This window comes from Actinoallomurus sp. NPDC050550 (assembly GCF_040655075.1).
In the GTDB taxonomy this organism is placed as follows: domain Bacteria; phylum Actinomycetota; class Actinomycetes; order Streptosporangiales; family Streptosporangiaceae; genus Actinoallomurus.
Window position 1 is genome coordinate 114948 of record NZ_JBFAJC010000005.1, and the last position, 56416, is coordinate 171363.

General features: G+C 70.4%; 54 protein-coding genes and 1 pseudogene (2 of these 55 only partly in view). 34 read left to right on the forward strand and 21 right to left on the reverse strand.

Annotated elements, in window-relative coordinates; genetic code table 11:
• Positions 1-737, reverse strand: the 5' end (the start) of a protein-coding gene (locus AB0I04_RS08875; RefSeq protein ID WP_360881240.1) for a CDP-glycerol glycerophosphotransferase family protein. Its footprint begins 2089 nt before the window's first position; 737 of the gene's 2826 nt are visible here — the first part of the coding sequence; the start codon lies at positions 735-737; its stop codon lies off the left edge, out of view.
• A gap of 357 nt (positions 738-1094) precedes the next feature.
• Between AB0I04_RS08875 and AB0I04_RS08880 the strand changes: the two genes are divergently transcribed.
• From AB0I04_RS08880 to AB0I04_RS08900, 5 genes are all read left to right on the forward strand, one after another.
• Positions 1095-2024: an ABC transporter ATP-binding protein gene (locus AB0I04_RS08880; RefSeq protein ID WP_360881242.1), complete on the forward strand. Its 930-nt coding sequence runs from the start codon at positions 1095-1097 to the stop codon at positions 2022-2024.
• Positions 2021-2836 (forward strand): ABC transporter permease subunit, encoded by an 816-nt coding sequence (locus tag AB0I04_RS08885; protein WP_360881244.1) that lies wholly within the window; start codon positions 2021-2023, stop codon positions 2834-2836. Before AB0I04_RS08880 ends, AB0I04_RS08885 begins: the two co-directional genes overlap by 4 nt.
• Before the next feature lie 7 nt (positions 2837-2843).
• The gene (locus AB0I04_RS08890) at positions 2844-4073 is read left to right on the forward strand and encodes a histidine kinase (protein ID WP_360881246.1); all 1230 of its coding nucleotides are present in this window, start codon (positions 2844-2846) and stop codon (positions 4071-4073) included.
• Complete coding sequence (locus AB0I04_RS08895) at positions 4070-4729, forward strand: response regulator transcription factor (protein ID WP_360881248.1); 660 nt, start codon at positions 4070-4072, stop codon at positions 4727-4729. Before AB0I04_RS08890 ends, AB0I04_RS08895 begins: the two co-directional genes overlap by 4 nt.
• 114 nt (positions 4730-4843) lie before the next feature.
• Complete coding sequence (locus tag AB0I04_RS08900; protein ID WP_360881250.1) at positions 4844-5671, forward strand: hypothetical protein; 828 nt, start codon at positions 4844-4846, stop codon at positions 5669-5671.
• 71 nt (positions 5672-5742) lie between these two features.
• On the opposite strand, the gene AB0I04_RS08905 is transcribed toward AB0I04_RS08900, so the two are convergent.
• The 4 genes from AB0I04_RS08905 to AB0I04_RS08920 form a co-directional block, all read right to left on the reverse strand.
• On the reverse strand, positions 5743-6507 hold the full coding sequence (locus tag AB0I04_RS08905) for a M14 family zinc carboxypeptidase (protein ID WP_360881252.1): 765 nt from the start codon (positions 6505-6507) through the stop codon (positions 5743-5745).
• 54 nt (positions 6508-6561) lie between these two features.
• Positions 6562-7449: an alkaline phosphatase family protein gene (locus tag AB0I04_RS08910; RefSeq protein ID WP_360881254.1), complete on the reverse strand. Its 888-nt coding sequence runs from the start codon at positions 7447-7449 to the stop codon at positions 6562-6564.
• A 61-nt stretch (positions 7450-7510) separates the two neighbouring features.
• The gene (locus tag AB0I04_RS08915) at positions 7511-8347 is read right to left on the reverse strand and encodes a ZIP family metal transporter (RefSeq protein WP_360881256.1); all 837 of its coding nucleotides are present in this window, start codon (positions 8345-8347) and stop codon (positions 7511-7513) included.
• A 113-nt stretch (positions 8348-8460) separates the two neighbouring features.
• Positions 8461-8850: a BlaI/MecI/CopY family transcriptional regulator gene (locus tag AB0I04_RS08920; protein WP_360881258.1), complete on the reverse strand. Its 390-nt coding sequence runs from the start codon at positions 8848-8850 to the stop codon at positions 8461-8463.
• A gap of 84 nt (positions 8851-8934) precedes the next feature.
• Between AB0I04_RS08920 and AB0I04_RS08925 the strand changes: the two genes are divergently transcribed.
• Entirely contained in the window at positions 8935-9984 is a 1050-nt protein-coding gene (locus AB0I04_RS08925) for a M56 family metallopeptidase (protein ID WP_360881260.1), read from the forward strand.
• Positions 9985-10023: 39 nt separating this feature from the next.
• On the opposite strand, the gene AB0I04_RS08930 is transcribed toward AB0I04_RS08925, so the two are convergent.
• The 3 genes from AB0I04_RS08930 to AB0I04_RS08940 all read right to left on the reverse strand — a co-directional run bounded on the left by AB0I04_RS08930 (position 10024) and on the right by AB0I04_RS08940 (position 12358).
• A complete protein-coding gene (locus AB0I04_RS08930; protein WP_360881262.1) occupies positions 10024-10785 on the reverse strand; it encodes a polysaccharide deacetylase family protein in 762 nt (253 codons plus the stop codon).
• Positions 10786-11043: 258 nt separating this feature from the next.
• Positions 11044-11184, reverse strand: coding sequence for a hypothetical protein (locus AB0I04_RS08935; RefSeq protein ID WP_360881264.1), 141 nt, complete (start codon positions 11182-11184; stop codon positions 11044-11046).
• A 253-nt stretch (positions 11185-11437) separates the two neighbouring features.
• On the reverse strand, positions 11438-12358 hold the full coding sequence (locus AB0I04_RS08940) for an undecaprenyl-diphosphate phosphatase (protein WP_360881266.1): 921 nt from the start codon (positions 12356-12358) through the stop codon (positions 11438-11440).
• 572 nt (positions 12359-12930) lie between these two features.
• On the opposite strand from AB0I04_RS08940, the gene AB0I04_RS08945 reads away from it, so the two are divergent.
• Complete coding sequence (locus AB0I04_RS08945; protein WP_360881268.1) at positions 12931-13293, forward strand: hypothetical protein; 363 nt, start codon at positions 12931-12933, stop codon at positions 13291-13293.
• Positions 13294-13330: 37 nt separating this feature from the next.
• Here AB0I04_RS08945 and AB0I04_RS08950 read toward each other — a convergent pair whose 3' ends face one another.
• The 4 genes from AB0I04_RS08950 to AB0I04_RS08965 are packed head-to-tail and all read right to left on the reverse strand — an operon-like array spanning position 13331 to position 17968.
• The gene (locus AB0I04_RS08950) at positions 13331-14338 is read right to left on the reverse strand and encodes an ABC transporter permease (protein WP_360881270.1); all 1008 of its coding nucleotides are present in this window, start codon (positions 14336-14338) and stop codon (positions 13331-13333) included.
• Positions 14335-15300: an ABC transporter permease gene (locus tag AB0I04_RS08955; RefSeq protein WP_360881272.1), complete on the reverse strand. Its 966-nt coding sequence runs from the start codon at positions 15298-15300 to the stop codon at positions 14335-14337. The genes AB0I04_RS08950 and AB0I04_RS08955 overlap by 4 nt, the downstream gene beginning before the upstream one ends.
• Positions 15297-16844, reverse strand: a complete 1548-nt coding sequence (locus tag AB0I04_RS08960) for a sugar ABC transporter ATP-binding protein (protein WP_360881274.1) — start codon at positions 16842-16844, stop codon at positions 15297-15299. Before AB0I04_RS08960 ends, AB0I04_RS08955 begins: the two co-directional genes overlap by 4 nt.
• A 35-nt stretch (positions 16845-16879) precedes the next feature.
• Positions 16880-17968, reverse strand: a complete 1089-nt coding sequence (locus AB0I04_RS08965; RefSeq protein WP_360881276.1) for an ABC transporter substrate-binding protein — start codon at positions 17966-17968, stop codon at positions 16880-16882.
• A gap of 241 nt (positions 17969-18209) precedes the next feature.
• On the opposite strand from AB0I04_RS08965, the gene AB0I04_RS08970 reads away from it, so the two are divergent.
• The 3 genes from AB0I04_RS08970 (at position 18210) to AB0I04_RS08980 (ending at position 24146) form a co-directional block, all read left to right on the forward strand.
• On the forward strand, positions 18210-20726 hold the full coding sequence (locus AB0I04_RS08970) for a LamG-like jellyroll fold domain-containing protein (protein ID WP_360881278.1): 2517 nt from the start codon (positions 18210-18212) through the stop codon (positions 20724-20726).
• Positions 20727-20783: 57 nt separating this feature from the next.
• Positions 20784-23240 carry a beta-L-arabinofuranosidase domain-containing protein gene (locus AB0I04_RS08975; protein ID WP_360881280.1) on the forward strand — a complete coding sequence of 819 codons (2457 nt, stop codon included), beginning with the start codon at positions 20784-20786 and terminating at the stop codon, positions 23238-23240.
• 126 nt (positions 23241-23366) lie between these two features.
• Entirely contained in the window at positions 23367-24146 is a 780-nt protein-coding gene (locus AB0I04_RS08980; RefSeq protein ID WP_360881281.1) for a hypothetical protein, read from the forward strand.
• A gap of 45 nt (positions 24147-24191) precedes the next feature.
• Here AB0I04_RS08980 and AB0I04_RS08985 read toward each other — a convergent pair whose 3' ends face one another.
• Both AB0I04_RS08985 and AB0I04_RS08990 read right to left on the reverse strand, forming a co-directional pair.
• A complete protein-coding gene (locus tag AB0I04_RS08985; protein ID WP_360881283.1) occupies positions 24192-24587 on the reverse strand; it encodes a hypothetical protein in 396 nt (131 codons plus the stop codon).
• A gap of 17 nt (positions 24588-24604) precedes the next feature.
• A pseudogene (locus AB0I04_RS08990) lies at positions 24605-24862 on the reverse strand (lasso peptide biosynthesis B2 protein); the annotation flags it as partial.
• A 130-nt stretch (positions 24863-24992) separates the two neighbouring features.
• On the opposite strand from AB0I04_RS08990, the gene AB0I04_RS08995 reads away from it, so the two are divergent.
• The gene (locus tag AB0I04_RS08995; RefSeq protein WP_360881285.1) at positions 24993-25520 is read left to right on the forward strand and encodes a hypothetical protein; all 528 of its coding nucleotides are present in this window, start codon (positions 24993-24995) and stop codon (positions 25518-25520) included.
• Between the two features lie 132 nt (positions 25521-25652).
• Here the strand turns inward: AB0I04_RS08995 and AB0I04_RS09000 are convergent, their stop codons facing one another.
• The 5 genes from AB0I04_RS09000 to AB0I04_RS09020 form a co-directional block, all read right to left on the reverse strand.
• The gene (locus tag AB0I04_RS09000) at positions 25653-25763 is read right to left on the reverse strand and encodes a DUF397 domain-containing protein (protein ID WP_360881287.1); all 111 of its coding nucleotides are present in this window, start codon (positions 25761-25763) and stop codon (positions 25653-25655) included.
• A gap of 15 nt (positions 25764-25778) precedes the next feature.
• Complete coding sequence (locus AB0I04_RS09005; RefSeq protein WP_360881289.1) at positions 25779-26171, reverse strand: DUF5753 domain-containing protein; 393 nt, start codon at positions 26169-26171, stop codon at positions 25779-25781.
• A gap of 84 nt (positions 26172-26255) precedes the next feature.
• Positions 26256-27782, reverse strand: a complete 1527-nt coding sequence (locus tag AB0I04_RS09010) for a sugar ABC transporter ATP-binding protein (protein ID WP_360881291.1) — start codon at positions 27780-27782, stop codon at positions 26256-26258.
• 66 nt (positions 27783-27848) lie between these two features.
• Entirely contained in the window at positions 27849-28655 is an 807-nt protein-coding gene (locus AB0I04_RS09015) for a DeoR/GlpR family DNA-binding transcription regulator (protein WP_360881293.1), read from the reverse strand.
• Positions 28656-28731: 76 nt separating this feature from the next.
• Positions 28732-30195: an MFS transporter gene (locus AB0I04_RS09020; RefSeq protein ID WP_360881295.1), complete on the reverse strand. Its 1464-nt coding sequence runs from the start codon at positions 30193-30195 to the stop codon at positions 28732-28734.
• A gap of 130 nt (positions 30196-30325) precedes the next feature.
• Between AB0I04_RS09020 and AB0I04_RS09025 the strand changes: the two genes are divergently transcribed.
• From AB0I04_RS09025 to AB0I04_RS09080, 12 genes are all read left to right on the forward strand, one after another.
• Positions 30326-31543: a cytochrome P450 gene (locus tag AB0I04_RS09025; protein ID WP_360881297.1), complete on the forward strand. Its 1218-nt coding sequence runs from the start codon at positions 30326-30328 to the stop codon at positions 31541-31543.
• Between the two features lie 10 nt (positions 31544-31553).
• On the forward strand, positions 31554-32216 hold the full coding sequence (locus AB0I04_RS09030; protein ID WP_360881299.1) for a TetR family transcriptional regulator: 663 nt from the start codon (positions 31554-31556) through the stop codon (positions 32214-32216).
• Positions 32216-32416, forward strand: coding sequence for a ferredoxin (locus tag AB0I04_RS09035; RefSeq protein ID WP_360881301.1), 201 nt, complete (start codon positions 32216-32218; stop codon positions 32414-32416). The genes AB0I04_RS09030 and AB0I04_RS09035 overlap by 1 nt, the downstream gene beginning before the upstream one ends.
• Complete coding sequence (locus AB0I04_RS09040) at positions 32413-33606, forward strand: FAD-dependent oxidoreductase (protein WP_360881303.1); 1194 nt, start codon at positions 32413-32415, stop codon at positions 33604-33606. Before AB0I04_RS09035 ends, AB0I04_RS09040 begins: the two co-directional genes overlap by 4 nt.
• Before the next feature lie 37 nt (positions 33607-33643).
• Complete coding sequence (locus AB0I04_RS09045) at positions 33644-34873, forward strand: cytochrome P450 (RefSeq protein WP_360881305.1); 1230 nt, start codon at positions 33644-33646, stop codon at positions 34871-34873.
• Between the two features lie 20 nt (positions 34874-34893).
• Positions 34894-35091 (forward strand): ferredoxin, encoded by a 198-nt coding sequence (locus tag AB0I04_RS09050; protein ID WP_360881307.1) that lies wholly within the window; start codon positions 34894-34896, stop codon positions 35089-35091.
• A 172-nt stretch (positions 35092-35263) separates the two neighbouring features.
• The gene (locus tag AB0I04_RS09055) at positions 35264-35392 is read left to right on the forward strand and encodes a hypothetical protein (protein ID WP_360881309.1); all 129 of its coding nucleotides are present in this window, start codon (positions 35264-35266) and stop codon (positions 35390-35392) included.
• 91 nt (positions 35393-35483) lie between these two features.
• Complete coding sequence (locus AB0I04_RS09060) at positions 35484-36482, forward strand: LacI family DNA-binding transcriptional regulator (protein ID WP_360881311.1); 999 nt, start codon at positions 35484-35486, stop codon at positions 36480-36482.
• A gap of 139 nt (positions 36483-36621) precedes the next feature.
• On the forward strand, positions 36622-37971 hold the full coding sequence (locus tag AB0I04_RS09065) for a sugar ABC transporter substrate-binding protein (protein WP_360881313.1): 1350 nt from the start codon (positions 36622-36624) through the stop codon (positions 37969-37971).
• Between the two features lie 35 nt (positions 37972-38006).
• Complete coding sequence (locus AB0I04_RS09070) at positions 38007-38951, forward strand: sugar ABC transporter permease (protein WP_360881315.1); 945 nt, start codon at positions 38007-38009, stop codon at positions 38949-38951.
• Position 38952: 1 nt separating this feature from the next.
• Positions 38953-39852: a carbohydrate ABC transporter permease gene (locus AB0I04_RS09075; protein WP_360881317.1), complete on the forward strand. Its 900-nt coding sequence runs from the start codon at positions 38953-38955 to the stop codon at positions 39850-39852.
• A 50-nt stretch (positions 39853-39902) separates the two neighbouring features.
• Entirely contained in the window at positions 39903-41489 is a 1587-nt protein-coding gene (locus AB0I04_RS09080; protein WP_360881319.1) for a glycoside hydrolase family 13 protein, read from the forward strand.
• A gap of 231 nt (positions 41490-41720) precedes the next feature.
• Here the strand turns inward: AB0I04_RS09080 and AB0I04_RS09085 are convergent, their stop codons facing one another.
• On the reverse strand, positions 41721-43823 hold the full coding sequence (locus AB0I04_RS09085) for an AAA family ATPase (protein WP_360881321.1): 2103 nt from the start codon (positions 43821-43823) through the stop codon (positions 41721-41723).
• Between the two features lie 135 nt (positions 43824-43958).
• Here AB0I04_RS09085 and AB0I04_RS09090 point away from each other — a divergent pair, with 135 nt between their 5' ends.
• From AB0I04_RS09090 to AB0I04_RS09110, 5 genes are all read left to right on the forward strand, one after another.
• Positions 43959-45272, forward strand: a complete 1314-nt coding sequence (locus tag AB0I04_RS09090) for a sugar ABC transporter substrate-binding protein (protein WP_360881323.1) — start codon at positions 43959-43961, stop codon at positions 45270-45272.
• A 14-nt stretch (positions 45273-45286) separates the two neighbouring features.
• Positions 45287-46282 carry a sugar ABC transporter permease gene (locus AB0I04_RS09095; protein WP_360881325.1) on the forward strand — a complete coding sequence of 332 codons (996 nt, stop codon included), beginning with the start codon at positions 45287-45289 and terminating at the stop codon, positions 46280-46282.
• Positions 46275-47132 (forward strand): carbohydrate ABC transporter permease, encoded by an 858-nt coding sequence (locus tag AB0I04_RS09100; RefSeq protein WP_360881327.1) that lies wholly within the window; start codon positions 46275-46277, stop codon positions 47130-47132. Before AB0I04_RS09095 ends, AB0I04_RS09100 begins: the two co-directional genes overlap by 8 nt.
• Before the next feature lie 53 nt (positions 47133-47185).
• Entirely contained in the window at positions 47186-48508 is a 1323-nt protein-coding gene (locus AB0I04_RS09105) for a GH1 family beta-glucosidase (RefSeq protein WP_360881329.1), read from the forward strand.
• Positions 48509-48616: 108 nt separating this feature from the next.
• Positions 48617-49276, forward strand: a complete 660-nt coding sequence (locus AB0I04_RS09110) for a hypothetical protein (protein WP_360881776.1) — start codon at positions 48617-48619, stop codon at positions 49274-49276.
• Between the two features lie 49 nt (positions 49277-49325).
• Here the strand turns inward: AB0I04_RS09110 and AB0I04_RS09115 are convergent, their stop codons facing one another.
• Positions 49326-51518, reverse strand: a complete 2193-nt coding sequence (locus AB0I04_RS09115; protein WP_360881331.1) for a discoidin domain-containing protein — start codon at positions 51516-51518, stop codon at positions 49326-49328.
• A gap of 229 nt (positions 51519-51747) precedes the next feature.
• Between AB0I04_RS09115 and AB0I04_RS09120 the strand changes: the two genes are divergently transcribed.
• The 6 genes from AB0I04_RS09120 to AB0I04_RS09145 all read left to right on the forward strand — a co-directional run.
• Entirely contained in the window at positions 51748-52980 is a 1233-nt protein-coding gene (locus AB0I04_RS09120) for an ROK family transcriptional regulator (protein ID WP_360881333.1), read from the forward strand.
• 191 nt (positions 52981-53171) lie between these two features.
• A complete protein-coding gene (locus tag AB0I04_RS09125) occupies positions 53172-53777 on the forward strand; it encodes a TetR/AcrR family transcriptional regulator (protein ID WP_360881335.1) in 606 nt (201 codons plus the stop codon).
• Complete coding sequence (locus AB0I04_RS09130; protein ID WP_360881337.1) at positions 53774-54202, forward strand: thioesterase family protein; 429 nt, start codon at positions 53774-53776, stop codon at positions 54200-54202. The genes AB0I04_RS09125 and AB0I04_RS09130 overlap by 4 nt, the downstream gene beginning before the upstream one ends.
• Complete coding sequence (locus tag AB0I04_RS09135; protein ID WP_360881339.1) at positions 54199-54987, forward strand: amidohydrolase family protein; 789 nt, start codon at positions 54199-54201, stop codon at positions 54985-54987. Before AB0I04_RS09130 ends, AB0I04_RS09135 begins: the two co-directional genes overlap by 4 nt.
• A 112-nt stretch (positions 54988-55099) precedes the next feature.
• Positions 55100-55741, forward strand: coding sequence for a class II aldolase/adducin family protein (locus AB0I04_RS09140; protein WP_360881341.1), 642 nt, complete (start codon positions 55100-55102; stop codon positions 55739-55741).
• A gap of 199 nt (positions 55742-55940) precedes the next feature.
• A protein-coding gene (locus tag AB0I04_RS09145; protein ID WP_360881343.1) for a TetR/AcrR family transcriptional regulator crosses the window boundary here: on the forward strand, positions 55941-56416 show its 5' portion. The gene runs 220 nt beyond the window's last position; 476 of the gene's 696 nt are visible here — the first part of the coding sequence; the start codon lies at positions 55941-55943; its stop codon lies off the right edge, out of view.

Sequence of the window (56416 nt, forward strand, 5' to 3'; positions counted from 1 at the left end):
CGATCGGCCCCGTGGGCGTGGAACACCGCGTCGATCCGCCGGTGGATCTCCAGGCGGTCGGCGAAGTTACGCAGCTCCGCCCGGCGATTCGTGATCGACAAGGTTTCGTCCCGCGGGACCACGAACCAGTTGTAGACCCGGTGCGGGATGGTCACGATCCGCCGCGCGGCGACGTACGCCTGCGCGCTGAACAGCAGGTCCTCGTAGTGCAGGCGGTCGACGAACCACAGGCCCTGGCGATCGAGGAAGTCGCGCCGGTAGCACTTGTTGGTCGACAGGGTGTCGTACAGCAGGTCGGGGTCGTCCAGGACGCTTTCGTACACCCGGCGCTCGCGGTACAACCACGGGTACCAGTTCTGCTCCCGGTCGGGGAAGACGCGGACGCAGCGGCCCGAGACCAGGTCGGCGCCGGTCTCGTCCGCGGTCGTCACGAGGTTCCGGCAGGCATGCGCGTCGAGGGTGTCGTCGCTGTCGAGGAACATCACGTACCGCCCGCGCGCGGCCTCGATCCCGACGTTGCGCGGCCGCCCGCACCCGCCGGAGTTCGCCGGGAGTGTGAGGTTCCGAACCCGATCCGGGTGGGCGGCGGCCAGCCGGGCGGTCACCTCCGGTGTCGCGTCCGTGCTCGCGTCGTCGACGATGACGATCTCGACTCCGGGCAGCGACTGCTCCAGCGCCGAGCGGACCGCGCGGGCGATTCGGGCCGCGTCGTTGTAGACGATCACGACGACGGTCACATCAGGTTCCGCAAGCAAACGGTTCCACCACCTTCGTCCTCGGGATCAACTACTATCGCAATAGTACGATTTCGATAGTAATTGATCCGTAAAGGCGCCGATCCAGAGCGGCCGGCCCGGGAAACGAGGACAATGCGACACTCCTTCATCTCCCTGCCGGCCGGCTTCGCCGTCATGCCGCCGGACCGGTTCGGCGGCTACACGCCGGCCGGCTGCGTCCATCCCGCGATGTAGCCGTACATCGGCCGGTGGACCTTGGCCACCGGCCGGAATCCTCCGGGCGGGCGACGAACGAGCCCAACGTGACGCCTTAGCGTTCTCCCTGAGTACTCCGCTGAATCTCCCAAGGGAACGATGATGATCGAGGCCAAGGGCCTGACGAAACGCTACGGCGACAAGACCGCCGTGAACGACCTGTCGTTCACCGTCCGACCCGGGATCGTCACCGGGTTCCTGGGTCCGAACGGTGCCGGCAAGTCCACGACGATGCGCATGATCCTCGGCCTGGACCGGCCGACCTCCGGTTCGGTGACCATCAACGGCCGGCCGTACGCCGGCCACGCGGCACCGCTGCACGAGGTCGGTGCCCTCCTGGAGGCCAAGGCCATCCACACGGGCCGGACCGCCTACAACCACCTGCTGGCGCTGGCCGCGACCACCGGCATTCCGCGCAGCCGGGTCGATGAGGTCATCGACCTGGTCGGCCTGCGCGACGTGGCCCGCAAGCGCGCCGGCGGGTTCTCCCTCGGCATGGGCCAGCGCCTCGGGATCGCGTCGGCGCTGCTGGGCGATCCCAAGACGCTGATCCTCGACGAGCCGGTCAACGGCCTGGACCCCGAGGGCATCCTGTGGATCCGCAACCTGCTCAAGGACCTGGCCGCCGAAGGACGCGCCATCTTCGTCTCCTCCCACCTGATGAGCGAGATGGCCCTGACCGCCGAGCACCTCATCGTCATCGGCCGGGGAAAACTGATCGCCGACACCTCCGTCGCCGAGTTCATCGAGCGCGCCTCCATGGGCCGGGTCAAGGTCCGCTCTCCCCAGGCGCCCGGGCTGCGCGACCTGCTGGCGGGCCCGGACGTCACGGTGGCGGAACCCGAGGGGGGCACCCTGCTCGTCAGCGGGCTGACCAGCGACCAGATCGGCCAGATCGCCGCCGACAACGGCGTCACGCTGTTCGAGCTGGCGCCGCAGCAGGCCTCGCTGGAAGAGGCGTTCATGGAGCTGACCGGCGAGTCCGTCGAATACCGGGCCCCCGCCCGCACCCCAGAAAGGTCCGCGGCATGACCACCGCCACCGCACCCCTTCGGACCGGCAGGGTCACCCAGCTGCGCGTCCTGAACTCCGAGTGGATCAAGCTCCGGACCCTGCGCTCCACCTTCTGGTCGCTGTTCGCCGCGACCGTCGCGACCATCGGCCTCGGCATGCTCTTCAGCTGGGGTTTCGCCACCCGTGTCGGCGACCACGCGCGTCCCATTCGCGACGCCGCGACCATGGCGGTGACGGTGCCGCTCCGGCCGTATGTCATCGCCCAGCTCGCGGTGGGCGTGCTCGGCGTCATGGTGATCACTGGTGAGTACTCCACCGGGATGATCCGCGCCACTCTGTCCGCGGTCCCCGGCCGGCTCCCCGTGCTGTGGGCCAAGGCCGCGGTGTTCAGCGTGGTCGTCCTGGTCCTGATGGAGATCGTGTCCTTCGTGACCTTCTTCGGCGGCGAGGCGATCCTGTCCTCCCAGCACATCCAGGCCACGCTCTCCTCTCCGCAGGCGCTGCGGATCGTCACCGGGGTCGGGCTCTACCTCACGGTCGTCGGTCTCCTCGGCACCGCGCTCGGCGCCATCATCCGCAGCACCGCCGGGGCCATCGCCGCGCTGTTCGGCATCCTGCTGGTGCTCCCGGTCCTGGGCGAGGTCCTCAACCTCACGTCCTGGGGCAAGCACATCACGCCGTACCTGCCGAGCAACGCCGGCGGCGACCTGCTCACCAACGCCCCCGACCCCGGGTCGCTCGGCCCGTGGACGGGGTTCGGGGTCTTCGCCCTCTACACCGTCATCGCGATGGCGGTGGCCTCGTACCTGCTCAAGCGCAGGGACGCCTGACGCCTCGATGATCGGCTCCTCGCCCGAGTCCGGCCCCGGCGCGTTCAACGCGCGCTGGGGCCCTCGCCTGCGTGCGCTCGCCGGCCGGTATCCCGCCGCCGTCGACGGCTCGTTCGCCCTCGCCCTGCTCCTCGTCGGAGTGCCTCATCTGCTCAAAGAGCCGCCGCGGCAGCCGTTCCTCGGCTGGGGACTGCAGATCGCGCTCCTCGTGCCGCTGATCTGGCGGCGGCGCGCACCGTTCACCGCCTTCGCGGTGGTCGCGGCGCTGGCGTTCGTGCAGTGGCTCGGCGGAGTGCTCCTGTCGACCGGGGACGTCGCCGTGCTCGTCGCGCTGTACTCGGTCGCGGCGCACTCGACACTGCGCCGGCTGCTCGTGGCGGCGGGCATCGTGGAGATCGGCGTCGCGATGGCCACCGACCAGTGGGCCCCGCGGGGTCACCTGGGGAAGGTATTCGTGCTGCTGTCCGGGATGACCACGGCCGCCGCCGTCATCGGGCTGAACATGCGCACCCGCCGCGCCTACCTCGCGTCGCTGGAGGACCGCGCCGCCCGCCTCGAGAAAGAGCGCGACCAGCAGGCCCAGATCGTCGCCGCCGAGGAACGCGCGAGGATCGCCCGCGACGTCCACGACATCGTCACCCACAGCCTGTCGGTCATGGTCGCCCTCACCGACGGCGCCGCCTACACCCTCCCCGCCTCACCGGAGCGGGCCGCCGACGCCGTGTCCAAGGCGTCGGAGATCGGGCGTCAGGCCATCGCGGAGATGCGGCGCGTGCTGGACGTACTCCGCCAGGACGCCCCGCCGTCCGCCGGGCTGAGGAGTCCGCAGCCCGGGCTGGGACAGCTCGACGCGTTGCTCACCGAGGTCCGCGCGGCGGGACTCCCGGTGGAGTTCGTGGTCACGGGACGGCCGCCCGCCATGGCCTCCGGAGCCGAGCTCACCATCTACCGTCTCGTCCAGGAGGCGCTCACCAACGTCCGGAAGCACACCCCGCCGGGGACCACCGCCCGGGTACGGCTCGAATACGCCGCGGCGCACGTGGAGATCGAGATCACCGACGACGGGCGGCCAGCCGTCGGCGTTCCGTCCGGGCGGCAGCGCACCGGCCACGGCATCGCCGGGATGCGCGAACGCGTCGCCGTCTACGGCGGCCTGATGCAGGCCGGCCCGCTGCCCGACGGCGGCTGGCGGGTCCATGCCCGCTTCGAACCATCCCAGTTGGAGAGCGCCCGATGATCAAGGTCCTGCTCGTCGACGACCAGCCGTTGCTGCGCATGGGCTTCCGGCTGGTGCTGGAGACACAGCCCGACATCTCCGTCGTCGGTGAGGCCGGCGACGGCGCCGAGGCCGTCGCCCAGGTGGCCTCGCTGGCCCCCGACGTGGTGCTGATGGACGTACGGATGCCCGGCATGGACGGCCTCGAGGCCACCGAGCGGATCACCCGCGACCACGCCGGCTCGCGCGTCCTCATCCTGACGACGTTCGACCTGGACGAGTACGCGTTCGCCGCCCTCCACGCCGGCGCCGCCGGTTTCCTGCTCAAGAACGTCCAGCCCGCCGAAATGATCGCGGGCATCCGCACGGTCGCCGCGGGCGACGGCGTCGTCGCGCCCCGGCTCACCCGGGTGCTCATCGAGACGTTCACCCGCCTGAACCGCGCACGACCGGGCTCGGCCGACGACCCGCGTCTCGACCGGCTCACCGACCGGGAGCGCGAGGTGCTCATCGAGATGGCGAAGGGGCTCTCCAACGCCGAGATCGCCACCGAGCTCGGGCTGTCCGAGGCGACGGTGAAGACGCACGTCAGCCGCATCCTGCCCAAACTCGGTCTCCGCGACCGCGTCCAGGCCGTCGTGCTGGCCTACCAGACCGGACTGCTGAGGCCGCCATGAACCGCCTCACGAGGATGCAGGATAACGAAGAAAGAACGACCGTTAACCTTTCTCTAATCTAGTGCCGAGCTTTGTGAATATGTGCGATCCGACTGCTGCGGGTAGCACATTGACATGCTGGATCTCGCCACCGAGAGGCGGCGATATGCCATCCTTGTCGATATGGCGACGAGTCACCTTCAAAACAGCCCCATTACCGTTACTCGACGGGCGATTAGCAAAGTCCCAGAAGTGACGGCCTACTTCTGGATCGTCAAGGTCTTGACCACTGGCATGGGCGAGACGACCTCCGACTACCTGGCCCATCGCCTCAACCCGATCATCGCGGTCGCCCTGGCGGGAATTTTCCTTGCCGTCTCGCTGGCGCTCCAGTTCGGCGTCCGACGCTATGTCGCCTGGATATACTGGACGGCCATCACCATGGTCAGCGTCTTCGGCACGATGGCCGCCGACGTGCTGCACGTCGTCCTCGGCATTCCGTACGTTATTTCGACCGCATTCTTTATGGTCGTGCTGGCCGTGATCTTCGCAATCTGGTACGCGAGCGAGAAGACGCTGTCCATTCACAGCATCGTGACGATGCGCCGGGAACTGTTCTACTGGGCCACCGTCATGACGACGTTCGCGCTCGGCACCGCCACGGGCGACATGACCGCGGTCACCGTCCACCTCGGATACCTCGCCTCGGGCATCATGTTCGCCGTCCTGATCGCGCTCCCGGCCGTGGCCTACCGTTGGCTGCGGATGAACGCCGTCTTCGCCTTCTGGTTCGCCTATGTCCTCACCCGGCCGCTCGGCGCGTCGTTCGCCGACTGGATGGGGGTATCGCGCGCTCGAGGCGGTCTCGCTCTGGGCACGGGTCCGGTCAGTCTGGCCCTGGCCGTCATCATCGTCGGTTTCGTCGGCTATCTGAGCGTGACCCGCAAAGACACTGCACGCTGATCAGAATCACCTGCTCGTAAGATTCGCGTCCCGGTGCAGGGCTCGCCCGGCACCGGGACGGGACCTCGCGATCACGGTCCTGTGATCGTCCGGACGGCCACGACGTAGCGGCGTACCGCCGGTGCGGACAGGGCACCGGCGGGCAACTCGACCACGAACGCACTGTCGGGGACCACGGTGTTCTCCCAGCCGACGACGCTGCCCGGGTAGTCGGTCAGGGGCCGTGCCGGAAGTCCCACCTGCTGGGCGAAGCGCCGCTCGACGGCCTTCGGCCCCTCTGAGGTGTCGACCACGGCCATGTGCTGGTGGAACCAGATCCCCACGGTCGGCCTGATCCGGCGGATCAACGCGGCGGCAGCCCTGGACTCGGGTTCGGACAGGGCACGGGGACCGGCGAAGAACTCCGAGCCCGGTGGGCCGGGCGAACGCCAGCCCGCGGGAAAGTTCCGGTTGAGATCGACTCCGTGGGCGTTGCCGCGCGTCCGGGCGGCGACTCCATCGGGGTTGAGCACAGGGATCACCCACAGGTCGGCGTGGGCGGGAGCCGGGCCGTCGATGAGCGCCCGGGCGACCGCGATCCCCGCCGATTCGTTCCCATGGACGCAGCCGACCACCAGCACCTTCCGCGGGCTCGCCGGATCGCCCGACTCGACCGCGACGATGGGACGGCCGTGGACGGAGGCGCCGAGCGGCACGGTACGGCGGACCGCCGCAGGCGGAGGCGTCCCGCCGGTCGTGGTGCCGCCGGACGCCGCGCAGGCGCACGGGGATAGCAGCACGAGAACGCCCGCGATCGACCGCCGACCGCGCCACGCCGACCCACCGTTCGTCCGCATGATCCCCTCAGGATTCCGGTGGCGCTACTCCCCTACCCAGGAACTCCTGCCAGGTCACCCTCGACCGGTCGTCCACACGTCCGTGATGGGGCTGCGCGAGGCGGCCGTCCCCGCGTGGGACAGGCCGTAGGCGTCCTCGACGGTCCGCAGCACGCTGTAATGGTCGATCTTCTCGGGATAGGCGCCGGGCTTCACGGACGCTCCGGCGAAGATGGTGGCGATCTTGTTGCCGGGTGAGCCGTCGTTCTCGTCGAAGGTAACGATGAGCAGGCTGTCGTGGGTGCGCGCCCACCGGACATAGGCGTCCAGGTTGTCCCGGACCCAGGTGTCTCCGGTCTTCACCGGGCAGTTGTGCATGTCGTCGCACATGTCCGGGATGACGAACGACACCGTGGGCAGCGCGGAGAAGTCGGAGGGGAAGTCGGCGAAGGACCGGCTCACCGCGTCCGGCAGGTCGGGGAAGTCCGCCCAGGGGACGTGCTTGCGGGCATAGCGCCCGCTGTCGCAGGCGGCCCGGTCGAACGCGGGGAGTCCCTCGGCGAATCCGGCGAAGCTCAGCCCCGCGGCGGAGAGCTCCGCAGCGAGGTTCGGGGCGGTGTAGGAGTGGGGGCAGGAGTCGTCGGTGAGGCCCTGCGTCGACCCGGAGAACAGCGCCAGGTAGTTCGGCTGGCTCGGGTGCCGGATCGCGTAGGAGTTCGTGAACAGCGCGCCGCCCCGGGCCAGCGACGTCAGGTACGGCGCGTCACGGGCACCGATGATCTGACGGTCGGACTTGTTCTCCAGCATGACCACGACCACGTGCCCGATCCGCGGCACCGAAGCGGCCGTCGGGCGCGGACCGGCGGCAGGGGCGGACCCGCCCTTGCCGCACGCCGCCGTCAGGCACCCGGCGAGGGCCATCACCGTGAGGAGCAGAGCGCGACGGACACGCCGTTCTTCCACGACTGGCCTCCGGTGCAGGGCGCGACTACTACCCGGATAGTACCTAGATCCCGGCCAGGGTTCAGGCTCCCGCGGCGGTCACGATCGCGTCGGTGGCGAATCCGGCCAGCACGCCCAGCAGGACGCCCCAGGTGGTCAGCGTCTTCAGCCCCAGCTTGCGGGCCACCGCCAGCAGTTCGATCACCACGTACAGGATGGATCCGGCGGCCAGGGTGAGAAATCCAATGGACACCGTGTCATTGACGACATGCTGGCCGATGAGAGTGCCCAGGAACGTGGGACCACCGCCGATGAGGCCCAATAGCGCCAGGTAGCCCCATGACGGCCGGCGGCTTTCGGCGGCCATGGGGGCCACGATTCCGAACCCTTCGGTCGCGTTGTGCAGGCCGAATCCGATGATGAGCAGTACGGCGAGTTGCAACTCGCCGTGGGCGGCGGAGTTACCGATCGCCAGGCCCTCGGCGAAGTTGTGCAGGCCGATACCGATCGCGATCATCATGGGCAGGTCGCCCAGGCGCGACAGACCGCTGGTCCTGGCCTGGAATTCGGTGGCCGACGCCGCACCGGGACCGGACCGCCCCGGAGCCGCCGGCCTGGCGCGGCGTGCGATCGCACGGTCGAAATGTACGAGGCCCAGCAGTCCGACGCCGAAGCAGACCGCGAACACCGCCCCGTTGCCGATCGCCGCGCCGTACCCGTGATGGCCGAGCGCGGTGTCGACGGGCTCCCATGCGTGTGCGAGCACGTCCCACAGAAGGAAGATCAGGATGCCGGTGGCGGTCGCGTTCAGGAGGGCCCGAACCTTCGGCAGCGGCGAGCGCAGCCGGCCGATCGGCAGGCCGAGGTAGATGGTGAAGCCGGCTATCGCGCCGAGCACGGCGATCTGGGCGGATCCCATGAGGACACTCCGGGGGTCGAGATGTGACGCATGCCTCTGCCGCACTGTTTCGCGCACGCTGGATAGGCAAGGCTTGCCTAATACTACCCGGATAGTAGCAAGCGGCCTGCGCCTCACTCGGCGTCGTCGTGGCGCAGCAGCTGCTGCAACAGGCGTTCGTCCTCGGGGGCCAGGTCGGAGACGAAGCGGGCGAGTACGGCCGCGCGGTCGCGGCGCCGCCGGAGCAGGTCGTGCATGGCGGTGGCCGTATGCGCCGCCTCGTCGACGTTGGGCGAGTAGACGAATCCGCGGCCGGCCCGGGTGCGGGTGGCCAGGCCTTTGCGATGCAGCCGCGCGAGGGTGGTCATCACCGTGGTGTAGGCCGGGGTGTCGGGAAGCACGGCCTGCACGTCGGCGGGGCTCATCGGCCGGCCGCCTTGCCACAGGGCGGCCAGCACGGCGTCCTCGAGCATGCCGGCCGGCCGCCGTCCCTGCTCGTGCTCCTTGGTCACGTCGATCTCCATGCGTGTTGTATTACATCGATAGTAGATCACGCGGAACGAGACGACCGTACGGGCGGCCACACGCGTGCGCCCATAATGAAGGGCATGGTCGTCGACGTATGGATGCCGCTGCTGGTTCCCCTGCTCGCCGTGCCGCTCGTCCGTCTCCTGGCGGATCGGCTGTCGCCGCGGTCGGCCTCGTGGCTGCTGGCCGCGACCGGCGTTCTCCTGTCCGGCTGCACCGCGCTCGCCCTCCTCTTGCTGACCGGCGCCGGACTCCTCCGGGTTCCGTTCGTGGCGGCCGCCGAGCACCTGTCGCCCGTCCTGCTGCGGCGGATGTCGCCGGTCCCCGTCCCGCTGGCATGTGCGGCCAGTGCGGCGCTGGCCGTGACGATCATCCTCGCGATCTGGACGCTCCATCGACGGCGGGCCGCCCTCATGCTGGCCCGGAACGCCTCCCGGTCGCGCCGCGGCGGGCTGGCCGTGCTGCGAGACGAACTGCCGGACGCCTATGCCGTTCCCGGCCGTCCCGGCACCGTCGTGGTCACGACCGGCATGCTGCGGGCTCTGGACGCTCGCGAGCGCGACGTCCTGCTCGCTCACGAGCGCGCGCATCTCGCCGGCCGCCACCACTGGTTCACCCTGACGATGGACGTTGCGACCGTCCTGCATCCGGCGCTGGCCGCCCTTCACGGCCCCCTGCGTTACCACCTCGAGCGCTGGGCCGACGAGTCGGCGGCGGACGCCGTCGGGGACCGGCGTGTCGTGGCCCGCGCCATCGCACGGGCCGCGCTGGCGCGGAGCCGAGCGGGCTCGCCCGTCTCCGCACCCGGCCCGGTCCTCTCCGCCATCAGCGGCCCCGTCCCCCGCCGGGTCGCGGCGCTCCTGGCCGCTCCGGCGCCGAGACGGTCTCGGCTGCTGCCCGGCATGGCGACCGCCCTGGCAGCCTGTCTGGCGATGTCCGGGGCCGGAGCGCTGGACGCCGCCACCGATCTGCACGGGAGCCTGGAGGCCATGGAGATCCACCACCGCCCCGAAGCCGGCGATCCGCACCGCGCCGGCCACCGGCATGCCAGGCATGATCGGATCGAGGCCCGGTGGGCCGACCCCGGCATCCAGGGCGTCGCGGGCGCGGTCGATCACTCGGTGACATGACCTAGCCGTCCGGCGTGGGCGTGAGGTCGGCCGCCCCGGTCACAGCGCCACGAAGGTGAGGCCGCGCCGTTGGAGGGCGGGGATCACGGTGCGCAGCGCCTGGATCGTCTCCGAGCGGTCGCCGCCACCGTCGTGGCACAGGAGGATGTCGCCGCCCCGGGCGCGGAGCATCCGGTCGGTGATGGTGATCCTGCCCGGCCGCGCCCAGTCCCTGGGGTCGACCTCCCAGTCGACGCAGATCATCCCGTGGGCGGTCGCCGTGTCCATGATCTCGGCGGACCAGGCGCCGCCGGGCGCGCGGAAGAACTTCGGGGCGACCCCCGCGGTGTGGGCGATGCGGTCGTGTGCGCCGCCGATCTCGTCCCGGATCTCCCCGGCGGAGAGCCGCGGCAGGTTCAGCGGGTGGGTGACGGTGTGATCGCAGACCTGGTGCCCTGCGGCCACGATCCGCTCGACCAGCTTCGGGAGCTCAGTGACCTGGATCCCGATGAGGGAGAACGTCGCCGGCACCTGGAACTCGGCGAGCAGATCCAGCATCATCGGCGTCCATCGAGGGTGCGGGCCGTCGTCGATGGTCAGCGCGATGGCGTTCGCGGGAGCCGCCGGCGTCAGGTCGTGCAGGTTGTGCACCGGGCGGCGCAGCGCGTGCAGCGGCCCGTGCGCGTATCCCGGGTCGCGGAGAGGATGGCGGGCCGCCTTCAGCGCGTGCCGGGCCGGCTTCCTCGACGGCGCGGCCGGCCTCGTCATCCGTGTCAGTTCGGGCGCTCCGCCCGCCAGGAGCCCGGCTCCCGCCGCGGCCATGCCCATCAGCATTTGACGCCTGTCCGGTCTACGCATGTCGCCCCCGATCGCCGCTCCTGTCAACTACCTACCCAACTCGGCGTTTCCCGGCTCATTTCATCACGACGATCGCCGGCAGTCCGATGCTTGACAAAGTGGGTTTCAAGCGTTGTGTAAATGTTGACCAGGTGTCGCCCGTACCGCTGATTCCACTCTTCCCGAAAAACGGTAAAAACTGCAAACCTGTTGAAGTTGGAGCGAAATACCAGAAAGAGGAGATCACATGACTCGGAAGATCACACGGTTGGCGGCGGCGGCCGGGACCGTCGCCGTGCTGGCGCTCGGAGCCGCCCTGACGCCCGGTAGCGCGGCGAACGCCCGGACGACCATCGCCGCCCCGGCATCGGCGGCACGGATCACCGCCAAACCTCCGCCGTGTACCCGGTGCTGCCTCAAGATGAACCCCAAGACCCATCGGTGCGCCAAATACGGCTACCGCCGAGGCAAAGGAAAATGTAATCCTAAATGCAAGTGAGGCCGACCCGGCCATCGGGTAAATGCCGAGAATTCGGTAACGGCTTGGGGTAAGTGCCGGAGCTCGTCGTCGCGCCCACCACCCCGGTGGGCGCGACGACCCCACCGCCCCGGTGAGCGCGACGACCCGACCGCCGGGTCAGCGGACCCCGAGCCAGATCAGACTGCCCAGCCCGGCGACCACGCAGTACACGGCGAACGGCGTCAGCGTCCGCGTCTCGAAGTACCGCGTGAGGAACCGCACGGACACGTAGGCGCCGACGCCCGACAGCACACTGCCGACCAGCACCTGCCCGTGGATGCCGTCACCGAGCGGACCGGTCAGGTCGGGGATCTTCAGCACGCCCGCGGCGAGGATCACCGGGGTGGCCAGCAGGAACGAGAACCGGGCGGCGTCCTCGTGGGACAGCCCGCGCAGCAGGCCCGCGACCATCGTCACGCCCGAACGGCTGATGCCGGGCAGCAGCGCGAGGATCTGCGCCGCGCCGATGCCCGTTCCCCGGCCGAAACCGAGCCCGGACAGGCGCCGGTCCGACTCCAGCGCCAGGTCGGTGGCCGTGCTCCCGACCGAGGCCGCCACCGCCCGGTCGGCGGCCTGCGACTCCCGGCGGCGCAGCCGCTCCCCCGCGTACAGGACTCCGCCGTTGAGGGTGAGGAAGATCGCTGCGGGGACCGGTTTGCCGAGCACGGTCCGGAACGTGTGCTCGACCAGCAGCCCGACGATCCCGACCGGGATGGTGCCGAAGATGATCAACCAGGCCAGGCGCTGGTCCGGCGTCTCGATCCGGCGGTCGCGCACCGAGGTCAGGAAGCCGCCGATGATGCGGACCCAGTCCCGCCAGAAGAAGGCCAGCAGGGCGATCGCCGTCGCCACGTGCAGGCCGACGATGAACGCCAGATAGGGCGACTCCGGGGCCGAGACGTTCAGGTCGCGCGCCCATCGGCCGCCGACCAGGGCCGGGATCAGGACGCTGTGGCCGAGGCTGGAGACGGGGAACAGCTCCGCCACGCCCTGGAACAACCCGACCACGATGGCCTCGGTGTACGTCAAATGGGACACCCGCACCCCCAACAGAGAACTACTATCCGGATAGTTTTTACTATCCGGATAGTAGTGCAGACCGCTCCCCTACCAGGCGTGAAGCCCGAAACCATAGGGGTAAAGAGGGTTCCCGCACGTGGTGGGCGGTGACTGACCAGCGTCGATCTTCGCTCGGATTTCGGCGCGCTCGGCGGCGGTCGCGCCCAGGTCGTACGGCAGGCTCATCAGCTTTCATTGGTCACTCATCGCACTTCTATACTCACGTATAGTTACGCAAATGGAGTTGCTGCTTGTGCCTAAGGGCGCGAAGCGTTTGGGTCTCCACCCGATGACGAGGGGGCGTGAAGATCGTCAAGGACCATGGCTCTCTGGTCACGACGTTCGCCGGGCGTCTGTACGGTATGCGCTCGTCAGAGGTCCGCAAGCAGCGCTCGCCGAGACCGGCCAATGCACTGCCGATGGTCGCTGGTGAGCCGGAAGTTGTTACTCGCCGAGGGTGAGAGTGCCCATACCGCATGCGCACGCAGCATGCTGCGCACCGGCCTGGACATCTTTACCCTGCTGTGCTGGCCGAGCGCGTCGGGTGGGCTGTGGACCTGGTGTTCGGCATGGTGAGCGTGCTGATGACCGACCATTGGAAGGCTGCCGATGTGGACCAGCTCGCCTCTGGCAAGGATTTCGGGGGACGCGGGCTGCCGTCGAATGCGTGGATGGCCCTGCGCCGTCTCGGCTGGGTCGTCGCCGTTGCCGAGGGCGTCAAGGTCAACGATCGGATCGTGCGTATGGCCCAGGAGCAGGCCGGGCGCGGGCTGCGTTCGGCGAAGTGGCGCTCTGACTTGACCACCAACCGACACAAACCGCGAGGGGCAGCACTAGGCGCGGGATTTCACCTGTACGCCCACGCCACCTCTCCACGGTGGGCAGACCCCACGTCCCGACGTGGGATCACTTAGCTGATCAGAGACGCTCCGATCCTCGACGGCGTCAGCGTCACATCCGGCGTGCCCGACTCAGGTAGGTCTGCGCCACCACGACGACGGCGAGGAACGCCCCGCTCACGACCTGCTGATAGGAGGAGGACAGGTCGCCGATCTGGTTGATCAGATTCTGGATCACGCCGAGCAGGAGGACGCCCGCGATCGTGCCGCTGACGGAGCCCGCACCGCCGGTCAGCAGTGTGCCGCCGATGACGACCGCGGCGATGACGTCCAGTTCCATTCCGGTGCCGAGGATGGTCACGCCCGATGACAGGCGGGCGGCGTTGAGCGCCCCGGAGAGTCCGGCCAGCGTGCCGGAGAGCGCGTACACGATGATCTTCGTGCGGGCGACCGGCACGCCCATCAGCGCCGCGGCGTCCTCCGCTCCCCCGATGGCGTACACCGCCTGACCGAACCCGGTGCGCTGCAGCAGCACGGCGCCCACGACGAACAGGGCGAGCGTGAGGTAGACCGGGTAGCCCAGCCCGAGCAGGCGTCCCTGGCCGAACCGGGCGAGCACCGAGCCGTGCGGGATCAGGTACGTCGTCGCGCCCTCATGCGAGATCGACAGCAGCAGGCCGCGCGCGCCGAGCAGGCCCGCGAGGGTGACGATGAACGGCGCGAGCCGGACCCGCGCGATCAGCAGGCCCTGCACCAGGCCGATCGTGCCGCACACGACCAGGGGCACCAGGAGCGCGGCCGGGGTGCCCCACCGCACCGCGTACGCGGCCAGCACCCCGCCGAGCGCGAAGACCGAGCCGACCGACAGGTCGATGCCGCCGGTGATGATGACGAAGGTCATGCCCAGCGCGACCATCGCGGGGAACGTCGAGGTGATGGCGATGTCGCCGAGGTTCTCCCCGGTCGGGAAACGGGCGAAGGCGAGCGAGCCGACGGCGAGCAGGAGCACGAGCACCGCCGTGGCGCCGTGGCGCTGGATCAGGCCGAAGGCGCGGTCGCGCCGGCTCAGCCGGTAGGCGTCGTGGACGACAGGCGCGGCGGCCGCTTGCTCGGTGGTCATCGTCCGTTCCCTCCCCTCGCGGCGTAGACGGCCGCGAGGATGATCACTGCCTGCACCATCTGGGCGACCGAGTCGGGCAGGTCGTGCTTGATCAGCGTGGCGCGGACGAGCTGGATCAGCAGCGCGCCGGCGACGGTGCCCAGGACGCGCACCCGGCCGCCGGTGAGCGGCGTGCCGCCGACCACCACGGCGGTGATGGCCGACAGCTCCATCAGCAGGCCGAGCGACGACGGGTCGCTGGCCTGCAGCCGGGCGGTGGCGAGGACGCCCGCGACCGCGGCGAGCAGGCCCGACAGCACGTACACCAGCAGCAGGACCCGCCGGACCGGCAGGCCGGACAGGACGCTCGCCGTGCGGTTGCCGCCGATCGCGACGAGCTGCCGGCCGAACGTCGTCCGCCGGACGACGCCCGTCACCAGGAGGGTCAGCGCGCCCGCGACCACCACGGGAAGGGGAACGCCGACGACGCTCGACGAGCCGAGGTCCAGCAGCGTCGCGTTGTGGAGGTCCTTGAGCTGACCGCCGGCCAGCACGAGGGCGAGCCCCCGGCCGCCGACGAACAGCGCGAGGGTGGCGACGATCGGCTGGACCCGCACGAACGCCACGAGCGAGCCGTTGACCAGCCCGACGGCGACGCCGCCCAGCAGGGCCACGAGGATCGCCGGCCCGACCCCGTACCCGAGGTAGAGCGGAAGCAGCGCGGTCGCGAGGGCCATCACCGAGCCCACGGACAGGTCCACGCCCTCCGTGCCGATCACCAGGGCCATGCCGAGGGAGACGATGACGACCGGGGCGACCTGGACCAGCTGGGTGCGGAGGTTCTCCATGCTGAGGAAGTGCGGGGTGATCGCGATGTTCACGGCGACCAGGACGGCGATCGCCGCGTACACCCCGTAGTTCTGCAGCCAGGTCAGCACCCGCGCGCCGGCCGGCCGGGGCAGCGCGACGGCGGCCTCGCTCATGAGACCCCCTGCGCGATCGTGGTCATCACGCCCTCCTCGGTGAGTTCGTCGCCGGTCAGTTCGCCGATCACGGCGCCGTCCTTCAGGACGACGACGCGGTCGGAGCCCTCCACCAGCTCCTCCAGGTCGGAGGAGATCAGAAGGACGCCGAGACCCGTCTCGGCGAGTTCGTCGACCAGCGCCTGGACCTCCGCCTTCGCGCCGACGTCGATGCCGCGCGTGGGTTCGTCCAGCAGCAGCACCTTCGGCTCGGTGGCCAGCCAGCGGGCCAGCAGCACCTTCTGCTGGTTGCCGCCGGACAGCTCGGCCACCGGCTGGTGCGGCCCGGTCGCCTTGATCCGCAGCCGCTTCATGAACGTCTCGACGATCCGGTCGATGCGCGCGTCGGAGACGACCCCGGCGCGGGCCAGCCGAGGGAGGGCCGCCAGCGCGATGTTGTCGCGGACCGACAGGGTCGGCACGATGCCCTCTGCCTTGCGGTCCTCCGGCAGCAGCGCGATGCCCGCGCGCACGGCGGCGCCGGCCGACCCCCGGCGCACGGGCAGCCCGGCCACGGTGACGCGTCCCGCGTCGAGCGGCAGCGCCCCGGCGATGGCCTTGGCCGTCTCCGTACGGCCCGCGCCGAGCAGGCCGCCCAGCCCGACCACCTCACCGGGCCGGACGGTGAGCGAGACGTCGTCGAGGAGGTGGCGGCTGGACAGCCCGTGGGCCTCCAGGACCGGCTCTCCGGAGACCTCGTGGGCCCCCGAGAACCGGGTGACGCCTTCCGCGCGGACGTTCGCGACGTCCCGGCCGAGCATCAGCGATACGAGACGGAGCCGGTCGAGGTCCGCGAGCGCCCCCTGGTGGACGACTCGGCCGTCGCGCAGCACGGTGACACCGTCGCAGATCCGGTAGAGCTCGTCCAGGCGGTGGCTGACGTACAGGACGGCGATGCCCTGCTCGCGCAGCCGTCCGATGACGTCGAACAACGTGTCGACCTCGCGGGGTTCGAGCGAGGACGTCGGCTCGTCCATGATGACCACACGGGCGTCGACCGAGACCGCCCGCGCGAGCGCGACCATCTGCTGCGCGCCCACACCGAGGGATCGCAGCGGCAGCCGGACGTCCACCCGCACGCCGTACGACGCCAGCGTCCGGGCGGCCGTCTCGTGCATGCGACGCGAGTCGATCAGGCCGAAGGCGCGGCGCGGCTCGCGGCCGAGCAGCAGGTTGCGGGCGATGCTGAGGTCCGGCACGAGGCCGATCTCCTGGTGCACCGCCTGCACGCCGGCGCGTTGCGCGTCCAGCGGCCCGGCGAAGCCGGCGGGCCGCCCGGCCAGGAGCACCTCGCCTTCGTCGGGCCGATGGACGCCGGTGATCACCTTGATGAGGGTGGACTTGCCCGCGCCGTTCTCGCCGACGAGCGCGTGGACCTCGCCGGCGCGCAGGCCGAGGGATACGCCGTCGAGGGCGAGCACCCCGGTGAAGCGCTTGACGATGTCGCGGGCCTCCAGCACCGGCGCGTCATCGTACGGCGGACGCCGATCGTCGGGCTTTGTCACGGTCACAGGCACCCCCGATGGTGTCGGAGCATCGATCAGTACGCGCCGGCCAGGGACTGTTTGGCGTTGGAGGAGTCGTACTCCCGATCGGAAATGATCACCTTGTCCGGGATGGGCTCGCCGTTCTCGAACTTGCTGAGCGTCTGGAACGCCAGCGGGCCGAAGCGGGGGTTGGACTCGACGACCGCGAAGATCCAGCCGCTGACGATCTGGGCCACGGCGTTCCGGGTGCCGTCCACCGAGACGATCTTGATGTCGCCGGCCTTCTTGCCCGCGCCCTTCAGGGCGGTCACCGCTCCCAGCGCCATCTCGTCGTTCTCGGCGTAGATGGCGTTGACGTCCGGGTGGCTCTGGATCATCTGCTCGGTGACCTGCTGGCCCTTCTCACGCGCGAAGTCGCCGGTCTGCTGGAAGGTGATCTGGATTCCGGGCGCCTGCTTGGCGATCTCGTCCTTGAAGCCGTTGGTGCGGTCGGTGGTCACGTTGTTGCCGGACGAGCCGAGGAGGATCGCGACCTTCCCCTTGCCGTTCAAGGCCTTGATCATCTGATCGGCGGCCCGCTTGCCCTGCTGGTAGAAGTCGGACCCGATGAACGTCACGTAGTCCTTGCAGGCGGTGGCGTTGATCTTCCGGTCCACCGTGATGATCGGGATGTGCTTGGCGGACGCCTGCTGCAGCACCGGCTCCCAGCCGTCCGAGTTCAGGGGCGCGATGACGAGGGCCTTGGCCCCCTGGGCGATGAGCTGCTGCACGTCGCTGATCTGCTTGCTGAACTGCGACTGGCCGTTGGTGGTGCGCAGCCCGGTGATCCCCTGCTGCTTCGCCTCCGCCTTGATCGACTGCGTCTCCGCGATGCGGAAGGGGTTGGCCTCCTTCTCGGACTGGGAGAAGCCCACGACCGAGGTCTTGGGGTCGAACTTCGTGCCGCCGAACTTGTCGATGGTGCAGGACGGCGCGTTGCCGGAGGGCGTCTGCACCACCTGCTGGGGCTGCTGGCCGGACTGCGCGCCGGCCGACTGGTCTTTCTCCGACTTGGCGCAGCCGGCCGCGGTGACCAGGGCGAGGGCCACGGTGAGCACCCACGCGGGTGAGGACGTCCTTCGGGAGGTCGCAGGCACGGTCATGGCCGGTCCCTTCGTGCGGGTCAGGAGGTGCCCGTATTGAGTCATCACTGATCTGCTTCTGTCAATACCGATCAGAAAGACAGCGTTGCATCGATCTGAATATTGCAAATCCGATCAGGCTCGCTCATGCTGAGGCGTGATGTCCGCGGTGGGTGTTTCGCGGCCGTCCCACCGCTCGCTGATCGACCCCCTCCCGCCGCATCGCCTCCGCCGGTTCCCTCCGACAGATCGGAGACCGTCCGTGTCCCTCCTCCGCCCGGGCCGCCGCATCCGGCCCCGCGGCCCCGCAGGTGCCGCCCTCCTCGCCGGCGCCCTGCTCGCCGCCCTTCTGTCCCCCGCGACGCACGCCGCGGCGAGCCCCGCCGCCGCGCCGCGCGCCGCCGCCGACCCGCCCCTGACCACCCCGTGGACGAGCCAGGTCTCGGCGAACAACGCCCTCCCGGAGTACCCACGGCCCCAGCTCACGCGGGACCGGTGGCAGAACCTCAACGGCTCGTGGCAGTTCGCCGAGGCCACCGCCGGCCAGGCCCCGCCCGTCGGTCAGAACCTCGCCGAACGCGTCCTCGTCCCCTACCCGATCGAGTCGGCGCTGTCGGGCATCAAACGGCACGTCGACCACATGTGGTACCGCCGGACCTTCACCGTGCCGCGCTCCTGGCACGGCGACCGCCTCCTCCTGCACTTCCAGGCCGTCGACTACCACACCACCGTCTACGTCAACGGCGTACGGGTCGCCACCCACACCGGCGGATACGACGCCTTCACCGCGGACGTCACCGACGCGGTCCGCGGCGCCGGACCGCAGGAGATCCTGGTCGGAGTCGACGACCCGACCGACATCGGGACCCAGGCGCTCGGCAAACAGCGCGCCCCCGGAGACGGCATCTTCTACACGCCCTCCTCGGGCATCTGGCAGACCGTATGGATGGAACCGGTCACGGCCGCCCACGTCGAGCGGGTCGACACGACCCCGGACCTGGCCGCCAAGGACCTGCGGCTCACCGTCCAGGCGGCCGGCGGGCAGGCCGGGACCGCGGAGGCGACGGCGTACGCCGGGCACCGGGAGGTCGGCCGGGTCACCGGAGCGCCCGGCACCGAGCTTCGCCTGCACATCGCCAAGCCGCACCTGTGGACTCCCGACGACCCGTACCTGTACACGCTGAAGGTACGGCTGCGGGACGGCCAGGGGCGCGCCGACGAGGTCGGCTCCTACTTCGGGATGCGCTCGATCTCGCTCGGCAACGGCCCGGACGGCAAGGTCCGCATGCTGCTCAACGGCAAGTTCACCATGCAGGTCGGCACGCTGGACCAGGGCTTCTGGCCGGACGGCATCTACACCGCCCCGACCGACGAGGCGCTGAGGTTCGACCTCCAGGCGCACAAGCGCCTCGGCTTCAACATGGTCCGCAAGCACGTGAAGGTCGAACCCGACCGCTGGTACTACTGGGCGGACAAGCTCGGCCTGCTCGTCTGGCAGGACATGCCCGCGACGTACGCCGGGCACTCGCCGTCCGCCGCGACCAAGACACAGTTCGAGACGGAGCTGCACGCACTGGTCGACCAGCACCGCGGCCACCCGTCCATCATCGTCTGGGTGCCGTTCAACGAGGGCTGGGGCGAGTACGAGCCCGGCCGCATCAGCACCGCGATCAAGTCGTGGGACCCCAGCCGCCTCGTCAACGCCGACAGCGGCGTCAACTGCTGCGACTCCCTTCCCGACAACGGCGAGGGCGACATCCGCGACGACCACACCTACGTCGGCCCCGGCACGCCGATCCAGCAGGGCGCCCGCGCCTCGGTGGACGGCGAGTACGGCGGTCTGGGCCTCAAGGTCGACGGCCACATGTACGACCCCGCCCACGGCTTCGCCTACGAGATGGAACCCGACGCGGCCACGCTGACCGGGCGCTACACCGAGCTGCAGGACCGCCTGCTCCAGGTCGAGAAGGGCTGCGGCCTCTCCGCCTCCGTCTACACCCAGATCACCGACGTGGAGAACGAGCTCAACGGCATCTACACCTACGACCGCAAGGTCCTCAAACCCGACGCCGCCGAGGTGCGCAAGGCCAACCTGGCCCTCATCAAGGCCTCCGGCTCGGTCGGGCAGGGCGGCGGCGCGACCTTCCCGCCGGGCACCCCTGGCCTCGACGGCGTCGCCTTCTACCCCCTCGACGAGGGGACCGGCACCGTGGCCAAGGACGCAGCGGGCTCCCACGACGCCACGCTCGTGAACGGGCCGACGTGGACCACCGGGCACTCCGGGTCCGCGCTGCAGTTCAACGGCTCGAACCAGTTCGCCGACACCGGCGCGGCCATCCTGGACACGACCGGGAACTACAGCGTGTCCGCCTGGGTGAAGCTCGACCGGCGCGGCTCGTTCGCCACGGCCGTCAGTCAGGACGGCGACACCAACAGCGCCTTCTTCCTGCAGTATTCCGGGGCCGACGACCGGTTCGCGTTCAGCTTCGCCGGCGTCCGGGCGCTCGCCCCGGCCGCGCCGCAGACCGGCCAGTGGTACCACCTCACCGGCGTCCGCGACGCCGCGACCGGAACCCTGACCCTCTACGTCAACGGCGAGAAAGCCGGGACCGGATCGGCGTGCCTCGGTGACCGCTCCACCGGCCACACCGTGATCGGCCGGGGCAAGTACGGCGGCAACCAGGTCGACTTCTGGCCCGGCGCCATCGACCAGGTGCACGTCTTCGACCGGGCCCTGTCGGCCGACGACGTCGCCAAGCTTTACCAATCCGGCAAGTGACGCAGCGCGGGAGGGACCACCCGGTCCCTCCCGCCCCCCGTGGAAAGGAGAGAGCCGATGGAACGACGGACGTTCCTCACCCGTGGCCTCGCCGTGACCGGGGGCGTCGCGGCCGCCGGCGTCGCGAGCCCTGCCCGCGCCGATCGCCTCCCGGACGGCGTACGGGTCCTGCGGACGGTCGAGGCCGCCTCGGCGGGCGGCCACTACACGCCGAACCGCGCGCCGCTACGGCCGGCGCCGTTCCTCAAGCTGCCGCCGGGAAGCGTACGGCCGAAGGGATGGCTGCGGCGGCAGCTCGACCTGCAGGTCGAAGGCCTCAACGGCCGCATGCCCGAGGTATCGGACTATCTGCACTACGACACCAACGGGTGGGTCGATCCCTCGAAGGGAGGCTGGGAGGAGCTCCCGTACTGGCTGCGCGGGTTCACCGACCTCGGCATCGTCACCGGTGACGAGCGCGTACGGAGCCTGACACGCCGGTGGGTGGACGGCATCCTGTCCGCCCAGCAGGCCGACGGCTGGTTCGGCCCGGCCGTCCACCGCAGCTCGCTCGAAGGCGGCCCCGACTTCTGGCCGCACATGCCGGTCCTGGACGCGCTCCGCTCGTACGCCGAGGCGACCGGCGATGAGCGGATCACGCCGTTCCTGATCCGGTACTTCGGCTTCCAGAACCGGCAGTCCAACGAGGTGTTCCGGCGCGGCTGGGGCGCATACCGCTGGGGCGACACCATCGACAGCGTCTACTGGGCCTACAACCGGACCGGGGAGGCCTGGCTCCTCGACCTGGTGCGCAAGATCCACGCCGGCTCGGCGGACTACGTCACCGGCCTGCCGACCTGGCACAACGTCAACCTCGCCCAGGGGTTCCGCGAGCCCATCCAGTACGGCGTCCTGGCCGGCGACCCGGCGCTGCGCGCGGCGACGTACCGGAACCACGACGTGATCATGGGCACGTACGGCCAGTTCCCCGGCGGCGGGTTCGCCGGCGACGAGAACTGCCGCCCGTACTTCACCGACCCCCGGCAGGGCTTCGAGACCTGCGGGTTCGTCGAGCTGATGCACAGCTTCGAGGTCCTGACGCGGATCACCGGCGACCCGGTCTGGGCCGACCGCTGCGAGAACATCGCCGTGAACTCGCTGCCCGCCGCCTTCGACCCCGCGCAGCGCGGCACGCACTACGTCACCAGCGCCAACTGCGTCCAGCTCGACAACGCCCCGAAGACGCACGGTCAGTTCGACAACGACTTCGCCATGCAGGCGTACATGCCGGGCGTGCACAACTACCGCTGCTGCCCGCACAACTACGGCATGGGCTGGCCGTACTTCGCCGAGGAACTCTGGCTCGCGACGTACGACTCCGGGCTCTGCGCCTCGATGTACGCCGCGTCCGAGGTGACGGCGAAGGTCGGAGCCGACGGCACCGCCGTCACCGTGACCGAGGAGACCGGGTATCCGTTCGAGGAGGCCGTGACGCTGCGGATCTCCACGCCGCGTCCCGTCGACTTCCCGCTCTATCTGCGCGTTCCGCAGTGGTGTCAGGAGCCCGCGCTGCGCGTGAACGGTTCACCCGTGCCCGTACGGGCGGCAGCGCCCTGCTACGTCGTCGTCACCCGGACGTGGCGGAACGGGGACCGGATCGAGCTTCGCCTCCCCATGCGCACGACCACCCGCACCTGGGAGAAGAACCACGGAGCCGTCTCCGTGGAGCACGGTCCGCTCACCTTCTCCCTGGCGATCGAGGAGAACTGGCGGCCGTTCGCCGGGACCACGGCATGGCCGGAGTACGAGGTCACCGCCGGCTCGCCGTGGAACTACGGCCTCGACGAACGGTCCTTCACCGTACGGCGGCGGCCGGCGCGCGGAAACCCGTTCACCCGGCGGGGAGCACCCCTGGAGATCAGCGCCCGGGCCCGCCGGATCCCCAACTGGCGGGCCGACGACGAGAACGTCATCCGGCCGCTGCAGGACGGCCCCGTCAGGTCGGACGAGCCCGCGGAGACCGTCACCCTCGTCCCGATGGGCGCCGCGCGGCTTCGCCTCACCGCGTTCCCGGTCATCGGCCACGGCGCGGGCGCTCGGGAATGGAAGGTCGTGCCGGTCGCCACGGCCTCTCACCTGTGGCAGGGGGACACGACCGAGGCGCTGTGCGACGGGATCGAGCCGGCGAGCTCCGCCGACGAGTCGATCCCGCGCTTCACCTGGTGGGACCACCGCGGAGGCGTCGAGTGGGTCCAGTACGACTACCCGGACCCCGTCACGGCCGCGGCGACCGCCGTGTACTGGTTCGACGACACGGGACACGGGCAGTGCCGCGTCCCAACGTCGTGGCGCCTCCTGTACCGCGACGGTGACACCTGGCGGCCCGTCGACGACCCGTCCGCGTACGGCACCGCGCGCGACACCTACAACCGCACGACGTTCACTCCGGTACGGGCCACCGCGTTCCGGCTGGAGGCCCACCTCTCCGACGGCGTGTCGGGCGGCATCCTCGAGTGGACCATCGAACACGCCTGAGGACCGCTCAGGGTCTTCGCGCCGGCTGAGGCGCGGAGACCCTGAGCCGATGTGACCGCCCTGCCGCCATGGTGGACACTCTGTCGCGTGCGTCGAACCGGCTCACGGCGGCGGGCGGGAGAAGCGGTGGGGATCGACTGGGTACGGATGCGGCCGGTGAGCGGCCTCTCCCCCGAACGCTGGGCGGCGCTGGTCGAAGCCCAGGCGGCCGCGTTCGCAGCCCTCGGCAACCGGCGCGAGGGGGAGTTCGACCACCTGCTCGGCGGACCGCGCCCAGGCGCGGGATCGAACGAGATCGCCCGGCATGTGGAGCTCGACGGCGGCCCGGACTGCTACCGCCGGGTGGGTTCCTTCGCCTACAGTCCCGTCCTCCCGGCGGAGTGGCGGCTGGCGGCCTTCCGCAGCTTCCTGCCCGGTGAACTCGCCGACCACCTGCGGCGGTGGCGCACGCATCTGGACGAGGTGCGCGGCGGGGCCCATCGTGGTTACCTGCGGGCCTGGTACCGCTACGACGTCACCTCGCAGTACGCGCAGGCGTGGTCGCTCCTACGCGAGTCGGCGGAGCAGGCCCGGGATCGGACGAACAGGTGGGCGCTCGATCCCGAGCTGCAGGCTATCCGGGAGGAGATCCTCACAGTCCCGGCACCGATCGTCCCACCGGCCCCACACTGGGATTCGGAGCACGCTCCCGTTCCGGCCGCCCAAGGGGATGACGAGCCCGTTCCGGTGGCACTGGCGAAGGCCTGGAACTACCGGGTTCCGCGGAACCACCGCGTATGGCTTCCCGGCCCCTGGACATTCGAGAAGTACGTACGGGAAGCGGCGGAGGACCCGGACCTGCACGACATCCTCGACTGGATGGGCCAGGGCGTCGGTGAAGGCTATGGACTCCTGCTTGATTTCTAACGTTCCGCGGCGCTGGTGGAGGCCATCGCGGCGATGATGCCCTCCTCACACTGTCGCGCGGACGATCCATCCGTCTTCAGTGCTACGGAGTTGTGGTCTGAGCCGTCGGTAGCCGTCACCGGTGACCAGATCGGCTGTCCGGCCCTCTCTTCGAAGAAGGCCTAGGGCGCGTGCCGTTAGGGCCGGGTCGATCTCGACCGACGTGACGCTCCCGAGGTCGCCGACGAGTTGAGTGAGCAGAGCGGTCGAGTAGCCGGTTTCGGTACCTATCTCCAGGACACGGTGCCCATGCTGGACCTCGAGTAGGTCGAGCATGGTGGCGATGATCTGACGCGCCGACGACTGCGAAACTCGGTTGCCGTCGGGACGGATCGTGTAGGTGTCTTCGTCCACCGCGTCCAGGGCGGCTTGGACGCGGGGGCTGAACGTAGTGGTGTTCATCCGTTGCCTCGCATGGGTCAGATGGTCAGCGACAGATACGGCCGGTCCGTGCCCGCCGCCTCGCCGGCTGGTCTGCCGCCCACCTGAATCCAGGCGTGAGAGGCATACGGGGCGAAGCATGCTCCGATGCACCACTCCACCGCCCGACCCCTGAGCACCGCAATGAGGACTGCGGCCGGGGATACCTCCAGGCAGGCGGCGCGGCCAAGAAACCATCGTCCCGCCATCCGAGCGGCGAGCGCTGCGGTTTCCGCTTCAATGGGCGTGGCGTCGCTGCGACAACTCGGGCGTTTGACGACGGCGGCGAATCAGACCACGTTGCGGAGCAGCAGCCGTGAGCCGCCTGTACTCATGGTTGTTTATCGAGTTGTTGTGGCTCGACCGGTGCCGTTAGCGTCCGTGGCCATGGATGAGATTCGCGCCGCCAGGCAGTTGCAGCTCATAGCTGAGGTCGTGGCCATGGCATCTGAGTGTGGTATCCAGGTTTGGCTTCGGGGTGGGTGGGCCATGGATTTCTTCTTGGGCGAGATCACGCACGATCACCGTGACATCGACTGGTTCGCCTGGACCCACGACACATCTGTTCTCGGCGCCGAGCTCGACCGAAGTGGCTATCAGCAAGTACCTGGCCTCCCACCCGATCAGCAGCTCGACGTGCTTAAAGACGGTGAAGACCCCAGCTTCAATCTACTCCGAAGGGATATGTCAGGCCGCGTCGTCGTCGGTGGCGGCCCGTGGGCCGGCTCGCCGTGGCCTGAGAACATGCTGGAAAGGTATGTGGGCCGTATCGGCAATCTACAATGTCCGATCATCAACCCGAGGCCTCAGATCGAGATCAAGCAGATGATGCCGATCTGGGTTCCCGGAAGTCCCCGCAGGGCGAAGGATCTTGAGGACATCACTCGGCTCCAGGCCGCCCTGCACGAAGATTAGCGGAACAAGTCAGCCGAGCTCGAGTTCTCTTCGTACACGCAGACCGCTGGCTGACGTAAAAACAATTGTTGAATTATAAGAAGAAGCCCTGATCGCCGAAGCGAGGCCAGGGCTTGTTGCTAGTGGGGATGGTTAGTCTTCTTCAGTGTCGTCGTCACCTTGCATGACGGCGACCTCGACGCAACTTGCACCGCTGCTACTGCGGGCGCTCTTGCGCCACTGGGCGCGGGAAGTATCGGGCATCTCCGGCACCTCCTCTCACGTCAAACGCTCGCCGAGCTTCCTAATCAGCCGTACGGACGCCGTGGGGTGTGCGGCTACGGCCCGAAGGTGCTCATAGAAGGCAGTGTACCGACGGATATCTGCCTCCTCCTCGATGAAGAGGTCACCGGCCATCGAATCGACGTACACCACGGTCGGGTTGTCGGCGAAGTTGAGGACGATGAAGCTGCCCGGCATGCCCGGGTGAGCACCGACATCGAAGGGGATGACTTGCAGTGTCACGTTGGGCAACTCGGCGACATCGACCAGGTGCTCAAGCTGCCCACGCATGACGCTCGCTCCGCCGACAAGACGATGAAGTGCGGCCTCGTCGCAGATGGCCCAGAACTTAAGCCGTCGGTCACGATCGAGGACCGCTTGGCGTTCCATTCGGACCTGGACACGCCGCTCGACCTCTTCGTGGGTGAGTGAGGGCCCGCCGTGTCGCCCGGACGTGGTCCTGCCTGGCCGCGGTCAGCGATCCGATCGCTCGGCGCCGGCGGAGGCCATGGCGGCGATGATGCGGTCCTCGGTGACCTCGCGGCCGGTCAGCTCGGCGGCGACCGTGCCGTCGCGCAGGACCACGACGCGGTCGCAGCCGGAGACCAGCTCCTCGAGGTCGGAGGAGATCAGGAGGATGGCGAGGCCGGCCACGGCCAGTTCGTCCAGCAGGTCGCGCAGCTGGGCCTTGGCGCCCACGTCGATGCCGCGGGTCGGCTCGTCCAGCAGCAGGACCTTCGGCTGCATCGCCAGCCAGCGGGCCAGCAGGACCTTCTGCTGGTTGCCGCTGGAGAGCTCGGCGACCTTCTGCAGCGGGGAGGTCGCCTTGATGTGCAGGCGGCGCATGAAGGTGTCCACGACGCGGTCGATCCGCGCGCCGGACACGATGCCGAAGCGCGACAGGCGCGGCAGCGCGGCCAGCGCGATGTTGTCGCGGACGGACAGCGACGGGATGATCCCCTCGGTGGCGCGGTTCTCCGGCAGGAGGCCCACGCCCGCGCGGATCGCGCCGGCGATGGAACGCCGGGGCAACGGGGCGCCGGCCACCGTAACCTGGCCGGCGTCGAGGGTCAGCGCGCCCGCGATCGCCTTGGCGGTCTCCGAGCGTCCCGCTCCCAGCAGGCCGCCCAGCCCCAGCACCTCGCCCTCCCGGAGCTCCAGCGAGACGTCGGCCAGCGCGTGCCGGCGCGTCAGCCCGGTGGCGCGCAGGTAGGGCGGGTCGGCGGGGGTGTCGGCGGCCGCTGAGGGTACGGCGGACGGCATCCGCTGGAGCCGCCGCCCCAGCATGATGGACACCAGCGTGCGGCGGTCCAGCGCCGCGAACGGCCCGCTGTGCACGACGCGGCCCGCGCGCAGCACGGTCAGGCGGTCGCCGAGCCGGTACAGCTCGTCGAGCCGGTGGCTCACGTACAGCACCGCCCGGCCCTGCTCGCGCTGCTCCGCCACGACGCGGAACAGCGTCTCGATCTGCGGCGGCTCCATCTCCGCGGTCGGCTCGTCGAGGATGATCACCTCGGCGCCGGCCGTGACCACGCGGGCCAGTGCGACCAGCGTGCGCGCGCCCGGGTCCAGCGCCGCCAGCGGCCGGCGTACGTCCACGCGCAGGCCATAACGTCGGGACAGGATGTCGGTGGCCTGTTCGTGCATCCGCGCGGTGTCGATCAGGCCGAGCCGGCCCCTCGGCTCCGCGCCGGCGAACAGGTTGCGGGCGATGCTCATCGAGGGGATGAGCGTGTCGTCCTGGTGGACCGCCATGATGCCCGCGCGGCGGGCGTCCAGCGGGCCGCCGAGCCGCAGCAGCTCGCCGTCCCGGCGCAGCCGCCCGGCGTCCGGGCGGTGGACGCCCGTCAGGACCTTGACGAGCGTGGACTTGCCCGCGCCGTTCTCACCGGTCAGGGCGTGGACCTCGCCGCGCGCGAGCAGGAGTGAGACGTGGTCGAGGGCGACCGTGCCGGGGAACGTCTTGAGGATCCCGGCCGCCTCCAGGGCTCTGTCCGTCACGACGCACCTCCGGTACCGCGCCGGTTGTCCGCTCGTGATACCACGACACGGCCCTCACCTGCCAGATCACAGACGGGCGATGTGGATCCGTACACCCCGTGCGCTCAGCTCGTGCAGTTCGTCCGGCGGCGCGTCCTCGCCGGTGACGAGGTGGTCGATGCGCTCGGGGGGCACGGTCTGCACCATGGTGTTCACACCGATCTTGGTGTGGTCGGCGAGCACCACGACCTCCTCGGCGGCCTCGGCGAGCGCCCGGTCGGTGCCCGCCACCTGCATGTTCGGCGTGGAAAGGCCGCGCTCGGCGGTGAGCCCGTTGCCGGAGATGAACACCCGCCGCATGCGCAGCCCGGCCAGCGACCGCTCCGCCGCGCTGCCGATCAGCGCCTGCACCGGGCCGCGCAGCGTGCCGCCGGTCACCACGACCTCGATGCGCGGCGAGGCCGCGAGCGCCTGCGCGACCAGGAGAGAGTTGGTGACCACCGTCAGGTCGGTGTGACCGGTGAGGCGCTGCGCCAGCGCGTACGTCGTGGTGCCGGGGCCGATGGCGATCGCGTCGCCGTCGTCGACGAGTGCGGTCGCCAGGTCCGCGATCGCGGCCTTCTCCTCGCTCCCGACCTGGACCTTCTGGAGGTACGTCGGCTCCTGGGAGAGCTCGCCGGGCAGCGAGGCTCCCCCGTGGTGACGGTCCAGCAGCCCGTCGGCCTCGAGCGCGCGGACGTCGCGGCGGACCGTGACCTCCGACGACTGGACGGCCTCCGCCAGCTCGCGCAGCGAGAGGGTGCCGTTCGCGCGGAGGAGTTCGAGGATGCGCTTACGGCGTTCGGCGGCGAAGACCGGCTTGCGACCGTCCGACGGCCCTGGGACGTCGCTCACGGTCCCCCCTGATGAAAAAGCATCGGATGACCCGATCGTAGCCATCAGGCCCGCCGAACGGCGCATCCGGCGGGGATCAGTGCGTCTCGGCCGGTTCCGTGGCCATGGGCGACGGCGTGGGGGTGGCGGCGCGCCGGCCGGGCAGGAAGGCGGCGACCGCGAGGGCGATGACGGCGCCGGCCGCGGAGATCACCATGACCACGCGGAAGGCGTTCTGCGAGGGCACGGTCGCCGGGCCGAGCGTGATGGTCATGTGGGCCAGCACCACGCCCGCGACCGCGCTGCACATCGAGGTGCCGATCGAGCGCATCAGGGTGTTCAGGCTGTTGGCGGCGGCGGTCTCCGACACCGGCACGGCCCCCATGATCAGTGCGGGCATGGCGCCGTAGGCCAGGCCGATGCCGGCGCCGATCACGCACGAGACCAGCACCAGCTGCCAGATCGCCGACATCAGGGCGATGCCCATTCCGTACCCGGCGGCGACCACGACCGCGCCGGCCATCAGGGTCACCTTCGGGCCCCGGGCCGCGGAGATGCGGGCGGAGAACGGGGCCGCGGCCATCATGACGAGGCCGGTCGGCGCCATCACCAGGCCGGCCGCCAGCATGCTCCGGCCCAGGCCGTACCCGGTCGCCTTGGGCAGTTGCAGCAGCTGCGGCAGCACGAGGGACATCGCGAACATGGCGACGCCGAACACGACGGAGGCGATGTTCGTGAGCAGCACCTGACGGCGGGCGGTCGTGCGCAGGTCCACGAGGGGTTCCCGGGTGCGCAGCTCCCACCAGCCCCACGCGGCCAGCACGATGACGGCCGCGGCGAACAGCCCGAGAGTCAGGCCTTCGGTCCAGCCCCAGTCTGCGCCCTTGGAGATGGCCAGCAGCAGGCAGACCAGGCCGACGGACAGCCCGGCCGCGCCGAGCAGGTCGAAGCGTCCGGGGGTTCGCACGGGCGACTCGGGCACGATCAGCAGCACCAGCACGGTGGCCAGCACGCCCATACCGGCCGAGGTCCAGAACAGCATGTGCCAGTCGGCGCGTTCGGCCAGGAACGCGGCGGCGGGCAGGCCCAGTGCGCCGCCCACCCCGAGTGAGGCGCTCATGAGCGCGGTCGCCGCGCCGAGCCGCTCGACGGGCAGTTCGTCGCGCATGATGCTGATGCCCAGCGGGATCACGCCGGACGCCAGTCCTTGCAGGGCACGGCCGGCGACCATGGGCGGCAGGGAGTCGGACAGGCCGGCCACGGCGGAGCCGACGATCAGCAGCACCAGGCTGACGAGCAGCATGCGCCGCTTGCCGTACATGTCACCCAGCCGCCCGATCACCGGTGTGGCCACCGCCGCGGCGAGCAGCGTGGCGGTGACCGCCCAGGTCGTGTCCCCGGGCGAGGAGCCGAGCAGGTGGGGCAGCTGGGGCAGCAGCGGGATCACCAGGGTCTGCATCAGCGAGACCACGATCCCGCCGAACGCCAGCACGGCGACGATGGGACCGGCGTTCGCTCGTGGCGGGCCGGACGCTCCGGCGGCGGTCGAAACGTGGGACATGAGGGGAACCTCCATCGGAACGGTCGGCGCCTACACGCCTTGGCAAAATTTAAATCAATCGATTGACTTAGTCCAGCCGGGCGGGTTGACTGACAACGACGGCGACAACGAGTCGACAGGAGGACGCCCCGTGAGTCAGGTCGACGAGCAGAGGCTGGACTACCCGCTGCCCCGCCCGGCGGCGCTGGAGCCCCCGGCCGAGTGGGCGAAGCTGCGGCGGCGGTGCCCGGTCGCGCGCGTGGCCATGCCGAGCGGAGACGAGATGTCGCTCGTCACCCGCTACGCCGACGTCAAGCAGGTGCTGTCCGACCCGCGGTTCGGCCGCCGGCTGAACGCTCCCGACGCCGCGCGGATCTCCGACACCGAGTCCGGCGGGGTGTTCAACAACGAGATGGCCAACGTGCTCCCCCAGAGCGGTGAGGAGCACCTGCGCTGGCGGCGGCTCGTGGGCAAGTGGTTCACCGCCCGGCGGATGGCGGCGCTGCGCCCGCGGATCGAGGCCATGGCCGGCGGGCTCATCGACGCGATGGTGGACGGAGGCCGGCCCGCGGACCTGAAGTCGGGCCTGGCGTTCCCGCTGCCGGTGTGGGTGATCTGCGACCTGCTCGGCGTCCCCGACTCCGACCGGGACCGGTTCGCCCACTGGTCGGACTGCATGCTGAACCTGACCCGCTACACCGAGGAGCAGGTGAAGATCGCCCAGGCCGAGTTCAACGCGTACATGGCGGGCCACATCGCCGACCGCCGGGGCGAGCCGGGCGACGACCTGCTCAGCGAGCTGATCGTCGCCACCGACGCCGAGGGCCGCGGGCTGTCCGAGGCAGAGCTGGTCGCCACCGGCCAGGGTCTGCTGGTCGCCGGGCACGAGACCACCGCGAACATGATCGCCAAGATGGTGGCCATGCTGCTGGCCGACCGGGGGCGCTGGGAGGGTCTGCTGGCCGACCGGTCGCTGGTCCGGACCGCCGTCGAGGAGGTACTGCGGTTCGACACCAACCTCGGGCTCGGCATGGTCCGCTATATCGACCAGGACGTCGAGGTCGGTGACACGCCGATTCCCCGCGGCACCACCGTGCTGTGCGACATGGCCGCGGCCAACCGGGACGAGACCGCCTTCGACCGGGCCAACGAGATGGACCTGACCCGCAGCCCGAACCCGCATCTGACCTTCGGCGCCGGAGCGCACTCCTGCCTCGGGCAGTCGCTGGCCCGCACGGAGCTGCAGACCGTGCTCGGCGTGCTGCTCGACCGCCTTCCGTCCCTGGAGCTCGCCGTCCCGGCGGAGAATCTAGAACGCGTTGAGGGACTGGTCGTCGGCGGGCTGCGCAGCCTGCCGGTTCGATGGTGAGGAGATGACCATGGCGGTACGGGCGGAACAGGTGCAGGCGACGCGAGAGTCGATCCTGGCCGCGGCGGAACGGTTGTTCGCCGAGCACGGGGTGTTCGCCGTCTCCAACCGCCAGATCAGCGAGGCCGCGGGACAGGGCAACACCGCCGCGGTCGGCTACCACTTCGGCACCAAGACCGACCTCGTCCGCGCGATCGTGCGCAGGCACACCGAGGACATCGATCGGCGACGCACGCGGATGGTGGCCGAGGTCGCCGGCTCGACGGATCCGCGGGCCTGGATCGCGTGCCTGATCCGCCCGAACATCGACCACCTGGCCTCGCTGCCACGCCCGAGCTGGTTCGCCCGGTTCAGCGCGCAGGTGATGACCGACCCCGAGCTGCGCACCATCATGATCGACGAGTCGCTCGGCGAGCCCTCGCTCCGCCAGGCCGTGGAGGGCATGAACCGGTGCCTTCCCGAGCTGCCGGTCGAGGTCCGCCTCGAGCGCGGCGAGATGGTCCGCCAGCTGGTGACGCACATGACCGCCGAACGCGAACGCGCGCTCGCCGAAGGCACGCCCACCGCCCGGTCCAGCTGGCACGACGCGGCCACCGGACTGATCGACGCGATCGCCGGGCTGCTGCTGGCTCAGGTCACCCCGCCCCGTGACGATTCCAAGGAGAACCCCTGATGAGAGTGGCCGTCGACCAGGACAAGTGCTGCGGCGCCGGCAACTGCGTCCTGCTCGCCCCGGAGGTGTTCGACCAGCGGGAGGACGACGGGATCGTCGCCCTGCTCGACGAGCGGCCTCCCGAGCGGCTGCACGGCGCGGTCCGCGAGGCCGCCGACGTCTGCCCCGCCGGCGCCATCCGGCTGAGCGAGACCTCATGACGTCTCATCCGGCCGGGGTCCTGGTGGTCGGCGCGTCCGCCGCCGGGCTCGCGACGACGGAGGCCCTGCGCCGCAGGGGATACCAGGGCGAGCTGACCGTGCTGGGGGCCGAGCCGCACACACCGTACGACCGGCCCCCGCTTTCCAAGCAGGTCCTCGCGGGAGTGTGGGAGCCCGGCCGGGCCGCGCTTCGCCCGTCCGCCCAGCTGTCCACCCTGGACGCCGAGTTCATCCTCGGCGATCCCGCCGCCGGCCTCGACGCGACGACCCGGACGGTGCGGACCGAGTCCGGGCGCGCCCTGAGGGCCGACACGATCGTCGTGGCCACCGGACTGCGCCCCCGCACGCTGCCCGGCCAGGACGGCCTGTCCGGCGTGCACGTGCTGCGCACTCTCGACGACGCCGTGGCCCTGCGGGCCGACCTGCTCACCGCCGCACGCGTGGTGGTCGTCGGGGACGGCGTGCTCGCCGCCGAGATCGCCGCCACCGCCCGCCGCCTGGGCCCGGAGGTCACCGTGGCCGGCCCGGGGCCGGCGCCGCTGGCCGGCCGGTTCGGTCCGCTGGTCTCCCGGCTGCTCGCCGAGACGCATCTCGAGAACGGGGTCGATCTGCGGCTCGGCGCCGGAGTCGGCGGCCTGACCGCCCGGCACGGGCGCGTCACCGGCGTGCGCCTGGACACCGGCGAGGTCCTGCCCGCCGACGTGGTCGTCGTGGCGATCGGGGCCACGCCGGCGACGGACTGGCTGGCCGGGAGCGGGCTGCGGCTGGACGACGGGCTCGTGTGCGACGCCCACTGCCGGGCCGCCGACGGCATCTACGCCGTCGGCGACGTGGCCCGCTGGCACCACCCCGGGCTGGGCGCCCTGCTCCGGCTGGAGAACCGGACCAACGCCACCGAGCAGGCCATGGCCGCCGCCGACACGATCCTTGGCGACGACCGGCCGTACGCCCCGGTGCCGTACATGTGGACCGACCAGTTCGACACCAAGATCCAGGTCCACGGCCTGCCGAGCCCGGACGCCGAGGTGACCATCGTCGACGGCGCGGTGGCCGACCGCCGCTTCGTCGCCCGCTACCACCGGGACGGCCGGGTCATCGGCGTCCTCGGTTGGAACATGCCCAAGCAGGTCCGCCTGCGCCGCCAGGAGGTCGTCGACGCCCAGCCCGGTCTCGCACCGGCCCTGCCCTGATCGATCCCGAGAAAACCGCTCGACAAGGAAGGTAGCCATGACCAGCACAGTGAGTCCGGCCGGCCCGGAGGCGGCAGCGGTTCCGGAGTTCCCGATGGACCGGGCGGCGGGCTGCCCGTTCGATCCGCCCCCGGACCTGGCGGCCGCGCAGCGCCAAGGCCCGCTGGCCAGGGTCCGGCTGTGGGACGGCAGCACCCCGTGGCTGGTGACCCGCTACGCCGACCAGCGGGCGCTGCTGGCCGACCCCCGGCTGAGCGCCGACATCGAGCGCCCCGGCTACCCGAGCTCGGCGCCGATCCAGCCGGGCGGCTCGAAGATCGGCTTCATCCTGATGGACGACCCCGAGCACGCTCGGCTGCGCCGGATGGTGACCGCGCCGTTCACCATCAAGCGGATCGAGGCCCTGCGCCCCGCGGTACAGCAGATCGTGGACCGGCTGATCGACGAGATGCTGGCCGGTCCGAAGCCGGTGGACCTGGTGGAGGCGTTCGCGCTGCCCGTGCCCTCCCTGGTCATCTGCGACCTGCTGGGCGTGCCGTACGCCGACCACGACTTCTTCCAGGCCAACAGCAAGACCATCATCAAGCGGACCGCGACGCCCGAGCAGCGGATGACGGCGAGCGGGAACCTCACCGAGTACCTGGACCGGCTGGTCGGCGAGAAGCTCGAGAATCCCGGCGACGATCTGCTGTCCGGACTCACCGGGCGGGTCAAGGCGGGCGAGCTGACCCGGCAGGACGCGGCGCAGATCGGCGTGCTGCTGCTGATCGCCGGGCACGAGACCACCGCGAACATGATCGCCCTGGGCACCCTGGCCCTGCTGGAACACCCCGACCAGCTCGCCCTGCTGCGCGACGCCGACGACCCGAAGCTCGTCGCCTCGGCGGTGGAGGAGCTCCTGCGCTACCTGCACATCACGCACAGCGGGCGGCGCCGCGTGGCGGTGGAGGACATCGAGCTCGCCGGCCAGACCATCCGCGCCGGCGAGGGGGTCATCCTGCCCAACGACATCGGCAACCGGGACCCCGACGCCTTCGAGCACCCCGACCGGCTGGACCTCCGGCGCGACGCCCGCCACCACGTCGCCTTCGGCTTCGGCGTCCACCAGTGCCTGGGCCAGCCGCTGGCCCGCATGGAGCTCCAGGTCGTCTACAGCACCCTCTACAAGCGCATCCCCACCCTGAGACTCGCCACCGACCTGGACCGGATCCCGTTCAAGCACGACGGATCCGTCTACGGCGTCTACGAACTCCCCGTCACCTGGTAATCCCGCAAAGGAGCGAACCCATGAAGGTCATCGTCGATCAGGACAAGTGCGTCGCGTCCGGACAGTGCGTGACCAGCGCGCCGGACGTGTTCGACCAGCGCGACGAGGACGGCATCGTCGTACTGCTCGCCGAGGAGCCGCCGGCGGACCTGGCCGCCGACGTCCGGCAGGCCGCGGCCGTGTGCCCCGCGCTGGCCATCCAGGTCGAAGAGTCGTAGCGGGCAGGTACGGCGGCCGAGGCGGCCCGGGCCGCCTCGGCCGCCGCACGCGGTCACACCGGACGGCGCGGAGGGGAGCCGTAAACATTCCGTAAACGGGTTCGGCGAAGCTGAAGGCACCTGAGCACGGCGGGCCTCACGGCACCGCTCCGAACCCGGAAGGAAGCACCTCATGCGCACGTTCAAGCTCCAGGTCCAGACCACCGTCGACGGCTACATGGCCGGCCCGAACGGCGAGATGGACTGGCTGACGTTCGACTGCGGGGTCACCGCGCTGCACTTCGAGCCGAAGCGCTTCTGAACGGCCGTACGCCAGAGGCAGGGCCCGCGCCCCGGCAGCGCTTCCCGCAACGCATGTAAGTGACTTGCAGGATTTGCGATATTCTTGCGGCATGTCACGACGACTTGCCGATGTCGCCAAGAAGGCAGGGGTCAGCGAGGCCACCGTCAGCCGGGTGCTCAACGGCAAACCGGGGGTCTCGGCGGCGACCCGCGACAATGTGCTGACCGCGCTGGACGTGCTGGGTTACGAGCGGCCGACGCAGTTGCGGGGCGACCGGGCCCGACTGGTCGGCCTGGTGCTGCCGGAGTTGCAGAATCCGATCTTCCCCGCCCTGGCCGAGGTGGTCAGCGGCGCCCTGGTGCAACTCGGTTTCACGCCCGTCCTGTGCACGCGCACGGCGGGTGGTCTCTCGGAGCCGGAGTACGTGAACCTGCTGCTCGACCAGCAGGCCTCCGGAGTGATCTTCGCCGGCGGGATGTTCGCGGAGGCGGACGCCGCACATGAGCACTACCACCTGCTCCGCAGGCGCGGCATGCCGGTGGTGCTCGTGAACGCGTCCGTCGCCGATCTCGGCTTCCCGGCGGTGGCGACCGACGACGTCGTCGCCGTCGAGCAGGCGTACGGGCACCTGCGCGCGCTGGGGCACGAGCGGATCGGCCTGGTCGTCGGCCCGGCGGACCACATGCCGTCCCGCCGGAAGGTGGAGACCTTCGAGCGGCTCGCCCAGGCGGCCGGCCTCGGCGGAGAGGAGTTCGTCGAGCGGACCCTGTTCTCCCTGGAGGGGGGCCAGGCGGCGACGACCCGCCTGTTGCGGCGGGGGGTCACGGGGGTGATCTGCGGCAGTGACCCGCTGGCGCTGGGCGCGATCAAGGCGGCCCGCCGGCAGGGGCGGCAGGTGCCCGAGGACGTCTCGGTGGTCGGCTTCGACGACTCGGCGTTCATGAGCTGCGTCGACCCGCCGCTGACCACAGTGCGCCAGCCCATCGACGCGATGGGGCGCGCGGTGGTGACCCTTCTCGGCGCCCAGATCGACGGCTCGCAGGCCGCCCCCGAAGAGCTGCTGTTCGAGCCGGAGCTCGTCGTCCGCGGCTCCACAGGCCCAGCCTGACAACTGTCGATTTTTTTCTATCTTCAGTTCGACTATTGCAGTGTGATGTCGGTCTCTATATCGTTCTCGCACCGGATCCTGCATCCCGGTCCTCGGCCCGCGGCCTCTGGGCGCCGGAGGCCAGTCCAGGAGGGAGTCGATGATGAGACCCCGACGGCTCATGGTCCTTTTGACGGCAGGGCTCGCCCTGACCAGTACGGCGTGCGGAGGCGGTGACGGATCCAAGGACGCCTCGGGCGGGAGGGTCTCCATCACGGTCGGCTGCATGCCCGCGAAGAGCCAGCCGACCCAGCGCCGCGAGTGGAACGAGGATGTCGCCGCCTTTCACCGGCTGCACCCGGACATCACGGTCGTCGGCAAGGACGCCTTCCCCTGCGCGGACCCGAAGACGTTCATGGCCAAGCTCGCGGGCGGCCAGATGGAGGACGTCTTCTACACCTACTTCACCGACGTCCAGAACGTGATCAAGTCGGGTCAGGCCGCCGACCTCACCAAGTACCTCGGCAGCGTCAAGCAGCTCCCCGACCTCCAGCCCTCCGTCAAGCAGGTCTTCACCGGCCCCGACGGCAGGATCTACGGCCTGCCCCGGCAGAACTACTCGATGGGCCTGCTCTACAACCGCAAGCTGTTCAAGCAGGCCGGGCTCAATCCCGACACCCCGCCCGCGACCTGGGCGGAGCTGCGCGCCGACGCGAAGAAGATCGCCGCACTGGGCAAGGGCATCGCCGGATACGCCGACTACAGCGCCGGCAACCAGGGCGGCTGGCACTTCACCACCGAGCTGTACGGCCAGGGCGGCGACGTCGTCACCCCCGACGGGAAGAAGGCCGCGTTCAACAGCCCGCAGGGCCAGGCCGTGCTGGAGAACCTCCGGCAGATGCGCTGGACCGACGACTCCATGGGGTCCAAGCAGCTGCTCCAGCTCGCCGACGTGCAGCAGATGATGGCCGCCGGCCGGCTCGGGATGTACCTGTCCGCGCCGGACAACGTGACCGCGCTGGTCGACCAGTTCCAGGGCTCGTACAAGGACTACGGCCTGGCGCCGATCCCCGAGGCGAAGGCCACGCTCATCGGCGGGGACGGCTACATGGTCAACGTCAAGGCCTCCCCCGCCAAGATCAGGGCCGGGCTGCTCTGGCTGGAGTACTACGTCCTCACGCCCGGACAGGGCCAGCTGAACTACCAGCGCGAAGCGCGGTACGGGCGCGCGGTCGGCCTGCCCCAGCCGGACTTCTACACCGGGGCGACGGCGACCACCGACCACTCGCTGCGCGCGGCGTCGGCCAACGTCCCGGTCGCGAACTACAAACCGTACGAGGACGCCTCCGCGCGCATCCCGGGCAGGCTCGAGCCGGCGAACGCCCAGCAGGTCTACGCCGTCCTCGACTCGGTCATGTCGGCGGTCCTCACCGACCGGAACGCCGACCCCGGCCGGCTCCTCGCGTCCGCCCAGCAGAAGGTCGACGGCATTCTCGCCCGCTCCAACTGAGCACGCCCGGCGGCCCACACGCGAAGGAGGGATCGGTGACCACGACCGCCCTGCGCAAGGCGGCGTCCCGGCGTTCACCGTCGCGCCCGGCCGGGCCGCGCCGGGCGGCGTCGCGGTACGGCGTCCGGCGCGCCCTGTCCGCGTACGGGTTCCTCTGCGGGGCGCTGATCTGCTTCGCCCTGTTCTCCTGGTACCCGATCGTGCGGGAGGCCCTGCTCGGCTTCCAGCAGACGAACTTCGTCGGCCGGTCCCAGTGGGTCGGCCTCGATAATTTCCACCGCGTCGGAGCCGACCCGGCCTTCGGCAAGGCCTGGCTGAACACCCTGGAGTTCACCGGGCTGGCGCTGCTGTGCGGTTACGTCCTGCCGTTCGTGACGGCGCTGCTGCTCAACGAGCTGCGCCACGCGCGCGCCTACCTCAGGTTCGTCGTGTACCTGCCGGTCATGCTCCCGCCGGCGGTCGCGGTGCTGCTGTTCAAGTGGTTCTACGACCCGGGCCCCGGCCTGTTCAACCAGCTGCTGCGCCTGGCCCACCTCCCGGGGCTGAACTGGCTGGACTCCACGAGCACCGCGCTGCTGTCCCTGGTGATCGTCTCCACCTGGATGAACATGGGCAGCGGCACGCTCATCTACCTGGCCGCCCTGCAGAGCGTCGAGGGCGAGCTGTACGAGGCGGCGGAGCTGGACGGCGCGGGACTGCTGCGGCGCGTCCGGCACGTCACCATCCCCCAGACCAGGCTGATCCTGCTGGTGATGCTCCTGCTCCAGGTCATCGCCACGATGCAGGTGTTCATCGAGCCGTACCTGCTCACCGGCGGCGGGCCGCAGGACGCCACGGTCAGCGTCGTCTACCTGATGTACCAGTACGCCTTCAACTTCAACAGCTACGGCGGCGGCAGCGCCCTCGGGCTGATGCTGATGCTCGTCCTGATGGTGTTCTCCGCGGCGTACCTGCGGCTCACCAGGGACGAGGGGAGATGAGGTGAGGAACCCGACGATGCAGGCGCCCGCCCCGCGAACGCTCATCTCCGCCCGCGCACTGTCCACGCCACGCGGCCGGGTGATCTACTGGTCCGTCCTCGTCGCGGTGATCGTGCTGTTCACCGCGGTGTTCGTGTTCCCGCTCTACTGGATGGCGACCGGCGCGCTCAAGTCGTCCGGCGAGCTCGCGCGCACACCCCCGACGATCTTTCCCCGGCACCCGCACCCCGGCGTCTACCGCGAGGCGTGGCAGCGGCTGAGCCTGGAACGGTACCTCCTGAACACGCTCGTGTACGCCGCCGGGGCCTGGCTGCTGCAGCTCGCCGTGTGCGTACCGGCGGCGTACGCCCTGTCGAAGCTGCGGCCCGTGCTCGGCCGGGCGATCCTCGGCATGATGCTGGCCACGTTGATGATCCCGCCGACCGTCCTGCTGATCCCGCTGTACCTGACCGTGCGCGATCTGCCGTTCCTGCACGTCAATCTGTTGAACACGCCGTTCGCGATCTGGTTCCCGGCGGCGGCGAACGCCTTCAGCGTGTTCCTGCTCAAGCGGTTCTTCGACTCCATCCCCAGGGAACTGCTCGAGGCGGCGGCGATCGACGGCGCCTCGTCCTGGCGCATCCTGCGGTCGATCGTCCTGCCGATCTCACGGCCGATCCTCGCCGTCGTGTCCATCTTCGCGGTGGTCAACGTGTGGAAGGACTTCGTCTGGCCGCTGCTGGTGCTGCCCGACAGCAATCGGATGACGGTGAGCGTGGCCATCTCCTCCCTGTCGAACCAGACGCCGGAGAACATCCTCATCGCCGCGCTCGTGATCGCGAGCGTCCCGGCCATCGCCGTCTTCCTGCTCTTCCAGCGCCACATCATGGCGGGCCTGACCGCCGGAGGACTGAAGGGGTGAGGACACGCGTGCCCGTGACCCGACCGAACCGTTCGAGGAGATGATCCGGCATGGCCGAACTCGTTCCCCCCGGCAGGTCGCCGCAGCCGGAGGGCTGGTGGCGGAGTGCCGCGATCTACCAGGTCTACCCGCGCAGTTTCGCGGACGGCAACGGCGACGGCGTCGGTGACCTGGCCGGCCTGCGCGGGCGCCTCCGCCATCTCGCCGACCTGGGGGTCGACGCGGTCTGGGTGAACCCCTGGTACCCCTCGCCGATGGTCGACGGCGGCTACGACGTGGCCGACTTCCGCGACATCGACCCGGTCTTCGGCTCGCTCGCCGAGGCCGAGAAGCTCATCGAGGAGGCGCACGGGCTCGGGATCAGAGCGATCGTCGACATCGTCCCCAACCACTGCTCCGACCGGCACGCCTGGTTCCAGGAGGCGCTGCGGTCCGGGCCGGGCTCGGCGGCCCGCGCGCGGTTCTGGTTCCGGCCCGGGCGCGGCGACGGGCCGCCGAACGACTGGCGGTCCATCTTCGGCGGTCCCGCGTGGACCCGAGTTCCGGACGGCGAGTGGTACCTCCACCTGTTCGCGCCGGAGCAGCCCGACTTCAACTGGAGCAACCCCGAGGTACGGGAGGAGTTCCTCGACGTCCTGCGGTTCTGGTTCGACCGCGGCGCGGACGGCATCCGCATCGACTCCGCCGCGGTCCTGGTCAAGGACCCCGACGCCGAGCCGGACGGCCAGGACCCCTACACCGACCGGGACGGCGTGCACGAGATCTACCGGGCCTGGCGGCGGACCGCCGACGACTACGGCGACCGGGCGCTGATCGGCGAGGTCTGGCTGCCCGACCAGGACCGGTTCGCGGCCTACCTGGCCCCGGACGAGATGCACACGGCCTTCAACTTCGACTTCCTGAGCTGCCCGTGGGAGGCCCGGGCGCTGCGCCGGGTGATCGACACGACGCTGGCCACGCACACTCCGCTGGGCGCGCCGCCGACCTGGGTGCTGTCCAACCACGACGTGACCCGCCCGGTCACCAGGTTCGGCCGGGAGGACACCTCCTTCGACCTGGGCGACCGCCGGCACGGCGCGCCCGCGGACCTGCGCCTCGGCCTGCGCCGGGCCCGGGCGGCCGCCCTGCTCGCCATGGCGCTGCCCGGCTGCGTCTACGTCTACCAGGGCGAGGAGCTCGGCCTCCCGGAGGTCGAGGACCTGCCGGAGGACCGGCTCGAGGACCCCATCTGGTTCCGTTCGGGCCGCCGCGACCGTGGCCGGGACGGCTGCCGGGTCCCGCTCCCGTGGTCCGGCGACGCGCCGCCCTTCGGCTTCGGCGGCGGTGAGCCGTGGCTGCCGCAGCCCCCGTCCTGGCGCGACCTCACCGTCGAGGCCCAGGCCGCGGACCCGTCCTCGACGCTCGCCCTCTACCGGAAGGCGCTGCGGCTGCGGCGCGATCGGCTCGGCGACGGCACGCTCGCCTGGCGGTCGATGGGCGAGGACGTCCTGGCCTTCGACCGGGACTCGGGCGTCACCTGCGTCGTCAACCTCGGCGCCCGGCCCGTACGGCTTCCGGAGGGCCGATCGGTGCTGCTGGCCAGCGGACCGCTGGAGCAGGGCGAGCTCCCTCCGGACACCGCCGTCTGGCTGGACTGATCCGCCCTGGCGGTTCCGCGGAGGGCGTCGCCATCGGTGTTCGACATTGTCGGCAGGGTGGCGTTGACGCGCCCGGATACGCGGCTTAACGTCTCGGGGAGCTTACGGACCGGCGGTGGTGCCGTCTCTCTCATGGCCGGTCCGGCCGCGACGTCTACGCGTCCCCTTCCCCCGTTTACGGGTGGGGTGTTCCCCCAACACCCCACCCGTAAAAGCTTCAAACGGTCGCGATCACCGGGCGTACATCGGCTCGCCGAGCGCGTGGGCGACGAGCTCGTCGATCGGGAGACCGGCGCCCTCGCGGTAGACGTCCTCGAACCTGCGGGGGCCGAGGACGTCTTCGAGGTGCGCCCTCCATCGTCGGCGAGCCTCCGTCAGCGCCTGGAACTGGTCCGGGGGCGAGCCGATCGATCGCCACAGTCGATTGCTGGCCCCGAGAAGGCGAGCGGCGTCTTCGGGTCGGCTCGGCGCGAGCGTCCAGGCGAGCGCCTCCATGCATCGGAAGATGCCCCACCGGTCCCCCAGGGCGTGCTTGAGGCCGAGGGCCTCGCGGAGCAGCCGGCCCGCTCGGCCGGTGTCACCGCACCACAGCGTGGCGATGCCGGTCACCCACAGCGCGTGGCCTTCGGCCCAGGCCGCGTCGTGAGCGCGGCAGATCGCCAGTGATCGTTCGCCGTAGGCGATGGCCTGCCGGTGGTCTTCGAGATTGCCGCCGACCAGCGCCAGCTGATACAGGGCGAGCCACTCACCGTCGTCGTCACCGGCGTCGTGATGGTCCGCCCGCGCCCGCCGCAGGAGGAGGCGCGCATGCTCGTATCGGCCCCGGAAGATCTCTGCCAGTCCGGTGAACTGCGTCACGCGCCGGAGCGCCGACGAGTCACCGATCTCCTCCGCGAGGTCCCGGCATCGCCGGAGCAGGGCGAGGCTTTCGGCGGTGTGCCCTTGCAGGAGGGTGAGCCATCCGGCGGTCCACAGCGCCTCCGCCCGCGCCGCCCCGGGCTCGGGACTCTGGTCGAGAGCCCGGATGAGCAGATCACCGCCCTTGCTGATCAGACCGACGGTGAGGTAGTGACGCGCCAGGACGGTGGTGATCCGCAATCCGGTCGCGGCCCCGCGGGGAGCGGTCAGGTGGTAGTCGGCCGCGGCTCGCAGGTTGGCGCGCTGCAGTCGCAGCCTGGCGAGCGTCGCGGCCTGGTAGTGGCTCATCGGGTCGGCCTCGGTGCGTTCGGCGAACCGCCGATAGTGCTCGCCGTGCCGATGGCGCAGCCAGTCCTCCTCAGACGACCGGGACAGCTCCTCGACGCTGAAATCGCGGATCATCTCCGGCAGCCGATAGGACAGGAAGGCGTGCGGCGCGGCCTCCCTGATGACGATCGACATGTCCACGAGGTCGGCGAGGAGCGAGCCGACCTCTTCCTGGTCGATCCCACGGCCAGAGCAGACCGTCTCGGCGTCCTCCAGGTCGAACCCGCCCTGGAAGACGGCGAGCCGTCGCCACAGCGCCTGCTGCTGCGGGGTGCACAGCCGGTGGCTCCATTCGATCGCCGAACGCGGGCTCCGCAGCCGGGAATCACCGATCCGGCTGCCCTCGGCGAGCAGGTCGAGGTGGCGGTCCAGGCGTTCCAGGATCTGCTCCACCGGCATGGCGCGCACCTGCACGGCGGCCAGTTCGATCGCGAGCGGATTGCCCTCCAGGTGATGGCACAGCCGGGCGACCGTTGCGTGATTCTCCTCGGTCAGCCGGAACCGCCGGGACGCGCCCGTCGCGCGGTCGGCGAAGAGGCGGATCGCGTCGAACCGCGCGACGGCGGCCTCGAGCCGGACGTCGTCCGGGTCCGGAACCGGCAGCGGTCCCACGGTCAGCACGTGTTCTCCGGCGACCCGTAGCGTCTGCCGGCTGGTGGTCAGGATCCGCAGCCGCTCGCACCGGCGCAAGAGCGTGTGGACGAGCCGCGCCGTGCCCCCCAGCACGTGTTCGCAGTTGTCGAGGACCAGGAGCGTCCTGCCGCCGGACAGGTGGTCGGCAACGGCGTCGATCAGGCCGCGGGCCGGGGACTTCTGCGCGCCGACCGTCGTCTCCTCCACCCCGAGGGCTTCGGCCACCGCGCCGGTGACCATCTCCGGGTCCCGCAGCGTGGCCAGTTCGACGAACCACACCCCGTCCGGGAACGAGCGCCCCGCCCGCAGGGCCAGTTGCAGCGCGAGACGTGTCTTGCCCACTCCGGGAGGGCCGGTCAACGTGAGCAGTCTGCCGCGCCGCAAGGCCGCCCTGGCCGCGGCGAGCTCCTCCCTGCGTCCGATGAAACGGGTTTCCCCGATCGGCAGGTCCCCCACCTCGCCGACAATAGACGACGCCCTGAGGCCGGGGTCCTCCGTCCCCCGCCGAAGGCCTGTTCGAGCACCCTTGACACCTTTACGCCACGTCTTAAATCATGACTTAAAATTAGCCTCACGTGAGGAAGTGGCAGTATGCGCGTGCGGGTCCGTACCGCCATCGGCGCCGCGTTCGGCGCGACTCTCCTTGCCGCGCTCCCCGGCTGCGGGGGCGGGACCTCGACCGGCGGCAACAGCGCCGGCCATCCCAAGACGCTCACCTACTGGGCGAGCAACCAGGGCGCCAGCCTGGAGGACGACAAGGCCAAGCTCACCCCCGAGCTGCAGGAGTTCGAAAAGCAGACCGGGATCAAGGTCAAGCTCGAGGTCGTCCCATGGACCGACCTGCTCAACCGCATCCTGGGCGCCACGTCCTCCGGGCAGGGCCCCGACGTCCTGAACATCGGCAACACCTGGTCGGCCTCCCTGCAGACGACGGGAGCACTGCTGCCCTTCGACGACAAGAACTTCGCGAAGGTCGGCGGTAAGGACCGCTTCCAGGACTCGGCCCTCGGCTCGACCGGGGCGCAGGGGAAGACCCCGACCGCGGTCCCGCTGTACTCCCTGGCGTACGGCCTTTATTACAACAAGAAGATGTTCGCGGACGCGGGCATCGCGAAGCCGCCGGCCACCTGGGACGAGCTCGTCCAGGACGGCAAGCGGCTCACCGGGGGCGGCCACTACGGCCTGGCCATCGAGGGCGGCAACGTCTCGGAGAACATCCACCACGCGTTCGTCTTCGCCAAGCAGCACGGCGCCGACTTCTTCGACGCGGCCGGCAAGCCGACCTTCACGTCGCAGGGCGCGGTCGACGGCGTCAAGCAGTACGTCGACTTCATCGCGCGCGACAAGATCGCCGCGCCGGGCAACGCCGAGTACGCCCAGAACGAGTCGGTCGCCGACTTCGCGACCGGGAAGGCCGCCATGCTGCTGTGGCAGGCAGCGGGGCCCAACCTGCAGAAGCACGGTATGAAGCCCGACCAGTTCGGCGTGGCGCCGGTCCCCGTCCAGTCCGGCGCTCCCGGGCAGGGCAGCAACATCGACACGATGGTCGCGGGCATCAACATCGCCGTCTTCAAGAACTCCGGCAACCTCGACGGCGCGCTGAAGTTCGTGCAGTTCATGACGAGCGACGCCGAGCAGAAGAAGCTCAACGGCGAGTACGGGTCGATCCCGCCCGTCAAGACCGCCTCGCAGGACCCGGCCTTCAACACGCCCGAGCTGACCGTCCTGCGCAACGCCATCGCGACCAGCGCCGCGCCGCTCCCCCAGGTGCCCAAGGAGTCGCAGTTCGAGGAGCTCGTCGGCGGCGCGGTCAAGGACCTGCTCGCCGACGCGGCGGCCGGACGTCCGGTGACGACGCAGTCCGTCCAGGCGCGGCTCGCCAAGGCCCAGCAGCAGATCCAGTAGGCGTGCCGCCACCGATGACCACGACCGTGCACCGTCAGGCGCCTCCGGCCGGACCGGACCCCGGTCCCGGGGACGGCCGGAGACGCCTGTTCCGCATTCCCGACCGCGTCCGCCGGGGCGGCCTGCCGTACCTGCTCCTGCTGCCCGCACTGATCTTCGAACTCATCGTCCACGTCATCCCGATGGTGCTGGGCGTGGTGATGAGCCTGAAGGAGCTCACGCAGCTCTACATCCGCCAGTGGTGGCAGGCGCCCTGGACCGGGTGGGGCAATTACCGGGTCGCCGTGAACGTCAACGCGCCCATCGGCCGGGCCCTGCTCGACTCCTTCCTGGTCACCTGCGCCTTCACCGTGCTGGCCGTGGGCCTGTGCTGGCTGTTCGGCACGGCCGCGGCCATCCTGATGCAGGACGGTTTCCGGGGCCGCGGCGTGCTGCGCGCGGTATTCCTCACGCCGTACGCGCTGCCGCTGTACGCCTCCGTGATCGTCTGGGCGTTCATGCTCCAGCACGACAACGGGCTCGTGAACCACGTCCTGCACGACCAGCTCGGTGTCACCGGCAAGCCGACGTTCTGGCTGATCGGCGACAACAGCTTCTTCTCCCTCCTGGTCGTCTCCGTCTGGCGGAACTGGCCCTTCGCGTTCCTGTGCGTGATGGCCGGCCTGCAGAACATCCCGCGGGAGCTGTACGAGGCCTCGGCGATCGACGGCGCCGGCATCTGGCAGCAGATCCGGCTCATCACGCTGCCGTCGCTGCGGTCCATCAACCAGGTGCTCGTGCTGGTGCTGTTCCTGTGGACCTTCAACGACTTCGCCACGCCGTACGTGCTGTTCGGCAGGTCGGCGCCGGCCGCCGGGGACCTCATCTCCGTGCACATCTACTCGGCCTCGTTCGTCACCTGGAACTTCGGGGCCGGCTCGGCGATGTCCGTGCTGATGCTGCTCTTCCTGTCCCTGGTGACCGCCGCCTACCTGCTGGTCACGTCCCGAGTGAGGAGGAGCCGTGGCTGAGCGCTCGCCGACGGCGCCGCCGCCGTCGTTCGTCTGGACCCGCCGGATCGTCCTCACGCTGCTGACCGTCTTCGCGCTGCTGCCGGTCTACGTGATGCTGAGCAGTTCGCTGAAGCCGCTGCGGGACGTCTCCGGTGCCTTCCGCTGGATCCCCGAACACGTCACCTTCCGCCCGTACGCCGACATCTGGCGCACCATCCCGCTCGGCCGCTACTTCGAGAACTCGATCATCGTGGCGAGCGCGGCGACCGCGCTGTCCGTGGTGGTGGCCATCTTCGCGGCGTACGCGGTGAGCCGGTACCGCTTCCGCGGCAGACGCGTCTTCACGGTCACCGTGCTGTCCACCCAGATGTTCCCGGGCATCCTGTTCCTACTGCCGCTGTTCCTGCTCTACGTCGGCATCGGGAACGCGACCGGGATCGCCCTGTACGGCTCGCGCGGCGGACTGATCCTCACGTATCTCACCTTCTCGCTCCCCTTCTCCATCTGGATGCTCGTCGGCTACTTCGACTCGATCCCGCAGGGGCTCGACGAGGCCGCGCTGGTGGACGGATGCGGCCCGCTCGGCGCGCTGTTCCGCGTCATCGTCCCCGCCTCGCTCCCCGGCATCGTCGCGGTCGCCATCTACGCCTTCATGACCGCCTGGAGCGAGGTGCTGTTCGCCTCGGTCATGACCAACGACGCCACCCGGACCCTCGCCGTGGGCCTGCGCGCCTACGCGACCGAGACCGACGTGTACTGGAACCAGGTGATGGCCGCCTCGCTGGTCGTCAGCGTGCCGGTGGTCGCCGGGTTCCTCCTCCTTCAGCGTTACCTGGTCGCCGGGCTCACCGCCGGGGCCGTCAAGTGAGCGCCGTCCCTACCGCAGAAAGGCACTTCGTGGATCACCTCAGCCTGCTCCCCGTGGACTTCGCATGGGGCGTGGCCACCTCCTCCTACCAGATCGAAGGTGCGGTCGGCGAGGACGGCCGGTCCCCGTCCATCTGGGACACCTTCAGCCACACCCCGGGGAAGGTGGACGGCGGCGACCACGGCGATGTGGCATGCGACCACTATCACCGCTGGCCGGAGGACATCGAGATCATGAAGCGGCTCGGCGTGACCGCCTACCGGTTCTCCATCGCCTGGCCACGTGTCATGCCCGGCGGGTCCGGTCCCGTGAACGCTCCCGGGCTGGCGTTCTACGACCGTCTCGTCGACGCCCTGCTCGCGGCGGGCATCACGCCGTTCCCCACGCTCTATCACTGGGACCTGCCGCAGGTCCTCCAGGACGCCGGGGGCTGGACGAACCGCGACACCGCCCACCACTTCGCCGACTACTCCGCCCGCGTCGTGGAGCGGCTCGGCGACCGCGTCACCGACTGGGCCACCGTGAACGAGCCGCTGTGCGCCGCCTGGATCGGCCACCTCGAAGGCCGGCACGCACCGGGCCTCGCGGACGTCAAGGCGGCCGTGCCCGCCTCGTACCATCTGCTCCTCGGTCACGGGCTGGCGGCGCAGGCCGTACGGGCCGCCGCGCCCGGCGCACGCGTCGGCATCGTGCATCTGCTGAACCCCGTGGAGCCCGCCGGCGACTCGGCCGCCGACGCCGCGGCGTCCGCCCGCTTCGACGGGCACACGAACCGCTGGTGGCTCGACCCGGTCTTCGGACGGGGCTTCCCCGCCGACATGCTCGAGGTGTACGGGGTCGACCTTCCCGAGCAGCCCGGCGACCTCGAGACCATCGCGGCGCCGCTGGACTGGCTCGGGGTGAACTACTACCGGCCGGCCGTCGTCGCGGACGACCCCGACGGCGCTCCGCCGTACGTCCGGGAGACCACGCCGACCGGCCGCCGGCTCACCGGGATGGACTGGGTGATCGAACCGGACGGGCTGGAGAGCATCCTGGCCCGGGTCGCCGAGGAGTACCGGCCGCCCCGGATGTACGTCACCGAGAATGGCTCGGCGTGGACCGACACCGTCGACGGCGGGCGGGTGCACGACGCCGAGCGCGCCGACTACCTGGAAGGGCACCTCTCGGCGTGCGCGTCGGCGGTGCGGCGCGGCGTGCCGCTGGCCGGGTACTTCTGCTGGTCGCTGCTGGACAACTTCGAATGGGCGGCCGGCTACGCCCCGCGCTTCGGGCTCGTCCACGTCGACTTCGCGACGCAGCGGCGGACCGTCAAGGACAGCGGCCTCCGCTACGCCGAGCTGATCCGTTCCCATCGGGAGCGGGCGGACGTCTGACCCGGTGCCCCGAGACCGCGGCCCTCGCCGGCATCGCCTCCCGGCGAGGGCCGCGCCACCGCCCGAAAATCCCGGTACGTGGAGCGCGGCCCGGGTTAGGTTCGGTGCGTGGAATGGCGAACCAGGCTGAGAACGTGGGCGGCGTTGGCGGCGGGACCGGCACTGATCGCCGTGGGCGTGGCGCTGGCCGCCGGTCCCGACGCCGACCTGACGGCGTTCGAGCGGGCCCCGTACTGCGCGACGCCTCCGCCGGCCGATACGAGTCACTGCGTCACGCGGCTTGCGATGACCGTCACCCGGCAGTCCACGTACACGACCGAGAACCCGGACCCGCCGGATCCGCCGCAGTTCCCGCCGCCGCAGCCGCCCCAGCAGCCCCCGCAGCCCCCGATGGGGCCGTTCCACGTGATCCTCCCGACCGTGGCGAGGCTGCGGGTCGTCGCCGCCTCGCGAACCACCCACTACAAGATCACCGTGCGCACCGCGGACGGGCGGTACCACGACTTCGAGGTGGAGCACGACTTCTACAAGGTCGCGGAGGCCGGCACCACCGGCAGCGCCGAGATCTGGCACGGCCGCGTGGTACGGCTGCGGATCGGCACGCACACCGACGACGAATGGCCCGACTGGAAGCTGGGCATCCCCGTCTTCATCGTTCTGGCCGGGGCCGTCGTGTTCGTCGTCGTGGTGATCCGCCTTCTCAGGCGAAGCCTCCGCATGCGCAGAAGACGGCGCGTCACCCGCGTCCACGGATACCCGTACCGCTGAGGCCCGCGCGGCGGGGTGCCGCGCGGGCCACGGGGTGGGGATCAGCGGGTCACGGGTAGCCGACCACGTCGACCGGGGTCGTCGCGGTGCCCTGGGCGGCGCCACCGGTGTCGTTGATGACGTGGTCGATCGTCCCGTTGCCGCCGAGGGACACCGTCAGGAGGTCATGGAACCTCACGCCGGAGGTGTTCGGCACCTCGAAGGCGTGCGCCGCGTGGATCGACGGATCGACGTTGAAGTAGCAGTAGCTGCCGAGGCCCCACCCTTCGTGCGTCGTGACGTTCGCGCCCACCTTGTACGCGGCGTAGCCGTTGGTCGAGCCGTTCATCCAGGCGGCCTGGTTCGGCGGGTCGTACGGCATCTCGTTCTGGAAGAAGTACGTCCGGCCGCGCTCGCCGTTCCAGACGACCTCGTACTTCTGGTAGTGCTCGACGAACAGGCCGTACGCGGTGACGTCGTTGCCGTTGACGGTCAGACCGGTGTCGGCGGTGTTGCTCGTCCAGCCGACGCCGGAGCCGTGGTCGGCCCGCCACGCCCAGATGTGGTCGATGATCGCGTTGTTGCTGTTGACGACCAGGCTGTTGGTGGCCTTGCCGACGCCGGCGCCGCCGATCCGGAAGAACACGTCCTGGATCGAGGTCGGGTCGGCGGAGTGGTCGGCGGTGGATCCGTTCGGGCCGATCTGGAGCAGGTTCGGCGAGTTCACCGAGCCGGCGTCGAAGAGCAGCCCGGCGACCTTGACGCCGTTCACGTCGGCGACGGACATCGGCGTGACGCCGTTCTGGGGCACCAGCGTGGCGTACCCGAGGCCGAGGACGACCGTGTCCGCACGGGTCACGTTGAGCGTCTGGTCGATCTTGTAGACGCCCGGGGTGAAGAGCAGGTTCAGGCCCTGGGCCAGCGCCTGGTTGAGGGTCGCCGCGCTGTCGGAGGGCTTGGCGACGTAGAACTGGCTCAGCGGGATGGACGAGCCTGCGGTGCTGCCGCCGCTCCAGGTGGTGCCCTGGGAGTTCTTCCGCAACGCGGGCACGAACACCCGGTAGGCGCCGGAGGAGTCGACGTACAGGAACGGCTTCTCCCTCGTCACCGGCGAGCCGGCCACGGTGGTGTAGGGCGGGTTCGGGAAGCTCTGCGCGGGCGCGCCCGACACCCCGGTGAACACCATGTTCCACACGCCGTTCAGCCATCCGCCGATCTGGCTGTCACGGGTGAACCACTGCTGCTGCGAATACGGCTGCACCTGGCCGTCGACCTTGGTGTCGGCGATGTAGCCGCCGCTGGCCCAGCCGTAGCCGGTCGGCGCGAGGTTCAGGTCGCCCTTGATGTGCATGCGGCGGAACGGCGCGGCCTGCGACACCGCCCACCGGTCGAATCCGCCGGACGGCTGCACGGCCAGGTTCTCCGCGGACCGCCAGAAGTTCTGGGTGGCGTTCCCGTTGAACCATCCGGCGTCGACGGTGACACCGCCGTTGATGGTGACATCGTCGGGCGAGGCGCCCAGCCCGGCGATCGAGGTGTAGAAGCCGATGTTCGCGTTGACGTTGTAACTGCCGGGCTTGAAGAGCAGTGCGTACCGCTCGCCGCCGAACTGGTTGCTCTCCTGCTGCTTGAAGACCGTGTCGAGCCGGCTCTGGATGGTGGCCGACGACATCGACGGGTCGAACACGAAGACGTTCGGCCCGAGGTCGCCGCCTCCGGGCAGCGTGCCGCCGCCGGAGGCGGTGTGGACGGCGAACTCCCAGAGGGAGTAGCCGTAGCCGGTGGTGCGGGCGGTGCCGTACATGCGAACGTAGCGACCGGTGCCCGTGACGTTCAGCGTCTCGGTGCCGCCCTGGCCGGTCGTCGTGGAGTAGACGGTGGTCCAGGCGGATCCGTCGGGCGAGGTCTGGATCTGGTACGCCTTGCCGGCGGCGGTCTCCCACTGAAGCACCACCTGGCAGATGTCCTGGGACGAGCCGAGGTCCACCTGGATCCACTGGGGGTCGCTGAAGGCACTGGACCAGCGCGTGCCGGTGTCGCCGTCGACCGCGTTCGCGGCGGCGAATCCGGCGGCCTCGGTGGAGGACGCGGTCGCGGGCCGTCCCTCGGCCGCGTCGTCGCCGCCGCAGGTGGCGGCCCCGGCTGCGGGGGCGAGGGCGACGAGGAGACCGGCGAGGAGCGCGATCAACGCGGCGATCGACGCCGATCGGTGGCGACGGGAACGCGGCCGGGGCCGGCAGGCAGGGGCGTGGGCGGGTTTCATCACATCTCCCGGGTCGGGGGCGGGGAGGAGGACCGGGGTGCGGGTCCGCACGTGGAGCACGGGTCCGGGCGCGGAGTGCGGGGTCCGCGCGCCGGGCAGACTTGATATACGCCTTATTTAATGACGTGATTTAACCTCCGGTGAAAGGGGTCGTCAAGAGTGCGTAACACCCGGCCCGAGGCTTCTTCGAGCGCTTGTTATAAGATCTGAACTACTCGGGGAGGTCGATATGTGGGAGCACGTCACACCGGAGCGCCGACGGGGCACGGTGCGGGATCTCCGGCGCGACAACCGGTCGGTGCTGCTCTGGTCGCTCTACTTCGACCAACCCTCCACGCGCCAGGAGCTGAGCCGGACGACCGGCCTGTCCCCCGCCTCGGTCAGCAACGTCGTCCGCGAACTGATCGACGAGGACATCGTGCACGAGGCCGGCGCGGTCGACTCCGACGGCGGCCGGCCCCGCGTCCTGCTGCGCATCAACCAGGACCACGGCTACGTCATCGGCGTGGACGTCGGCGAGACCCGGGTCCGCGTCGAGCTGTTCGACCTGGCGATGACCGAGCGGGCCACGGCCGACTACCCGCTGGACCCCCGCGAACACGGCGTGACGACGATCGTCGACCGGATCCTGGAGGGACTGTCCGCCGTGCTGGCCGACGCCGGCGTCGGCCCCTCGGCGATCCTGGGTGTGGGCATCGGCGTCCCCGGCGTCGTCGAGCAGGGCGACGAGGTCATCGTGCACGGCCAGACGTACGGCTGGGACGCGGTCCCTCTCGGGCGTCTGTTGCGGGCCGGCACCGACCTTCCCCTGCACATCGACAACGGCGCCAAGACGATGGGCCGCGCGGAGATGTGGTTCGGCGCGGGGCGGGGCGCCCAGCACGCGGTGGTGTGCCTCATCGGCTCGGGTGTCGGCGCGAGCGTCATCGCGCACGGCCGGACACACCGAGGCTCCACGTCCAGCGCCGGTGAGTGGGGCCACACGACCGTCGTGGTCGGTGGCCGCGAGTGCCGGTGCGGCGCCCAGGGATGCCTGGAGGCGTATGTCGGCGCCGAGGCCATCCTCGACCGTTACGCGGGCGCGCCGCCGGGCCAGGACGAGGAGTCCGCGCTGGCCGCCCTGCTCGACGCGGCCGCGAATGGTGCGGGTGAGGCGGAGAGCGTCCTGGAGGAGACCGCGCTCTACCTCGGAGTCGGCCTCTCCGACCTGATCAACCTGTTCAATCCCGAGCGGATCATCCTGGGCGGCTGGGCCGGCCTGCTGCTCGGCGAGCGGCTACTGCCACGGATCCGCGACGCCGCCCGCCGGCACTCGCTCCGGCACGCGTTCTCCGAGACCTCGATCGAGCTGGGCCGACTGGGGCCGGAGGCGGTGGCGCTCGGCGCGGCGACCCTGCCAATCGAGCGTTTCCTCAACGGTGAGACCGTTCTCCCGGTCGAGCATCGACGCTCGGCCGGCTGAGCACGGCCGAGCGAAGGGGCGGCGCGCGGAAGAGCCGGGAACGGCGCGCGAGAGAGCCAACGGACGGCGCGCGGAAGAGCCGGGAACGGCGCGCGAGAGAGCCAACGGACGGCGCGCGGAAGAGCCCGCCGGTCCGGCACACCCGCGCGGGGGCCTTGTCACGACTTTACTGACCTGTAAGTATGCATTCCATGGACGGGTTGAGCCCAGGCGGTCGGCGACTCCTCGACGTCGCGGCCGAGGTCTTCTACGCGGAGGGGATCCGGGCCACGGGCGTCGACACGCTGGTGGAGCGGGCCGGTGTCTCCAAGCCCACGCTCTACGCGCAGTTCGGGTCCAAGGAGAACCTCGTCGCCGCCGTGCTCGACCAGCGCCGCCGGCGGCGCCAGGAGGTTCTGACCTCGTTCTTGGCCCAGAGCGACGCCCAGGGCGTCGACCGGATCCTGGCCGTGTTCGACTGGCTCGCCCAGGGGCACGGCCGGGAGGGGTTCCGCGGTTGCCCGTTCACCAACGCCGCTGTAGAACTGCCCGACCCGGCCCATCCCGCCCGTACGGTGATCGCCTCCTACAAGGACTGGCTGCGCGAGACTCTGACCTCGCTGGCGCGGCAGGCAGGCGCTCCCGACCCCGAAGAGCTGGGCTTCGCCCTCCTCATGCTCATCGACGGGGCCAACGCGCGCGTGGTCGTGGCCGGCGACCGTACGGCCATGCGCCGGGCCAGAGCGGCCGCCGCCCGGCTCATGGGGCGCTTCGACGACCACGACACCGAGCCCGCGACCGAACGGAGGACCATATGAGATCGTCCCTGCGCCCCGGCCTGGCCGCGACGCTCGACTACCGCGTGCCCGAGACCCGGACCGTCCCGCATCTGCTGCCGGAATCGGACGAGTTCGGCGGGATGCCGTCCGTGCTGGCGACCGGTTATCTCGTCGGGTTGGTCGAATGGACCTGCATGCGGGCGCTCGCTGGTCATCTCGACGAGGGCGAACGCACCGTCGGCGTGCACGTCGACCTCAGCCATGAGGCCGCCACTCCGCCCGGCTGCGCGGTCACCATCGACGTCGAGTTGACCGTCGTCGACGGTCGCCGTCTCACCTTCGCCGTACAGGCCAAGGACGACGCGGCGATCGTGTGCCGGGGCACGCACCGGCGTGCGGTGATCGACCTGGGTCGTTTCGAGGAACGCCTCGCCGACCGGGCCGCGGCGAGGGGCCTCGCGTGAACGCGGACGCCCGCGGCGGCGATAGCCGGGTGTTCGACGCCCACCTGCACATCATCGATCCCCGGTTCCCGCTCATCCGGAACAACGGCTATCTCCCGCCCGCGTTCACGGTGGATGACTACCGGCTGCGGACTCGCGCGCTCGGAGTGGTCGGCGGGGCGGTGGTGTCCGGCTCCTTCCAGGGGTTCGACCAGGCCTACCTGGTGGACGCCCTCCGGCGGCTGGGCGAGGGGTTCGTGGGCGTCACCCAGTTGACCGCCTCGGTGACCGACGAGGAGATCGCGCGGCTGGACACGCAGGGCGTACGGGCGGTGCGGTTCAACGTGCGCCGGGGCGGCTCGGAGACCCTCGAGCACCTGGACGCCCTGGCCCGCCGCGTCCACGAGGTCGCCGGGTGGCACACCGAGCTGTACATCGACGCACGTGACCTGCCGGACCTGACTCCCGTGCTGAGCACCCTCCCGGCGGTGAGCGTCGATCACCTCGGGCTCTCCGAAGACGGACTGCCGCACCTGCTCGCGCTGGTCGAACGCGGCGCCCGGGTCAAGGCGACCGGTTTCGGCCGCGTCGACCTCGACGTGACCAAGGCGGCTCAGGCCGTGGTCGCCGTCAACCCGGAGGCCCTCATGTTCGGCACCGATCTGCCGTCCACCCGTGCCCGGCGCCCGTTCCACGAGGACGACCTGCACCTGCTGGCCGACGCGGTCGGGCCGGACCACGTCCAGGCGGTGCTGCACGACAACGCGGCCGCCTTCTACCACGGCTCGCGCCCGCTCGGCCGCTGAGGAACGAGAGGACGCCTGAGCCAGGTGGGCCTTGCCGACGGGTCGGAAAATTCGGTAGGACTCGGACGATCGTGCGATAAGCGGCGGAAGCGTTGTCCGAAGAGGAGCGTCAATGTTGCTCGGTGAGATCCGCGAAGAGATCGTGGAGGTGTGCCGGCGCCTGTCCGCCGCCGGCCTCATGCCCGGCACCTCCGGCAACGTCAGCGTACGCGTCGGCGAGCGCGTCGCCGTGACCCCGAGCGGGCTCGACTACGCGCGGATGACGGCGGACCTCGTCGGCGTCCACCGGCTGGACGGGACCCCCGTCGAGGCCCCGCTGGCGCCCACCTCGGAGATGCCGCTGCACCTGGCGGTGTACGCCGCGACGGAGACCTCCGCCATCGTGCACACGCACTCGACGGCCGCCACCGTGCTGTCGACGCTCGTCGACGAACTCCCGCCCATCCACTACATGGTCGCGATGTACGGCGGACCGGTCCTGGTCACCCCCTACGCGACGTACGGAACGCCGGAACTCGCGGACAACGCGGTCCGCGCGCTGCGCAGATCCGCCGCGTGCATCCTCGGCAATCACGGGACCGTGACGATCGGCCCCGACCTGCGCACCGCGTGTTCGCGGAACGAGTACCTGGAATGGGTGAGCGAGCTCTACCTGCGAGCCGCGAGCGTCGGACGGCCACGGCTTCTCGACGCCGAAGAGATCGAACGGGTGGCCGGCAGGCTGGCCGGCTACGGGCAGGCACCACCGGCGTGACGGAGCGGGCCGACGCGTCAGGTCGGCTCAGTGTGCGGATGCCAGAAACGTCTCGATCACGCGGCGCACCTTGACCACGGCGTCGGCGTCGGCGAGCCGGAGGGCGGTGTTCGCCGCGATGAACGCACGGCCGGACGACCCCGCCCGCGGCAGTCCTGACGAACGCGTTCGTGACGAGCGTGTTCGCTAGGCTGCGGGCATGACAGCGCGTTCCGAGTCCCCACGCAGCCGCCGAGAACGACCGGCCAAGCCGGCCCTGACCCGCGAGGGCATCGTGGCCACGGCGGTGGAGATCATGCGGGCCGAGGGTCTGCAGAAGGTCACGGCGCGCCGCTTGGCTCAGGAGCTCGACACCGGTCCCGCCTCGTTGTACGTCTACTTCCGCAACACCGCCGAACTGCACGCCGCGGTGCTCGACGAGCTCCTGGGCACCGTCGAGCCACCCCCGGCCGGAGGAGACTGGCGCGCGCGGCTGGAGGGGCTCCTGACCTCCTACACGCTCGTGCTGTTCGAGCATCCCAGTCTGGCCCGGTCCGCGCTGGTGTCCCGCCCCGGCGGCCGGCACTACCTCAACCTGATCGAGACGCTGCTTGCCCTGCTCGACGAGGGTGGCGTCGCGCCCGCCCAGGCGGCCTGGGGAGTCGACCTGCTGCTGCAAGTCGCGACGGCGACGGC

What these genes read in the sequence shown, in the direction of transcription:
- AB0I04_RS08955 (WP_360881272.1), bottom strand. Translation starts at nt 15,300, where the DNA reads ATGAGCGAGGCCGCCGTCGCGCTGCCCCGGCCGGCCGGCGCGCGGGTG.
- AB0I04_RS08905 (WP_360881252.1), bottom strand. Translation starts at nt 6,507, where the DNA reads ATGCGGACGAACGGTGGGTCGGCGTGGCGCGGTCGGCGGTCGATCGCG.
- AB0I04_RS09050 (WP_360881307.1), top strand. Translation starts at nt 34,894, where the DNA reads ATGAAGGTCATCGTCGATCAGGACAAGTGCGTCGCGTCCGGACAGTGC.
- AB0I04_RS08950 (WP_360881270.1), bottom strand. Translation starts at nt 14,338, where the DNA reads ATGACCACCGAGCAAGCGGCCGCCGCGCCTGTCGTCCACGACGCCTAC.
- AB0I04_RS08995 (WP_360881285.1), top strand. Translation starts at nt 24,993, where the DNA reads ATGGATGAGATTCGCGCCGCCAGGCAGTTGCAGCTCATAGCTGAGGTC.
- AB0I04_RS09040 (WP_360881303.1), top strand. Translation starts at nt 32,413, where the DNA reads ATGACGTCTCATCCGGCCGGGGTCCTGGTGGTCGGCGCGTCCGCCGCC.
- AB0I04_RS08900 (WP_360881250.1), top strand. Translation starts at nt 4,844, where the DNA reads ATGCTGGATCTCGCCACCGAGAGGCGGCGATATGCCATCCTTGTCGAT.
- AB0I04_RS09035 (WP_360881301.1), top strand. Translation starts at nt 32,216, where the DNA reads ATGAGAGTGGCCGTCGACCAGGACAAGTGCTGCGGCGCCGGCAACTGC.
- AB0I04_RS08915 (WP_360881256.1), bottom strand. Translation starts at nt 8,347, where the DNA reads ATGGGATCCGCCCAGATCGCCGTGCTCGGCGCGATAGCCGGCTTCACC.
- AB0I04_RS09020 (WP_360881295.1), bottom strand. Translation starts at nt 30,195, where the DNA reads ATGTCCCACGTTTCGACCGCCGCCGGAGCGTCCGGCCCGCCACGAGCG.
- AB0I04_RS08925 (WP_360881260.1), top strand. Translation starts at nt 8,935, where the DNA reads ATGGTCGTCGACGTATGGATGCCGCTGCTGGTTCCCCTGCTCGCCGTG.
- AB0I04_RS08895 (WP_360881248.1), top strand. Translation starts at nt 4,070, where the DNA reads ATGATCAAGGTCCTGCTCGTCGACGACCAGCCGTTGCTGCGCATGGGC.
- AB0I04_RS09060 (WP_360881311.1), top strand. Translation starts at nt 35,484, where the DNA reads ATGTCACGACGACTTGCCGATGTCGCCAAGAAGGCAGGGGTCAGCGAG.
- AB0I04_RS08880 (WP_360881242.1), top strand. Translation starts at nt 1,095, where the DNA reads ATGATCGAGGCCAAGGGCCTGACGAAACGCTACGGCGACAAGACCGCC.
- AB0I04_RS08890 (WP_360881246.1), top strand. Translation starts at nt 2,844, where the DNA reads ATGATCGGCTCCTCGCCCGAGTCCGGCCCCGGCGCGTTCAACGCGCGC.
- AB0I04_RS09125 (WP_360881335.1), top strand. Translation starts at nt 53,172, where the DNA reads ATGGACGGGTTGAGCCCAGGCGGTCGGCGACTCCTCGACGTCGCGGCC.
- AB0I04_RS08920 (WP_360881258.1), bottom strand. Translation starts at nt 8,850, where the DNA reads ATGGAGATCGACGTGACCAAGGAGCACGAGCAGGGACGGCGGCCGGCC.
- AB0I04_RS08885 (WP_360881244.1), top strand. Translation starts at nt 2,021, where the DNA reads ATGACCACCGCCACCGCACCCCTTCGGACCGGCAGGGTCACCCAGCTG.
- AB0I04_RS08930 (WP_360881262.1), bottom strand. Translation starts at nt 10,785, where the DNA reads ATGGCCGCGGCGGGAGCCGGGCTCCTGGCGGGCGGAGCGCCCGAACTG.
- AB0I04_RS09030 (WP_360881299.1), top strand. Translation starts at nt 31,554, where the DNA reads ATGGCGGTACGGGCGGAACAGGTGCAGGCGACGCGAGAGTCGATCCTG.
- AB0I04_RS09005 (WP_360881289.1), bottom strand. Translation starts at nt 26,171, where the DNA reads ATGGAACGCCAAGCGGTCCTCGATCGTGACCGACGGCTTAAGTTCTGG.
- AB0I04_RS09095 (WP_360881325.1), top strand. Translation starts at nt 45,287, where the DNA reads ATGACCACGACCGTGCACCGTCAGGCGCCTCCGGCCGGACCGGACCCC.
- AB0I04_RS08965 (WP_360881276.1), bottom strand. Translation starts at nt 17,968, where the DNA reads ATGACCGTGCCTGCGACCTCCCGAAGGACGTCCTCACCCGCGTGGGTG.
- AB0I04_RS09130 (WP_360881337.1), top strand. Translation starts at nt 53,774, where the DNA reads ATGAGATCGTCCCTGCGCCCCGGCCTGGCCGCGACGCTCGACTACCGC.
- AB0I04_RS09000 (WP_360881287.1), bottom strand. Translation starts at nt 25,763, where the DNA reads ATGCCCGATACTTCCCGCGCCCAGTGGCGCAAGAGCGCCCGCAGTAGC.
- AB0I04_RS08975 (WP_360881280.1), top strand. Translation starts at nt 20,784, where the DNA reads ATGGAACGACGGACGTTCCTCACCCGTGGCCTCGCCGTGACCGGGGGC.
- AB0I04_RS09055 (WP_360881309.1), top strand. Translation starts at nt 35,264, where the DNA reads ATGCGCACGTTCAAGCTCCAGGTCCAGACCACCGTCGACGGCTACATG.
- AB0I04_RS09065 (WP_360881313.1), top strand. Translation starts at nt 36,622, where the DNA reads ATGATGAGACCCCGACGGCTCATGGTCCTTTTGACGGCAGGGCTCGCC.
- AB0I04_RS09140 (WP_360881341.1), top strand. Translation starts at nt 55,100, where the DNA reads ATGTTGCTCGGTGAGATCCGCGAAGAGATCGTGGAGGTGTGCCGGCGC.
- AB0I04_RS09080 (WP_360881319.1), top strand. Translation starts at nt 39,903, where the DNA reads ATGGCCGAACTCGTTCCCCCCGGCAGGTCGCCGCAGCCGGAGGGCTGG.
- AB0I04_RS09090 (WP_360881323.1), top strand. Translation starts at nt 43,959, where the DNA reads ATGCGCGTGCGGGTCCGTACCGCCATCGGCGCCGCGTTCGGCGCGACT.
- AB0I04_RS09045 (WP_360881305.1), top strand. Translation starts at nt 33,644, where the DNA reads ATGACCAGCACAGTGAGTCCGGCCGGCCCGGAGGCGGCAGCGGTTCCG.
- AB0I04_RS09115 (WP_360881331.1), bottom strand. Translation starts at nt 51,518, where the DNA reads ATGAAACCCGCCCACGCCCCTGCCTGCCGGCCCCGGCCGCGTTCCCGT.
- AB0I04_RS08985 (WP_360881283.1), bottom strand. Translation starts at nt 24,587, where the DNA reads ATGAACACCACTACGTTCAGCCCCCGCGTCCAAGCCGCCCTGGACGCG.
- AB0I04_RS09120 (WP_360881333.1), top strand. Translation starts at nt 51,748, where the DNA reads ATGTGGGAGCACGTCACACCGGAGCGCCGACGGGGCACGGTGCGGGAT.